This window comes from Gordonia soli NBRC 108243 (assembly GCF_000334455.1).
GTDB classification, from domain to species: domain Bacteria; phylum Actinomycetota; class Actinomycetes; order Mycobacteriales; family Mycobacteriaceae; genus Gordonia; species Gordonia soli.
In genome coordinates this window covers 56,278-111,328 of the sequence record NZ_BANX01000014.1, presented here as the reverse complement: position 1 = coordinate 111,328, position 55,051 = coordinate 56,278, and the positions used below count along the sequence as shown (strand labels likewise).

General features: G+C 66.9%; 60 protein-coding genes and 1 tRNA gene (2 of these 61 running past the window's edge). 36 read left to right on the top strand and 25 right to left on the bottom strand.

What is annotated here, in order from left to right:
* Positions 1–69 carry the 5' end (the start) of a DUF3618 domain-containing protein gene (locus GS4_RS10460; protein WP_007620307.1) on the bottom strand. Its footprint begins 225 nt before the window's first position, so the window shows 69 of its 294 coding nt (coding positions 1–69); its start codon is at positions 67–69; the stop codon falls past the left edge of the window.
* On the bottom strand, positions 70–465 hold the full coding sequence (locus GS4_RS10455) for a phage holin family protein (RefSeq protein ID WP_007620306.1): 396 nt from the start codon (positions 463–465) through the stop codon (positions 70–72).
* A gap of 256 nt (positions 466–721) precedes the next feature.
* On the opposite strand from GS4_RS10455, the gene GS4_RS10450 reads away from it, so the two are divergent.
* Positions 722–1,276: a pyridoxamine 5'-phosphate oxidase family protein gene (locus GS4_RS10450; protein WP_245555620.1), complete on the top strand. Its 555-nt coding sequence runs from the start codon at positions 722–724 to the stop codon at positions 1,274–1,276.
* A gap of 51 nt (positions 1,277–1,327) precedes the next feature.
* On the opposite strand, the gene GS4_RS10445 is transcribed toward GS4_RS10450, so the two are convergent.
* Both GS4_RS10445 and GS4_RS26390 read right to left on the bottom strand, forming a co-directional pair.
* Positions 1,328–1,687: a VOC family protein gene (locus tag GS4_RS10445; RefSeq protein ID WP_007620294.1), complete on the bottom strand. Its 360-nt coding sequence runs from the start codon at positions 1,685–1,687 to the stop codon at positions 1,328–1,330.
* Between the two features lie 220 nt (positions 1,688–1,907).
* Complete coding sequence (locus tag GS4_RS26390; protein WP_007620292.1) at positions 1,908–3,494, bottom strand: 5-oxoprolinase subunit B/C family protein; 1,587 nt, start codon at positions 3,492–3,494, stop codon at positions 1,908–1,910.
* A gap of 81 nt (positions 3,495–3,575) precedes the next feature.
* Between GS4_RS26390 and GS4_RS10435 the strand changes: the two genes are divergently transcribed.
* From GS4_RS10435 to GS4_RS10415, 5 genes are all read left to right on the top strand, one after another.
* A complete protein-coding gene (locus tag GS4_RS10435; protein ID WP_007620291.1) occupies positions 3,576–4,520 on the top strand; it encodes a carbohydrate kinase family protein in 945 nt (314 codons plus the stop codon).
* Between the two features lie 65 nt (positions 4,521–4,585).
* Entirely contained in the window at positions 4,586–5,908 is a 1,323-nt protein-coding gene (locus GS4_RS10430) for a citrate synthase (protein WP_007620289.1), read from the top strand.
* An 88-nt stretch (positions 5,909–5,996) separates the two neighbouring features.
* Entirely contained in the window at positions 5,997–6,365 is a 369-nt protein-coding gene (locus GS4_RS10425) for an FKBP-type peptidyl-prolyl cis-trans isomerase (RefSeq protein WP_007620287.1), read from the top strand.
* 36 nt (positions 6,366–6,401) lie between these two features.
* Complete coding sequence (locus GS4_RS10420; protein WP_040510160.1) at positions 6,402–7,667, top strand: cryptochrome/photolyase family protein; 1,266 nt, start codon at positions 6,402–6,404, stop codon at positions 7,665–7,667.
* Between the two features lie 148 nt (positions 7,668–7,815).
* Complete coding sequence (locus GS4_RS10415) at positions 7,816–8,187, top strand: hypothetical protein (protein WP_007620282.1); 372 nt, start codon at positions 7,816–7,818, stop codon at positions 8,185–8,187.
* 78 nt (positions 8,188–8,265) lie between these two features.
* On the opposite strand, the gene GS4_RS10410 is transcribed toward GS4_RS10415, so the two are convergent.
* The 3 genes from GS4_RS10410 to GS4_RS10400 all read right to left on the bottom strand — a co-directional run bounded on the left by GS4_RS10410 (position 8,266) and on the right by GS4_RS10400 (position 10,125).
* Positions 8,266–8,796: a helix-turn-helix domain-containing protein gene (locus GS4_RS10410; protein WP_007620281.1), complete on the bottom strand. Its 531-nt coding sequence runs from the start codon at positions 8,794–8,796 to the stop codon at positions 8,266–8,268.
* A 130-nt stretch (positions 8,797–8,926) separates the two neighbouring features.
* Complete coding sequence (locus GS4_RS10405; RefSeq protein ID WP_007620280.1) at positions 8,927–9,325, bottom strand: hypothetical protein; 399 nt, start codon at positions 9,323–9,325, stop codon at positions 8,927–8,929.
* 194 nt (positions 9,326–9,519) lie between these two features.
* On the bottom strand, positions 9,520–10,125 hold the full coding sequence (locus tag GS4_RS10400) for a TetR/AcrR family transcriptional regulator (protein ID WP_007620279.1): 606 nt from the start codon (positions 10,123–10,125) through the stop codon (positions 9,520–9,522).
* A 105-nt stretch (positions 10,126–10,230) separates the two neighbouring features.
* Here GS4_RS10400 and GS4_RS10395 point away from each other — a divergent pair, with 105 nt between their 5' ends.
* The 4 genes from GS4_RS10395 (at position 10,231) to GS4_RS10380 (ending at position 12,672) form a co-directional block, all read left to right on the top strand.
* The gene (locus GS4_RS10395) at positions 10,231–11,265 is read left to right on the top strand and encodes an aldo/keto reductase (protein ID WP_007620278.1); all 1,035 of its coding nucleotides are present in this window, start codon (positions 10,231–10,233) and stop codon (positions 11,263–11,265) included.
* A gap of 32 nt (positions 11,266–11,297) precedes the next feature.
* Complete coding sequence (locus GS4_RS10390) at positions 11,298–11,867, top strand: NUDIX hydrolase (protein WP_007620277.1); 570 nt, start codon at positions 11,298–11,300, stop codon at positions 11,865–11,867.
* A gap of 107 nt (positions 11,868–11,974) precedes the next feature.
* Positions 11,975–12,328 (top strand): TetR/AcrR family transcriptional regulator, encoded by a 354-nt coding sequence (locus GS4_RS10385; RefSeq protein ID WP_007620276.1) that lies wholly within the window; start codon positions 11,975–11,977, stop codon positions 12,326–12,328.
* Complete coding sequence (locus tag GS4_RS10380; RefSeq protein WP_007620275.1) at positions 12,325–12,672, top strand: hypothetical protein; 348 nt, start codon at positions 12,325–12,327, stop codon at positions 12,670–12,672. Before GS4_RS10385 ends, GS4_RS10380 begins: the two co-directional genes overlap by 4 nt.
* Positions 12,673–12,729: 57 nt before the next feature.
* Here GS4_RS10380 and GS4_RS10375 read toward each other — a convergent pair whose 3' ends face one another.
* From GS4_RS10375 to GS4_RS10350, 6 genes are all read right to left on the bottom strand, one after another.
* Entirely contained in the window at positions 12,730–13,932 is a 1,203-nt protein-coding gene (locus GS4_RS10375; RefSeq protein ID WP_007620274.1) for an ABC transporter permease, read from the bottom strand.
* Positions 13,929–14,828: an ABC transporter ATP-binding protein gene (locus GS4_RS10370; RefSeq protein WP_007620264.1), complete on the bottom strand. Its 900-nt coding sequence runs from the start codon at positions 14,826–14,828 to the stop codon at positions 13,929–13,931. Before GS4_RS10370 ends, GS4_RS10375 begins: the two co-directional genes overlap by 4 nt.
* Complete coding sequence (locus GS4_RS10365) at positions 14,825–15,412, bottom strand: hypothetical protein (RefSeq protein ID WP_007620263.1); 588 nt, start codon at positions 15,410–15,412, stop codon at positions 14,825–14,827. Before GS4_RS10365 ends, GS4_RS10370 begins: the two co-directional genes overlap by 4 nt.
* Positions 15,409–15,732, bottom strand: a complete 324-nt coding sequence (locus GS4_RS10360) for a helix-turn-helix transcriptional regulator (protein ID WP_007620261.1) — start codon at positions 15,730–15,732, stop codon at positions 15,409–15,411. Before GS4_RS10360 ends, GS4_RS10365 begins: the two co-directional genes overlap by 4 nt.
* Positions 15,733–15,801: 69 nt before the next feature.
* On the bottom strand, positions 15,802–16,224 hold the full coding sequence (gene arr / locus GS4_RS10355; protein ID WP_007620259.1) for an NAD(+)--rifampin ADP-ribosyltransferase: 423 nt from the start codon (positions 16,222–16,224) through the stop codon (positions 15,802–15,804).
* 104 nt (positions 16,225–16,328) lie between these two features.
* Entirely contained in the window at positions 16,329–17,456 is a 1,128-nt protein-coding gene (locus tag GS4_RS10350; RefSeq protein WP_007620258.1) for an NAD(P)-binding domain-containing protein, read from the bottom strand.
* Between the two features lie 91 nt (positions 17,457–17,547).
* On the opposite strand from GS4_RS10350, the gene GS4_RS10345 reads away from it, so the two are divergent.
* Both GS4_RS10345 and GS4_RS10340 read left to right on the top strand, forming a co-directional pair.
* Positions 17,548–18,279 (top strand): enoyl-CoA hydratase, encoded by a 732-nt coding sequence (locus tag GS4_RS10345; RefSeq protein ID WP_007620256.1) that lies wholly within the window; start codon positions 17,548–17,550, stop codon positions 18,277–18,279.
* Between the two features lie 103 nt (positions 18,280–18,382).
* Positions 18,383–20,068 carry a purine-cytosine permease family protein gene (locus tag GS4_RS10340; protein ID WP_007620254.1) on the top strand — a complete coding sequence of 562 codons (1,686 nt, stop codon included), beginning with the start codon at positions 18,383–18,385 and terminating at the stop codon, positions 20,066–20,068.
* Between the two features lie 76 nt (positions 20,069–20,144).
* Here the strand turns inward: GS4_RS10340 and GS4_RS10335 are convergent, their stop codons facing one another.
* Positions 20,145–20,774, bottom strand: a complete 630-nt coding sequence (locus tag GS4_RS10335; RefSeq protein WP_007620253.1) for a TetR/AcrR family transcriptional regulator — start codon at positions 20,772–20,774, stop codon at positions 20,145–20,147.
* 203 nt (positions 20,775–20,977) lie between these two features.
* On the opposite strand from GS4_RS10335, the gene GS4_RS10330 reads away from it, so the two are divergent.
* The 3 genes from GS4_RS10330 (at position 20,978) to GS4_RS10320 (ending at position 25,044) form a co-directional block, all read left to right on the top strand.
* The gene (locus GS4_RS10330) at positions 20,978–22,168 is read left to right on the top strand and encodes an MBL fold metallo-hydrolase (protein ID WP_007620247.1); all 1,191 of its coding nucleotides are present in this window, start codon (positions 20,978–20,980) and stop codon (positions 22,166–22,168) included.
* Positions 22,147–24,720 carry an HAD-IC family P-type ATPase gene (locus GS4_RS10325; RefSeq protein WP_083862696.1) on the top strand — a complete coding sequence of 858 codons (2,574 nt, stop codon included), beginning with the start codon at positions 22,147–22,149 and terminating at the stop codon, positions 24,718–24,720. The genes GS4_RS10330 and GS4_RS10325 overlap by 22 nt, the downstream gene beginning before the upstream one ends.
* Before the next feature lie 87 nt (positions 24,721–24,807).
* Positions 24,808–25,044, top strand: coding sequence for an antitoxin (locus GS4_RS10320; RefSeq protein ID WP_007620243.1), 237 nt, complete (start codon positions 24,808–24,810; stop codon positions 25,042–25,044).
* Positions 25,045–25,108: 64 nt separating this feature from the next.
* On the opposite strand, the gene GS4_RS10315 is transcribed toward GS4_RS10320, so the two are convergent.
* Complete coding sequence (locus GS4_RS10315; RefSeq protein ID WP_007620242.1) at positions 25,109–25,717, bottom strand: DNA-3-methyladenine glycosylase; 609 nt, start codon at positions 25,715–25,717, stop codon at positions 25,109–25,111.
* Between GS4_RS10315 and GS4_RS10310 the strand changes: the two genes are divergently transcribed.
* The 5 genes from GS4_RS10310 to GS4_RS10290 all read left to right on the top strand — a co-directional run bounded on the left by GS4_RS10310 (position 25,695) and on the right by GS4_RS10290 (position 31,026).
* Positions 25,695–26,141, top strand: coding sequence for a type II toxin-antitoxin system Rv0910 family toxin (locus tag GS4_RS10310; protein ID WP_007620241.1), 447 nt, complete (start codon positions 25,695–25,697; stop codon positions 26,139–26,141). The two genes, GS4_RS10315 and GS4_RS10310, sit on opposite strands and share 23 nt — an antisense overlap.
* Positions 26,142–26,177: 36 nt before the next feature.
* Positions 26,178–27,992, top strand: a complete 1,815-nt coding sequence (locus tag GS4_RS10305; RefSeq protein WP_007620240.1) for a substrate-binding domain-containing protein — start codon at positions 26,178–26,180, stop codon at positions 27,990–27,992.
* A 90-nt stretch (positions 27,993–28,082) separates the two neighbouring features.
* Positions 28,083–28,568, top strand: coding sequence for an FMN-binding protein (locus GS4_RS10300; protein ID WP_007620239.1), 486 nt, complete (start codon positions 28,083–28,085; stop codon positions 28,566–28,568).
* Positions 28,569–28,582: 14 nt separating this feature from the next.
* The gene (locus GS4_RS10295) at positions 28,583–29,467 is read left to right on the top strand and encodes an FAD:protein FMN transferase (protein ID WP_007620238.1); all 885 of its coding nucleotides are present in this window, start codon (positions 28,583–28,585) and stop codon (positions 29,465–29,467) included.
* Entirely contained in the window at positions 29,464–31,026 is a 1,563-nt protein-coding gene (locus tag GS4_RS10290) for an RnfABCDGE type electron transport complex subunit D (RefSeq protein ID WP_007620235.1), read from the top strand. The genes GS4_RS10295 and GS4_RS10290 overlap by 4 nt, the downstream gene beginning before the upstream one ends.
* A 54-nt stretch (positions 31,027–31,080) precedes the next feature.
* On the opposite strand, the gene GS4_RS10285 is transcribed toward GS4_RS10290, so the two are convergent.
* Both GS4_RS10285 and GS4_RS10280 read right to left on the bottom strand, forming a co-directional pair.
* Positions 31,081–33,246, bottom strand: a complete 2,166-nt coding sequence (locus GS4_RS10285; protein ID WP_007620234.1) for a glutamine synthetase III family protein — start codon at positions 33,244–33,246, stop codon at positions 31,081–31,083.
* Between the two features lie 149 nt (positions 33,247–33,395).
* Entirely contained in the window at positions 33,396–34,550 is a 1,155-nt protein-coding gene (locus tag GS4_RS10280) for an FUSC family protein (protein WP_007620232.1), read from the bottom strand.
* 96 nt (positions 34,551–34,646) lie between these two features.
* On the opposite strand from GS4_RS10280, the gene GS4_RS10275 reads away from it, so the two are divergent.
* Positions 34,647–35,156, top strand: a complete 510-nt coding sequence (locus GS4_RS10275) for a MarR family winged helix-turn-helix transcriptional regulator (protein WP_040510155.1) — start codon at positions 34,647–34,649, stop codon at positions 35,154–35,156.
* 410 nt (positions 35,157–35,566) lie between these two features.
* Here GS4_RS10275 and GS4_RS10270 read toward each other — a convergent pair whose 3' ends face one another.
* From GS4_RS10270 to GS4_RS24795, 3 genes are all read right to left on the bottom strand, one after another.
* A complete protein-coding gene (locus tag GS4_RS10270; RefSeq protein ID WP_007620228.1) occupies positions 35,567–36,982 on the bottom strand; it encodes an MFS transporter in 1,416 nt (471 codons plus the stop codon).
* Positions 36,983–37,060: 78 nt separating this feature from the next.
* Positions 37,061–38,374: an acyltransferase gene (locus GS4_RS10265; protein ID WP_007620227.1), complete on the bottom strand. Its 1,314-nt coding sequence runs from the start codon at positions 38,372–38,374 to the stop codon at positions 37,061–37,063.
* Between the two features lie 87 nt (positions 38,375–38,461).
* A complete protein-coding gene (locus GS4_RS24795) occupies positions 38,462–38,878 on the bottom strand; it encodes a hypothetical protein (protein WP_007620225.1) in 417 nt (138 codons plus the stop codon).
* A 201-nt stretch (positions 38,879–39,079) separates the two neighbouring features.
* On the opposite strand from GS4_RS24795, the gene GS4_RS10255 reads away from it, so the two are divergent.
* From GS4_RS10255 to GS4_RS10240, 4 genes are all read left to right on the top strand, one after another.
* Positions 39,080–39,152: transfer RNA gene (locus GS4_RS10255), tRNA-Arg, on the top strand.
* Positions 39,153–39,603: 451 nt separating this feature from the next.
* A complete protein-coding gene (locus tag GS4_RS10250) occupies positions 39,604–40,023 on the top strand; it encodes a hypothetical protein (RefSeq protein WP_007620223.1) in 420 nt (139 codons plus the stop codon).
* 30 nt (positions 40,024–40,053) lie between these two features.
* Positions 40,054–40,386, top strand: a complete 333-nt coding sequence (locus tag GS4_RS26170) for a hypothetical protein (RefSeq protein WP_040510153.1) — start codon at positions 40,054–40,056, stop codon at positions 40,384–40,386.
* 355 nt (positions 40,387–40,741) lie between these two features.
* Complete coding sequence (locus tag GS4_RS10240; protein WP_007620219.1) at positions 40,742–41,032, top strand: hypothetical protein; 291 nt, start codon at positions 40,742–40,744, stop codon at positions 41,030–41,032.
* Between the two features lie 52 nt (positions 41,033–41,084).
* Here the strand turns inward: GS4_RS10240 and GS4_RS10235 are convergent, their stop codons facing one another.
* Positions 41,085–41,816 carry a TetR/AcrR family transcriptional regulator gene (locus GS4_RS10235; protein ID WP_007620218.1) on the bottom strand — a complete coding sequence of 244 codons (732 nt, stop codon included), beginning with the start codon at positions 41,814–41,816 and terminating at the stop codon, positions 41,085–41,087.
* 167 nt (positions 41,817–41,983) lie between these two features.
* On the opposite strand from GS4_RS10235, the gene GS4_RS10230 reads away from it, so the two are divergent.
* From GS4_RS10230 to GS4_RS10195, 8 genes are all read left to right on the top strand, one after another.
* Positions 41,984–43,174 carry a lipid-transfer protein gene (locus GS4_RS10230; RefSeq protein WP_007620216.1) on the top strand — a complete coding sequence of 397 codons (1,191 nt, stop codon included), beginning with the start codon at positions 41,984–41,986 and terminating at the stop codon, positions 43,172–43,174.
* Positions 43,175–43,266: 92 nt separating this feature from the next.
* The gene (locus GS4_RS10225; protein WP_007620215.1) at positions 43,267–43,698 is read left to right on the top strand and encodes a type II toxin-antitoxin system Rv0910 family toxin; all 432 of its coding nucleotides are present in this window, start codon (positions 43,267–43,269) and stop codon (positions 43,696–43,698) included.
* An 8-nt stretch (positions 43,699–43,706) separates the two neighbouring features.
* Entirely contained in the window at positions 43,707–44,591 is an 885-nt protein-coding gene (locus GS4_RS10220; protein WP_007620214.1) for a MaoC/PaaZ C-terminal domain-containing protein, read from the top strand.
* A gap of 87 nt (positions 44,592–44,678) precedes the next feature.
* Entirely contained in the window at positions 44,679–45,560 is an 882-nt protein-coding gene (locus tag GS4_RS10215; RefSeq protein WP_040510149.1) for an SDR family oxidoreductase, read from the top strand.
* 3 nt (positions 45,561–45,563) lie between these two features.
* Positions 45,564–47,765: an acyl-CoA dehydrogenase family protein gene (locus GS4_RS10210; RefSeq protein WP_007620212.1), complete on the top strand. Its 2,202-nt coding sequence runs from the start codon at positions 45,564–45,566 to the stop codon at positions 47,763–47,765.
* Complete coding sequence (locus tag GS4_RS10205; RefSeq protein WP_007620211.1) at positions 47,762–48,901, top strand: CaiB/BaiF CoA transferase family protein; 1,140 nt, start codon at positions 47,762–47,764, stop codon at positions 48,899–48,901. Before GS4_RS10210 ends, GS4_RS10205 begins: the two co-directional genes overlap by 4 nt.
* Positions 48,902–48,933: 32 nt before the next feature.
* Entirely contained in the window at positions 48,934–49,785 is an 852-nt protein-coding gene (locus GS4_RS10200; RefSeq protein WP_007620206.1) for an SDR family NAD(P)-dependent oxidoreductase, read from the top strand.
* An 84-nt stretch (positions 49,786–49,869) separates the two neighbouring features.
* On the top strand, positions 49,870–50,331 hold the full coding sequence (locus GS4_RS10195; RefSeq protein ID WP_007620205.1) for an SRPBCC family protein: 462 nt from the start codon (positions 49,870–49,872) through the stop codon (positions 50,329–50,331).
* Positions 50,332–50,395: 64 nt separating this feature from the next.
* On the opposite strand, the gene GS4_RS10190 is transcribed toward GS4_RS10195, so the two are convergent.
* From GS4_RS10190 to GS4_RS10180, 3 genes are all read right to left on the bottom strand, one after another.
* Positions 50,396–51,820, bottom strand: coding sequence for a lipase family protein (locus GS4_RS10190; RefSeq protein ID WP_245555617.1), 1,425 nt, complete (start codon positions 51,818–51,820; stop codon positions 50,396–50,398).
* Positions 51,821–51,980: 160 nt separating this feature from the next.
* Positions 51,981–52,250, bottom strand: a complete 270-nt coding sequence (locus tag GS4_RS10185) for a hypothetical protein (protein ID WP_007620203.1) — start codon at positions 52,248–52,250, stop codon at positions 51,981–51,983.
* A gap of 189 nt (positions 52,251–52,439) precedes the next feature.
* Complete coding sequence (locus tag GS4_RS10180; protein WP_007620202.1) at positions 52,440–53,063, bottom strand: TetR/AcrR family transcriptional regulator; 624 nt, start codon at positions 53,061–53,063, stop codon at positions 52,440–52,442.
* A gap of 294 nt (positions 53,064–53,357) precedes the next feature.
* On the opposite strand from GS4_RS10180, the gene GS4_RS10175 reads away from it, so the two are divergent.
* From GS4_RS10175 to GS4_RS10165, 3 genes are all read left to right on the top strand, one after another.
* Positions 53,358–53,702 carry a hypothetical protein gene (locus GS4_RS10175; RefSeq protein WP_007620194.1) on the top strand — a complete coding sequence of 115 codons (345 nt, stop codon included), beginning with the start codon at positions 53,358–53,360 and terminating at the stop codon, positions 53,700–53,702.
* The gene (locus tag GS4_RS10170; RefSeq protein WP_051989691.1) at positions 53,699–53,962 is read left to right on the top strand and encodes a WhiB family transcriptional regulator; all 264 of its coding nucleotides are present in this window, start codon (positions 53,699–53,701) and stop codon (positions 53,960–53,962) included. Before GS4_RS10175 ends, GS4_RS10170 begins: the two co-directional genes overlap by 4 nt.
* A 166-nt stretch (positions 53,963–54,128) precedes the next feature.
* Entirely contained in the window at positions 54,129–54,803 is a 675-nt protein-coding gene (locus GS4_RS10165) for a nitroreductase family protein (protein WP_007620192.1), read from the top strand.
* A 20-nt stretch (positions 54,804–54,823) separates the two neighbouring features.
* On the opposite strand, the gene GS4_RS10160 is transcribed toward GS4_RS10165, so the two are convergent.
* A protein-coding gene (locus GS4_RS10160) for a hypothetical protein (protein WP_007620190.1) crosses the window boundary here: on the bottom strand, positions 54,824–55,051 show its end. It continues 663 nt past the right edge of the window; 228 of the gene's 891 nt are visible here — the last part of the coding sequence; the start codon falls outside the window, past its right edge — the gene reads right to left on this strand; the stop codon is at positions 54,824–54,826.

The following is a 55,051-nucleotide window of genomic DNA, read 5'->3' as shown; positions in this document are numbered from 1 at the left end:
TGTGTCGGCCGAGGCGGACGGCAGATCGCTGTTGGGGGTCACGTTGGGCCCATGTTCTGCGGCGGTCATCTAGAGGTGCTCCTTCACGGTCTCGACGTCGGTCCGGATGCTCTGCACGGCCTGTTCCGGTGCGGGCGGCAGAGCCGACTTCGCGCGCTGGGCACCGACTGCCGCGACGATGCCGCCGATGACGACGAGTGCGCCACCGACGATGATCGCGGCGAGCCACGCCGGTACCGCAACAGCGAGCCCGAGGACTGCGGCGGCGACGAGCGTGCCGAGTCCGAACAGGGCCAGCAGGGTGCCGGCACCCGAGATGCCCGCGCCCACCCCGATGCGGGTGCCCTTGGTGCGCACTTCGTCGAGTGCATTGCGCACCTCGGTGCGTACCAGGGTCGTCGTCTGTTGTTGCAACCGTTCGACCAGCTGAACGGTCGACAGCTCGTCGGTGCTCGGATGGCTCATTGCGGTTCACTCCTTCGCGTCCGGGTGCCGACGATGATCGGCAACGATGGTGATTCACCGATTCCCGGACCGGTCGTCGGGCAAACATGCCCGACCGCTGACAGGTGGTCGGATCACCGTGTCGACCGCCCGTGCTCGAGCGCCCGAGGTCGCTGCACGCCGAGCGCGACCGCCCGATCCCGCACGAAATCTGTACGCCTGAGGCGAGTCGTCGACATATGGTCATCGGCAGGCCGCGGACGTACAGATTTCGGCAGTGCCCGTCCCTGTGTTGACGCTGTCGATTCATCCTGATCGCAAGGGAATCGCCGCGCGATCGATCCGGTTGGCAATGCACATGGGCGATGACTGGCAACCGGACGAGCACATCAACACCGCACCGCGAAAGCTCGACGCGCAGGAGCGCGAGAGATTTCTCGCCGAGCCGAGGGTCGGGATCCTCAGCGTCGCCGCCGACGAGGGGCGGCCACCACTCACCGTCCCGACCTGGTTCGACTATCGGCCGGGCGGCACGCTGTCGGTGATCACGCGTGCCGGGCAACGCAAGTCACGCCTCATCCGGGCCGCCGGTGCAGTCTCCTTCTCGGTCCAGCAGCCGGAGGTCCCGTACAAATACGTCACCGTGGAGGGCACCGTCATCGCCCAAGACCGAGCCGGCCGCGACGCGCTGGTCGCCATCGGGAGTCGATACCTCCCGGCGGAGGAGGTGGACGGGTGGGCCGACTGGGAGGTCTCCGGTGGGAATCGCGGCCGGTACCCGGAGCACGTCGAGATCCGGATCGACCGATGGATCACCCGCGACTTCTCCTGAGCCGGAACGACGTCCACACCAGCGGTAGGTTGTCGGGCACTGCTCAGGCGATCACTGCCCGGCGAGTTCGGTGACGATGCCGATGGTGTTCCCGTCCGGGTCGGTCACCTCGAAGAACTCGACCACGCCCTCGATCCGCCCGAGCGCGCCGACGTCGAGACCGAGTCCGGTCAGCCGTCGGTGTTCGGCCCCCGCGTCGGCAACCGTGAGGTTCGGCGCGGGACGGGTGCCGCCGTCGGCGATCTCGGTGGCGCCGACCAATTGGAGCCAGAACACCCCGAGATCGAACTCGACGATGCCCTCGTCGGGCGCGACGTCGGGATCGCCCAACTCGAGCGCGCGCTGATACCAGGCGATCGACCGATCGAGGTCGGACACGGGGAGCGCAACGGTGATGTTCGTGACCTGCATGGACAGAATCTAGTCCGACCGCAACCGACCCACCACGAGATTCGTCGGGAGTTCGGCGCCCCGTCGTGGTGATCCGCGGCCAGAACTGTCAGGTGCGACTACGCGACAGAACTGTCCCGCGCGACCCCGCGACAGAACTGTCCTGCGCGACCACGCGACAGAACTGTCCCGCGCGACCACGCGACGTCGGCCGCTGGACCCGGTGCCGTAGCTCACGCGCTCAGCGCGGGCGGAATCGGACCTGGTCTCCGGCCACGAGTTGGGCGGCGCGGTCGAGTGCGGTGACGGTCAGCACGGCGGCCACCGGATAACCGCCGGTCACCGGATGGTCGGCGAGAAAGACAACCGGCCGACCCGACGGCGGGATCTGGACCGCGCCGTGCGGAATCCCTTCTGATGCCGGGTCTCCCGTGTCGGCACGGTGGACGACCATCGGAGCGGGCGATGCCTCGGGGCGCGTGAGGCGCACCCCGACACGGTTGCTCTCCGGGGTCACCATCCAGGTGGCCACGAACAGGTCGTCGACGTCGGCGAGGAGTGCCGAGCGTGGACCGGTGTGGACGTCGAGGTCGATCACCGCGTCGAGCCGATGATCAGCGGGGGCGGTCATCGTCGACGGCCAGCCCGACGCCCCGGTACCGATCGGCACGACCGCACCGGCCGACAGTGGCGCCGGTCCCAGGTCGGAGAGTATGTCGGTGGAGCGCGAGCCGAGCACCGCGGAAACGTCGATCCCGCCGCGGACCGCGAGGTAGTTCCGACACCCCCGGGGCGGGACGTCGACGCGGACCTCGGCTCCGGCGGTCACCGCCTGCGCGCCGTGCGTGCCGACCGGTCGGCCATCGACGCTCACCGGGGCGTCGGCGCCGGTCACGGCGATCAGCAGGTCGATGTCGGCCCGCACCCGTAGTCCACCGAGGGTGCATTCGACGGTCGCCGCCGATTCCGGGTTGCCGACCAGCCGATTCGCCAGCGCCGCCGCGGTCCGATCAGTCGCTCCCGAACGCGGGACACCCAGGTGCGCGTACCCGGGCCGACCGAGGTCCTGGACGGTCGCGAGCGGACCGGTGGCCAGCACGGTCAGCGATCCGGTCGCGTCCGTCGTCGAGCGTCCCCGCCGGTGCCCCCGACGCTGCTCCTCGCGACGGGCCCGACCGTCCCTTTCGGTGAAGCGGACGACGGCGCCCGGCGCGAGGAGCGCGGGCGGGTCGGCCGTCTCGTCCCAGAGTTCGATGTCGGTGTGGCCCAGCAGGTGCCACCCGCCCGGGCTCTCGCGCGGATACACCGCGCTGTATCCCGCAGCCACCGCGACCGATCCGGCCGGAACCCGCGGGCGCGACTCGGACCGCCGGCCGATCCGGGTCAACGGATTGTCGTCGTCCGTGGGCACCAGATAGCCGAAGCCCGGTGCGAAGCCCATGAACTGCACCCGCCACGTGGTGTCCTGATGCAGTGCGACGAGCTGCGGGACGGTCAGTCCGACGGAGTCCGCCGCGGCGTCCAGATCTGCACCGTCGTAGCGCACCGGCACGACGATCTCGGATGGCGTGGAGACGCCGGGGGAGTCGTCACGGCGGGGGCCGTCACGCAGAGCCCGATGGACGCCCAGTGTGTCCACGCCGGAACCGATCTCGGCCTGGACCAGGATGGTGAGGGCCGCCGGGATCACGTCGGTGATCTCCGGGAGACGTCCGGCCGCCATGGCCGATCGCAGTGCCGCCGCCGAACGCCGCACGGCGACAGCCGGATCGGGTTCGGCGCCGAAGTCGAGCAGCACAGCGTCGAGTCCGGCGGGCAACTCTCGCATGCAGCAAACCTACCGAGGTCAGGGCGTGGGCGGTGGCACACTCGACGATGACCTGGTGAATGCGACGTCGAGAGGTGCGCGGTGAGAGAGATCGTCGTCTGCGGTGAGGCGCTCGTCGACGTGGTCGCCGGCGCGCCGGTCTCCCGCGACGGAGGGCGTCTTCCCCCGCTGCAGCCCGCGCTCGGGGGTGGTCCGTTCAACGTCGCGATCACCTTGGGGCGGCTGGGGAGCGCGGTCACCTTGTGTTCGGCGGTCTCCACCGACAACTACGGCGAGGCCATCGTCGGCGCGTTGCAGGCAAGTGGCGTGGGTACGTCGCTCGTCCAGCGGCGGTCCGAGTCGACTTCCCTCGCCCTCGCGACCATCGGCCCCGGCGGTGGCGCCCAGTACTCCTTCTACGTCTCGGGTACGGCCGACCGCACGGTTGCCGACCCCGGCGCGTTCCCGGCGACTGTCGCAGCAGTCTGTTTCGGCACGTTGTCGCTGGTCCTGGAGCCTGGGGCGAGCGTCTACGAGGCGGTCCTGCGGCGCAGTCACGAGGAGGGCCGCCTCGTGGTGGTCGACCCGAACATCCGAGCCGCCGTCATCGACGATCCCGACGCCTACCGGAGACGGTTCGCGGCGTGGGTGCGGTCCGTCGACGTCGTGAAACTGTCCGACGAGGACGCCGCCTGGCTGGCCGAGGGCCCATCCGGCACCGGCCCCGACCAGTGGCTGGAGGCCGGAGTGGTGGCGGTGGTCACAACTGCCGGTGCCGACGGCATCACGGTCCGGACCGCGACCGACATCGTGAGCGCGCCGGCGCCGTCGGTAGCCGTGGCCGACACCATCGGTGCAGGTGACAGCGTCTTGGGTGGTGTGTTAAGCAAGCTGGATCAGCTCGGCGCACTCTCGCCGGACGCTGTTCGTGCACTGGGCCCCGACGAGTGGCGGAAGGTCGCCGCCTTCGCAGGTCAGGTCGCTGCGGTCACCGTGGGGCGTCCGGGCGCCGACCCTCCGTGGGCGGGCGAGCTGAGTACCGACTAGCTTTGTAGAGGAGTGTCCCAACCCGGACACATCTGCAAACGACGTACCTGAGTAAAGGGGTTCGTGTGTCCGCTGAAACCGTCCCAGCTGACCAGGCGTCTGACACCGCCTCGGCGACCTTCACCTACCCCGGTGGACAGCTGGAGCTCCCGATCCTGAAGGCCACCGAGGGCAGCGACTCCGTCGCGCTCGGCAAGTTCCTCGCCGACAGTGGTCTCACCACTTACGACAGCGGGTTCGTGAACACGGCGTCGACGAAGTCGGCCATCACCTACATCGACGGCGATGCGGGCATCCTGCGGTACCGCGGCATCCCGATCGACCAGCTCGCCGAGAAGTCGACCTTCATCGAGGTCTCCTACCTGCTCATCTACGGTGAGCTGCCGACCCCGTCCGAGCTCTCCGATTTCACCGAGCGGATCCAGCGGCACACGCTGCTGCACGAAGACCTCAAGCGGTTCTTCGACGGCTTCCCGCGCAACGCCCACCCGATGCCGGTGCTCTCGAGTGCCGTCAACGCGCTGTCGGCGTACTACCAGGACTCGCTCGATCCGAAGGATCCCGAGCAGGTCGAGCTGTCGACCATCCGCCTCCTTGCGAAGCTCCCGACCATCGCGGCGTACGCGTACAAGAAGTCGACCGGACAGCCCTTCCTGTACCCGGACAACTCCTACAGCCTGGTCGAGAACTTCCTCCGGCTGACCTTTGGTTTCCCCGCGGAGCCCTACGAGGTCAACCCCGAGGTCGCCAAGGCCCTCGACATGCTGTTCATCCTGCACGCCGACCACGAGCAGAACTGCTCGACGTCGACAGTCCGTCTCGTCGGGTCGTCGCAGGCCAACCTGTTCACCTCGATCTCCGGTGGCATCAACGCGCTCTGGGGCCCGCTGCACGGCGGCGCCAACCAGGCCGTACTCGAGATGCTCGACGAGATCCGTGAGTCCGGTGGCGACACCAAGGATTTCATGAACCGGGTGAAGAACAAAGAGGCCGGCGTCAAGCTGATGGGCTTCGGACACCGGGTCTACAAGAACTACGACCCGCGTGCGGCCATCGTGAAGAAGACCGCGGACACGATCCTGGAATCGCTTGGCGTGCAGGACGATCTCCTCGACATCGCGAAGGGCCTGGAAGAAGTCGCCCTCAACGACGACTACTTCATCGAGCGCAAGCTCTACCCCAACGTGGATTTCTACACCGGCGTCATCTACCGTGCGATGGGCTTCCCGACCCGGATGTTCACGGTGCTGTTCGCGCTCGGACGTCTCCCGGGTTGGATCGCCCACTGGCGGGAGATGCACGCCGACCCGACCGGCAAGATCGGTCGTCCGCGTCAGCTCTACACCGGCTACACCGAGCGTGACTACGTGGAGATCGCCGGACGCTAGCCTTTGTCCCCGGCCAGCCGGGGCCGCGGCCGGTGCCTCCGCGACGACGGCACCGGCTCCTGACATCGACCGACTCAAAGGAGAGTTCGTGACCAGCACCGAGAAGCCCGAAGTCGAGTTCCCCGAGGGACCGGCACCGACCGAGCTGCAGATCACGGATCTGATCGTGGGCGAGGGTGACGAGGCCCAGCGCGGTGGCGTGGTCGACGTCCACTACGTCGGCGTCGAGTTCGCCACCGGCGAGGAGTTCGACTCCTCGTGGGACCGTGGACAGTCCGCGAACTTCCCGCTGGAGCGTCTGATCCCGGGTTGGCAGGAGGGGATCCCCGGCATGAAGGTCGGCGGACGCCGCCGCCTGACGGTCCCGCCGCAGCTGGCCTACGGTCCCGAAGGTGCCGGCCACCGCCTCTCGGGCAAGACCCTGGTCTTCGTCATCGACCTGCTGGGTGTGGGGTAAACGACTTCCACCGCCCTCCTCTGGCTACGCCGGGACCTGCGCCTGGCCGACCTCCCTCCGCTCATCGCAGCGCAGGAGGCGGCCGAGCAGGTCCTGGTCTGCTTTGTCGTCGACCCGAGGCTCGAGAAGTCCTCTGGTGATCGGCGACTGAGCTTTCTCTTCGACTCCCTGCGTGATCTGGACGAGCAACTCTCGGGACGGCTGCTCGTGGTCCGCGGACGCCCGGATGTCGAGATCCCACGCCTGGTCGATGCCGTCGACGCGACCTCGGTCCATGCGAGCGAGGATTACTCGCCGTTCGGCCGCCGGCGCGACGCAGCCGTCGTGGATGCGTTGGGAGACACTCCGTTCGAAGCCGAGGGTTCGCCCTATCTCGTCTCTCCTGGGCGGGTCACCAAGTCCGACGGCGAACCGTACAAGGTCTTCACGCCGTTTCACCGTCGATGGGCCGAGCACGGTTGGCGCAAGCCCGCATCGTCGACGATCACCACGTCGGATCTTCTCGACCCGAAGGAGATCACGAAGTCGGGAAGAATTCGGATCCCGGCTGCCCCGGTCGAGTTGTCGCTGGCGGCGGGTGAGCGGGCCGCGCAGGAGCGGTGGGCCGAGTTCGTCGAACACGACCTCGCCGGATACGACGACGACCGCAACCGGCCCGACAACGACGTGACGAGTCGGATGTCCCCTTACCTGAAGTACGGCAACATCCATCCCCGCACTCTCGCCGCCGATCTCGGCCGCGGAAAAGGGGCGCAGGCCTACCTGCGGGAGTTGGCGTTCCGCGACTTCTACGCCGACGTGTTGTTCCACTGGCCCGAAAGTGCTTGGCGCAACTGGAATTCGCAGTTCGACGACATCGATCTCGACACCGACAAGAAGGCCTACGAGCGCTTCGACGCGTGGAAGGCCGGACGAACCGGCTTCCCGATCGTGGACGCCGGTATGCGGCAGTTGAGTGAGACCGGCTTCATGCACAACCGGGTCCGCATGATCACCGCTTCCTTTCTCGTCAAAGACCTCCACCTGCCGTGGTGGTGGGGTGCGGAGTGGTTCCTCGATCAGCTGATGGACGGCGACATGGCCAGCAACCAGCATGGTTGGCAGTGGGCTGCCGGCACGGGAACCGATGCGGCGCCGTACTTCCGGGTGTTCAACCCGACCACGCAGGAGAGCAAGTTCGACCCCGACGGGGAGTACGTGCGCCGCTGGGTTCCCGAAGCCGGCACCGACGACTACCCGGAGCCGATCGTCGATCACAAGGCCGAACGCGAGGAAGCGCTCCGCCGGTTCGGCGAGATCTGACAGCGGCGAGGCCGATCACGCGAAGTCTTCCCAGGTGTGCCCGATGAGCCACTGACGGCCGGCGTCGAATCGTTCACAACGAATTTGCTTGGCTCGCACCGGTTCAATTGATATCATTATTGATATCAATCAGTGGAAGGAGCTAGCGATGGCCTCGATCGACACAGCGAACGGACGAGTCCGTGTCGAGTTGCGATGGTGGGAGAAGTTCTTTGCCGGTGGTCGAGAGCAGTTCATCCTCTCGAGATCCGATCTCGACGGCGTCGAGCGGGTGGTGCACCCGACGCGCTACTCCGTGGCGCCAGGAGGGCGCGCTGGACTGGTCGTCACCGGTGTCGTGAAGATCGGTCGGTGGGGATTGGGTACGTCGAAGAGTCGATATCTCAGCGTGCAGCGCCGGATCCCGGCCGTGCGTCTCACGCTCAATGACGAGGCGGCCAAGAAGATCGGTTACGACGAATTGATCATCAGCACTCCACGCGCGCAGCAGGTGGTCGATGCACTCACGAGCGGGGGCTGACGGGAGTCGGCTGCGGCGCGGAGATTCGAGTTGCTACCGTGCCGGCCCTGTCTCGGTCCTAGGTCGAAGCCCAGGGTGTCAGGTGTCCGGAAGGAACACGGTCGACAGGACGTGCCGGCGTCGCCCGGGCGCCGCCGGCCGGTCAAGAAATGGAGCGAAGAACTTCTCCAGGGCGGCAGCGAATTCTGCACGCTCGGTATCCGAGAGCCACAAAGCCGCCTGCCGGAACGAGACGTGGTCGGCGACGGGGTCGATCTGCGGCTGACTGAGATAGCGGTCGAGGTCACCGCTGAGTCCGGCGATGAAGACGGTGAAGTAGGTTCGTACCTGCTCGTCGGTCACGGTGCCGCCGCGATCGTCGGTGCCCGGCGTCGCGAGACGTAGAGTGCGTTCGACGCCACCACGGTTGGGCCGTTCGGAGACCACTTCGACCAGCCCGGCGTCGATCAGGATGGCGACTTGTCGATAGAGCGTCGCATGCGAGATGTCGTCGAGTTGCTCCGACACCTGGGCGGTCGTCAACTCGCGACCGATCAATGTCTGCGCGATACGCCAGCGAACCGGATGGTGGAGGACGTCTGCGCGGATGTCGTCCGCATGTGAACCCATGTTGCGACCATCCTCTCCAGCATCGTCAGTTGTCTCTCCAGGGTAGGGGAAAGCAATGATCCGACACTCGCTCGTCGCTCGTCGCTCGTCGCTCGTCGCTCGTCGCTCGTCGCTCGTCGCTCGTCGCTCGTCACCGACCGTCGGCCGCGACTCCCACGGCGTGTGCCGTCTCGGACATCATCTGATCCGTCATGTCTATGATCGCGCCCCACTGTGAGGCATGGAGCGACGCGGCGGCGGCCGTCGAGACGTCGGTGAGGCGGTCATGCTCGGACTGTGACGCGCCGACGAGTGCGTCGCCGGGAAGGCGGGCGGGGCTGCCGGCGACTCGCAGGCGAATCCGGTCGCGCAGTGTGCCGTCGGAGGCATCGAGGAGGATTCGTACCGAATCGGCGTGGTCTGCCACAGCCGAGTCCGGCCCGCGGATCACCATCACCACCTCGTCCGCGCCGGCCGCGACGTATCCGTCGATGATGGTGCGGCACAGTGCCCCCGGTTCATGGCCGGATCGGTCACCGGTGCATGACATGCGAGTTGCTCGACATCGACGAATACCGTCACTCGATCGTCGGACCAACTACTTCGCAGGAGTTCCCAGGCAGCGGTCGACTTTCCGACGGCCGGGGCGCCCGCGATCGTGAGCGCACGGACGGCCGTCGCGGTCGAGTCCGTCGACGGTCGCAAACGGTTTCCGCGGACAGGGAACGGCAACGGTGCGGGCCGTCACCCGGAGTCGGCGAAGACCCCCGCCCGCAGCGCTGCGACGGTGGCGCGCACCGATCGTTGGGCGTCAGCCCGGGTCGGCGCCGACGACGTGGTGAGAAACCGGTAGTAGAGCGGGGCGGACAGATGGCGGATGACTTCCGCTGCGTCGGTGTCGGTGGGGGCGTCGCCGCGGTCGACCGCATCGGCCAGACACTGCGACCACTCGTCGACACGTGTGCGATAGAAGTCGTCCAGCGCTGCTCGCGTGCTGCGATCGTGTGTGGCCGCTGCGATCAGCGCGGCGAACAGACGACCTTGGCGTGGGTCGGCGAGCGTGTCCACGACCAGCTCGGCGTTGGCCTGTAGGTCGGCGAGGAGGTCGCCGGTACGGGTGGCGGGCACCGATTGGCCGGCCATCTGGTCGAGCAGGTCGGCGACGAGGACCTGGGGAGTGCCCCACCGTCGGTACACCGTCGTCTTGCCGACCCCGGCGGCTCGTGCGATGGCAGGTAGGTCCATCCCGGCGAATCCGTCCTCGATCAGCGCGTTCTCGGTGGCGTCCAGAACGGCGGCGCGCACCGCGGCGGTCCGTCCGCCGGGCCGGGTGTTGGGGGTGCTGGGCACACCGCCGATGGTACGCGGACCCGATCGCTAAAGGAATCGTAGTTCCATTAATGACCCGAATGGGTTATGGTACTAACAGGAACACAGACCCGTTAAGGAGTATCGATGGAATATCGCACGGTTGGCACATCAGGGTTGGTGGTGTCCGAACTCGGCTTCGGCGCAGCCACTTTCGGTGGTCGCGGAAGGTTCTTCGGCGCGTGGGGCGCCACGGACGTCGACGAGGCGAGACGGATGATCGACATCTGCCTCGAGGCAGGTGTCACCCTGTTCGACACCGCCGACGTCTACTCCGACGGGGCCTCTGAACAGGTGCTCGGAGCCGCACTCCGCGGCCGCCGCGACGACGTCGTGATCTCGACCAAGGCGGCGCTGCCGACCGGCGACGGGCCTCGGGACATCGGCACGTCTCGGGCGCGTCTGCATCGGGTGGTGGATGCCGCGCTCCGTCGCCTGGACACGGACCGCATCGACCTCTTCCAGCTGCACGGTTTCGATGCGTTGACTCCGTTCGACGAGGTCGTCGACACCCTGGACGATTTGGTCCGCGTCGGCAAGATCCGTTACACCGGGGTCTCGAACTTCGCCGGGTGGCAGCTCATGGGCGAACTCGCCGCCGCCGACCGTAGACATCGCGTCCGTCATGTCGCACACCAGGTCTACTACTCGCTGATCGGACGCGACTACGAGTGGGATCTCATGCCGCTCGGGCTCGCCGAAGGTGTGGGGGCATTGGTGTGGAGCCCGCTCGGATGGGGGCGGCTGACCGGTCGCATCCGACGGGGCGTGCCGCTGCCCGAGACCAGCAGGCTGCATGTGACCGCGGATGCGGGGCCGCCGGTGGACGCCGAGCGGTTGTACGCGATCGTCGACGTGCTGACCGAGATCGCGGAGGAGGCCGGCCGCACGGTCGCGCAGGTCGCACTGAACTGGGTGTCATCTCGTCCGACGGTCGCCGGGGTCATCATCGGCGCCCGAACCGAAGAACAGCTGCGCGACAACCTGTCCGCGGCAGGATGGCGACTCGATGACGACCAGATCCGGCGACTCGACGACGTCTCCGCGACCGAGGTCCCGTACCCGCACTTCCCGTATCGTCGGCAGGAGGCTTTTGCCCGGTTGAATCCGCCTGCGGTGTGAACGATGTCGGTGGAGCCTGTCATGGTGTCCCGATGGATCTCGGCGCGCTCCTGAATCGAATCGTCTCGCGACTGCGGCCGCATGATGAGCTCGAACAGGCGCACATGGAGGATGTCGCTGCGTGGATTCGATCCACGGGCGACCTCGTGCGGCGGGAACGGCCTGCAACGCCTCCTAAGCATCTGGTGGCATACATCGTCGCTATCGATCCGTTCGACGGGTCGACCCTCCTGGGGCAGCATCGAAAGGCTGGCCTCTGGCTGCCGACCGGTGGTCACGTCGAGCCTGGCGAGCGCCCACGCGATGCCGCAGTACGGGAGATCGTGGAGGAGTTGGCGATCGATCCGGAACTGGCGTCTCGGTGCGTTGCGGCTGATCCGGTCTTCATCACGGTCACGTCGGTCGATTCAGTGGGGGCGCACGTCGATGTCAGCCTCTGGTACACAATCGAGCTGAACCGAGGAATCGAAGTGACCCACGATCCGAGTGAGTTCGATTCTGTCCGTTGGTGGCCTGTTGATGAAATCCTCGCGGAAAGTGCGACACGCTTCGATCGGCACTTCCGACGATTCCTCGCCAAGGTGGATCACGCAGCGTCCTGAGTGCGGCACGAGCGGGGCGCCGCGACGATGATCGACGCGGCCTCCCGCTGACACCGCGCTGAGGGCCGCACTCGACAGTTTTTGACTGTTCGGTCTATTATGGGTTCGTGGGCCGACCCAGAGCATTCGACACCGACACCGTTCTGGCTGCCGCCGTGGATGTCTTCACCACGCGGGGATACAGCGCGGCGTCGGTGGACGAGATCCTGGCGGCCACACAGATCCGACGTGCCAGCCTGTACAACGCCTTCGGCAGCAAGCGGGGACTCTTCCTCGCGGCGCTGCGATCGCCGGCATCGACGATGGACCTGCTGCTGGTGGCGCTGCTGGAGCTCGCCCCCGACGACGAGACGGTGCGCGACGAGATCGGGGCGATGCTGGCCGCTCAGCAGATCGACGACCGTGCACTCGGTGCCGCGCTCCTGCGCCGCGCCGGACTGGAGAGATCGGAGACCACGTGAACACCGTTACCGTCCAAGGGGATCGGCTGATCGTCGCGCCGCGCGGCCTCGACAAGCTGTGGAGCTTCACCCGACAGCTCGACATCCCGTTGAGTTCTGTTCGCGGAGCGACCGTCGACACCGGCGTCCGCCGCGAGCAGCGCGGCATCCGCGCGCCGGGTCTGGCGATCCCGGGTAAGTACGCGGGGACCTTTCATCGGGACGGTGAGCGATCCTTCTGGAACGTCGGCGATCCGGTCCGCAACGTGGTCATCGAGCTCGACGGCACCGGCAAGTATCACCGGCTGGTGCTGACCGTCGACGACCCGGCCGCGGTCGAGAAGTCCGTCAACGCCGCGCTCTGACGACGACTCGGCCGGATGTGTCGGCGATCGACACATCCGGCCGTGCGAGCGAGAGTGCTACCGGCTCAACGAGAGTGCCTCGCTCCACTTGACCCGGCTGCCGGTTCGCAGGATCGTGCGCTGGTAGATGCGCGCAGCGGTCCAGGTGGCGATCGCGCAGGCGAGGATCATCAAGGCGAAGGTCACGATGATCTGCAGGGCCGATGCGTCGCCGGTCGCGATCCGGATCGGCATCAGCGCTGCACTGAACGGCGGAATCCAGCTGAGCGTGGTGACGATGGTGGAGTCGAGGGCCTGGATTCCGAAGATGCCCGAGTACATCACCGCCATCGCGAGAATGGTGAGCGGCGCCGAGCTCGCGCTCAGCTCTTCCTGTCGGGAGACCAGGGCGCCGGTCGCCGCGTACAGCGTCGCGAAGAACAGGAAACCGAGGACGAACCAGGCGATCACCGCGGCGAACATCCCCAGTGCGGCACCGGGAATGGTGAGCAATCCGGTCGCCTTGCCGGCGATGAGTGCGGTCCCGCCCAGCACGAGGACCTGTGCGAGTGCGATGGCGCCGATGCCGATGATCTTGCCCCACAGCAGGTGCAGCGGTTTGATCGTGGCGAGAAGGATCTCGACGACCCGAGACGTCTTCTCCTCGACGACACCGACCGCGACCATCGAACCGCCCATCATGATCGCGGTGATCAGCAGAATGGTGCCCACCAGCGCGATCACGATCCGTTGCCCTTCGTCGGGGTTGTCGGGTTGGGTCTGCTCGACCGTGATTGAGGCGCGCGGCAGGGTCGACTGATCGACCCCGCGTGCGGCGAGTGCCTGGGTGGTGACGACCTGGTCGACTGCGCCCCGCAGGATTCCGTCGATGGTCGGGTCGACGCCGGACTTGCTGATCAGGATCTGTGACGTCGCGGTGGCGTCGGGCACCAGGGCGGCCTCGAGATCGCCTGCGGTGACCTGACTCCGGGCCTGATCAGTGGAGTCCAGCGTCACCACGTCCAGCTTGGTGTCGGTCGCGGAACCGACGGCCGAGATGGTCTGCGACAGCGACGCATCTGCACCGACGACACCGATCTTCTTGGCGTCGTCGCGGCCGGTGAACGCGGCCAGCACGATCGCACCGACGACGATGACCACCATCAGCAGTGCGGTGCTGATGACAAAGGACTTCGTGCGGGCCCGGGTGACGATCTCACGTTCGGCGATCAGCCAGATGGACCGGAACGCGCCGTTGTCGGACACGGTGGGGGAACTCATGCGGATACCACCTCTCGGAACAGTTCGGTCAGGGTCGGTGTGGATGTGGCGAAGCGATGCACCGGACCTGTTCGCAGTGCCGCCGCCAGGATCGCCTGGTCGTCGGCGACCGCGGGGTCGATGCGGAGTTCGGTGACGCTCTCGCCATAGGTCGCCGCGGTGACGCCGGGCAATCCGTCGGCCCAACGGCTGTCCGCCGACGGCCCGGACACCTCGAGGGTCACGCCTCCTCGACTGCGCAACTCGTCGACCCGACCCAGGGCCTTCATCTCGCCGCGGGCGATGATGCCCACCCGATCACACAGGCGCTGGACCAACTCGAGTTGGTGCGACGAGAAGATGACCGGGATACCCTCGGCCGCCTTCTCTTTGAGGACGTCACTCATGACGTCGACCGCGACCGGGTCGAGGCCGGAGAACGGCTCGTCCAACACCAGGACCGCCGGATCGTGGATCAGGGCCGCGGCCAACTGGACACGCTGCTGGTTACCCAGGCTCAGGTCACCGACGTTGTCGTCGACCCGCTCGGCGACGCCGAGGCGCTGCGTCCACCGGGCGACCGCGTCGGCCGCCGTCGCGTTGTCCATCCCGTGCAGACGCGCCAGGAAGGCGAGTTGATCGCCGACTTTCATCTTCGGATACAGCCCACGTTCCTCGGGCATGTACCCGATCCGCCGACGACCGTCGAAGTCGATGGGTGTCGCCCCCAACCGGACCTCGCCGGAGTCGGCGGCCAGGACTCCCAGGATGATGCGCATGGTGGTCGACTTGCCTGCGCCGTTGCTTCCGACGAATCCGAAGATCTCGCCGGGCGAGACATGAAAGGTCATGTCGCGCAGCGCAACCAGGTCGCCATAGCGTTTGTGCAGTCCGTCGACGACGAGTTCGCCGGTCATTCGGTGCTCCTCTCGGGGTAGGTCTCGAAATCCTCGGGATCGGGATCGTCCATCCACCACGCCACGAGTAGCGACGGCACGAGTGCGCCGACCACCATCAGGCAGATGAGCAGGACGGCGACCCCGTAGACGGTGGAGCCGTCGACCTCGTCTCGGGTGCCCAGCCAGACGAGGACGACGTAAGGGATGAACATCAGCGAGTACAGGGCGAAGAAGCCCATCGAACGCGCTGAGTTCCGTTGGGCTGCTTGGATCTCGTCGAGCGCGGACGCCGGGGTGTCGGCGACCGAGCCGGTGACGATCCGCAGCAACGACATCACCGTGATCGATCCGACGATGCTGAGGACGAAGGGGATGTAGAACCATCCGGTGAAGAAGGAGGTGACCGCACTGGCCACGGCCAGGATCATCAGCATGATCTGCGCGATCACCAGTCGGCGGAACGTCCGGCGATTGCGCCACTGGGGTAGCTGCCCGGCGTAGCGCTCGTTGAAGTCGAGGTGGCGTCGGCCGCGCCACTCGTCGTAACGGCGCCAGAGCGCCGGTTGGGCCTCCGTCGGGATGGCCGAATTGGGGTCCTTCATCGGTCTCCTCCGTTGTCGGTCGCGGTGCCGGCCTGGACCGCGGTCCCCCTGGTCGTCGACGACCGGCGGTACAGCTCGGCCGACATCGCGCCGAACTCGGTGCGGCTGAAGACGGCCTCGACCGGGAGGTCGAAGACGTCACAGATGCGGAACGCGAGATCGAGGCTGGGGTAGTTGTCGCCCCGCTCGAGCGCGCCCACCGACTGGACGTTGACGCCAACCAGATCGGCGAGCTGGGCACGCGACATCCGCCGTTCGGCGCGTAGGACGCCGATGCGGTTGTAGATGGGGAGCTTGTCCCCGCGACGGACCGGACTCACATATCACAGTGTTAGGAAAACACAACACATTGTCAAGCGTGGGAAGCAAGGCCGTTACAGGGGGAACTCTTAGTTGAGGATGTCGCCGTGGTTGCCGGCGCGAATAGTGGCCAGCCGATCGCGCCACATCTGCAGCGCGGCCGGGCTGAGCCGTGCCCAGTCGTCGATCTCGCGCACCACCCTCAGCGGCGCCCGACTGCGGAACGACCGTGTCGGGTTGCCCGGGAACTTCTTGTCGGTGACGTTGGGGTCGTTCTCGAACGGTCCGGTGGGCTGCACCTCATACACGTGCGGCGTCGCCCCGTCCATGGCGGCGATCTCCGCCGCCAGCCCGGCCCCGTCCCGCAACGCAGTGAAGTAGATGTGGTTCATCGTGATCTCGGGCCGATAGTTCGACCGAAACCCCGCCCTGAGCAACTCACCCGGCCCTAGGTCGGCCCGCGTTCCATGGAAAAACGGTCCGTCGTCAAGCGGTCCGCAGACGTGGTTCACACACTCTCCTACGCAGGTGAAGGGCACTGGCCCTGCGATTCTGCACCCCTCTAGGGGCCTTGCCGCAAGCCCACATCATCGCCCTAAACTGAAGGTGGAAGGGTTCAGTCGTTGCCGAGTAGCTCCGCCACCATCCGCGCAGCCTCGCGACCTGCACGGTTGGCGCCGATCGTGGATGCGGACGGCCCGTATCCGACGAGCTGGATCCGCGGGTCCGAGGCGACCGTCGTGGTGAGTCGACCGGTCATCACGATCCCGCCGCCCGGCCCGCGCAGACGTAGTGGCGACAGGTGATCGAGCGAGCTCCGGAAGCCGGTGTTCCAGAACAGGACGTCGACATCGAGCCGCTCGGCGCCGGTCGGGGGTCCCGGCCCGCAATCCCAGCAGACGCCGGTCCGGGTGATGCGCGTGAACATCGGACGCCAGTCGAGGATGCCGTCGGCCCGGGCCGCCTCGATCGCGGGTGTCGACGCGAGACCGGTCACCGATACGACGGAGGTCGGCGGCAGACCGGCGCGCACGCGTTCCTCCACGCGCGCGACCGCCGCCCGCCCCTGCTCCGGGTCGAATTCGCGGCGCTGGAACTCCGGTTCCCGACGCGAACACCAGAACGTCTGCGCGCCTTCGGCTTCGCGGGCGATCTCGATCAGCAACTGGACCGCGGAGATCCCCGCCCCGATGACGAGGACGCGTTGGCCGGCGAAGTCGGCGGGTCCGGTGTAGTCGTGGGTGTGTAGCTGGCGGCCGCCGAACTCCTCGGCGCCCGGAATGTGGGGGATGAAGGGCCTGTCCCATGTCCCGGTGGCATTGATGATGGTCCGACTGGTGATCTGTCGACCGTCGCCGAGGTGGGTCACGAAGCCGTCTCCGACCCGTTTCACCGACCGGACGTGCACCGGTCGCCGGACGCGGAGACCGAACCGCTCCTCGTAGATGCGGAAGTACTCCGGGACCGCGGCCCTCGCGGCGACCTCCGGCCGGTCGTCGCCGAGCGCTTCGATCAGACCGAGACCAGGAAGATCATGTACACGGTTGGCCGTCGCGAGCGTCAATGTCGGCCAGCGGAACTGCCAGGCGCCGCCGGAATCGGGGGCGTGGTCGAGTAGTTGGTAGCGATCGCCGAGCCCGAAGCGCTGCAGGAAGTATGCCGTGGACAGTCCGGCCTGTCCGCCACCGATGACCAGCACATCGGAGTGGTCGTCGATCGGTGGGGACGGCTCAACGCTCACCACGCCAGCCTGCCACGACGCCCCGCGACACCGACGTGTGCGGGCCGATCGCGGCCGTCCCGCCGAGCGGGGCGACGCTCGGTACGCTGCCTCCATGATCCACACCAGCGTCGACGGAGCCGTGGCGACGATCGAACTCGCCCGTGAGGACAAGCGCAATGCGCTCGACGAGGAGATGGTCACCGCGCTGTCCGCCGCATTCGACGAGGCCCGGGAGGCCGGCGCACGGGCGATCGTCCTCACCGGACGCGGACCGGTGTTCTGCGCCGGTGCCGACCTGTCCGGCCCGGTGTACGACCGTTCGTTCCTGGACCTGTTGGTCGCCACGCTCCGCAAGATCGAGACGACATCCGTCCCGGTGATCGCGGCGCTCAACGGATCCGCCTTCGGTGCCGGACTCCAGTTGGCGATGGCCGCCGATCTCCGCGTGCTCACCCCCGGGGCCACCGTCGGTATCCCGGCCGCGAAGATCGGTGTGGCCGTGGACGAGTGGACGATCCGCCGGCTGGTGTCGCTGGTCGGCGCCGGTACCGCCGCGGGCATCCTCATCGGATGCGATGCGTTGCGCGCCGACCAGGCCAGGACGCTGGGATTCGCCAACCGGATCGGCGACCTGGCCGAGGCGCAGCACTGGGCGGCCACCATCGCCGACCTCGCCCCGCTCACGCTGCAGCACTACAAGCTCGTGCTCAACGGCGACGGCGCGCGGGACGAGCCGCTCCCCGAGCATCTGTCGGCGATGGTGCGGGCATGGGAGAGCGAGGATCTCCGCGAAGGACGAACCGCCCGCGAGGAGAAGCGGTCACCTCACTTCACCGGCTCCTGATCGCGTCGCAGTTCGTAACCGGAGCGCAACAGACGCACAAATTCCCGGCAACACCATCTCCCTAGCGTCATCCCGTCAGCATCCACGACGCAGGGAGACGGTGATGACCACGAATGAACAGGCTCCTCCGGACTCCGGAGGAGTACTCGCGACCGGCGCCGCCGCCGCGGCAGCGCGCGAGAGTCTCGAGGACTACACGCTGCGGTTCGCACCCCGCAGCTACCGCAAGTGGGGTCCCGGGGTCGTCGCGATCTCGGCGCTCGGCGGCATCGCGTACCTCGCCGACTTCGCCATCGGTGCCAACATCGGCATCGCCAACGGCACCGGGAACGCGTTGTGGGGCATCCTGTTCTTCGCCGTGGTCATCATGCTGACCGGTTATCCGCTCTCGTACTACGCGGCACGATTCAACATCGACCTCGACCTCATCACCCGCGGAAGCGGATTCGGCTACTACGGCTCGGTCCTGACCAACGTCATCTTCGCGTCGTTCACCTTCATCTTCTTCGCGCTCGAGGGCTCCATCATGGCCCAAGGTCTCAAGCTCGGACTGAACATCCCGCTGTGGCTGGGCTATCTGCTCTCGTCGGTGCTGATCATCCCGCTCGTCATCTACGGGATGAACACCCTTGCCAAGCTTCAGGTCTGGACGACCCCGCTGTGGTTGATCATGATGGTGCTGCCGTTCGGCTACCTCGTGGTCAAGCATCCCGATGCCATCGGTGACTTCCTGTCGTTCAGCGGCGGCACCGACGGCCAAGCGGGCCACGGCGTCTCGTTCGCCGGGACGATGCTCGCCGCAGGCGTCTGCCTCTCGTTGATTGCCCAGATCGCCGAACAGATCGACTATCTGCGGTTCATGCCGCCGAAGACCCCGGAGAACAATCGCAAGTGGTGGACCGCGGTTCTCACGGCCGGCCCCGGTTGGGTGCTGTTCGGTGCCATCAAGCAGGTCGTCGGACTGTTCCTGGCCGTCTACCTGATCATGAACTTCGCGGAACAGGCCGGCGTGGCCAACGAGCCGGTGCACCAGTTCCTGGCGGTCTACGAGGAATTCATGCCGCATTGGCTCGCGTTGACCCTCGCGGTGATCCTCGTCGTCATCAGCCAGGTGAAGATCAACGTCACCAATGCCTACTCGGGATCGCTGGCGTGGACCAACAGCTTCACCCGTGTCACCAAGACCTACCCGGGCCGGCTGGTGTTCCTCGTGTTCAACGTCGCCATCGCCATCGTGCTGATGGAGGCCAACATGTTCAGCTTCCTCAACGAGTTGCTGAACTTCTACGCCAACCTCGCGATCGCCTGGATCGTGACCGTCGCCTCCGACATCGCGATCAACAAGTATCTGCTGAAGATCTCACCGAAGAAGCCCGAGTTCCGCCGCGGGATGCTCTACAACGTCAACCCGGTTGGATTCGGCTCGGTGATCGTGTCCGGCACGGTGTCGATCCTGGTGTACTTCCACGTTTTCGGCGACGCCATCCAGCCGTACTCGCCGTTGGTCGCGCTCGTGCTCGCGCTGGTGTTGCCGCCGATCATCGCCCTCGCCACCAAGGGGCGGTACTACCTGCGTCGTACCGACGACGGCATCGACCTGCCCATGTACGACGAACACGGCAACCCGTCCGACGCGAAGCTGCTGTGCTGTGTCACCGGTATCGAGTTCGAGCGACCGGACATGATCGCCTCCGCGGTCCCGGGCCCCGACGGCGAGAAGCAGTACATCAGTTCGCTCGCACTGTCGTGCGACAAGAGCGGCCTGCACGTGTTGCCGGCGCAGCAGTGACGTCACACCCGGGGTGACGAGAGTGGGACCGGGGTGCCGCAACGGTTCTCCCGGTCCTGCTCCCGATCACGAACGATCAGTCGGCAGCGGGCGCCGGCTCCACCACATAGGACATCATCTCGCGCACGGCCGCTTCGATGATCTTCTCGACGACCACATCGTCGGCGGTGCTGAGATAGATGAGCGTGATGGCGTTGGTCGCTGCGATCACCACGGGACCGAGATCCTCCACCGGTTCCGACCACGTGATGCCCGACCGCTCGCCGCCCAGACGCAGACCGAGAGCGGCCACACCGTAGAGGCGCTCGTACATCTGCTTCCCGACCTTCTGCAGCTCAGGATGGTTGTGGGCGTAGATCCCCAGCGAGATGGTGGCCTGCATACGGCCCGGATCCGTCTTGAGCAGCGCGTAGAACGCGCGGAACTGCAGATCCATGTTGATCTGCATGTCGGCGCGCCCGGTGGTGCCGGTGTCGACCGCGCTCGGGACGATGGCCTCCAACATGCGGGCGATGTCCGAGGGGACCGCGGTGTCCATCACCGCGCACAGCAGTGCGGTCCGACTCTCGAATGCGTAATGGAAACTGGCCAACGGCATCCCCGCGTGAGCACAGATGCGACGGGTGGTCGCTCCCTCGACGCCGTGGTCGGCGATGACGCGGTAGGCGGCCTCGACGAGCGCCGAACGACGCTGGTCGACAGACATACGTGGCAACGACTGTCTACTTTCCCCTGCCACATGCGCGTCGCGCACGTGCTCGACAATGCTCGCAGCAGAATATCAGCGCTCCCTGGACGTGTGACCCGGTTAGCGCGGTTTAACCCAATTGCCGAGAATCGCCGACGAGCTGGGCGTGTCCGACGACATCCGGCACGCAAGACGCCGCAGATCAGCCGACCAGGATTACTGTGGTGCGGGTGAGCTCCACCGGATTCCCGCTCGGCGCCGACATCGCGTCGAGAGCCGTCACCACTCTCAGTGCCACAGGCGTCACCGTGGCCGACGCCGCGCTCGGCCGACTGGCCGCGGCGGGGTTGCCCGCTGCCCGGGCCATCGGCGCGTCCCGCGAGCAGATCTGGCCGCACATCTCCGGGTCCGCCTTCCAGACCGGTGGTCGGTTCGCCAATGCCGAGGCTGCCTCGGAGGAACTCGACGCCGACGTCAAGGTCGCCATCGACATGCTCCGACGGCCGGGACGACCCACCGCACCGATCGAGGTGCTCACCCCGACCTTCTCCGACGAGGTCTCCGACCTGGCGGTGACCTGGCTGGGCCACGCGTCGGCCCTCGTCGAGCTCGACGGCGTCCGCGTACTCACCGACCCCGTGTTCAGTCGCCGGTGCTCACCGTCGCAGGTCCTCGGTCCGCAGCGGATGCACCGTGCACCGTTGGCGGCCACCGAGCTGCCCGCGCTCGACGTCGTGCTGATCAGCCACGACCACTACGACCACCTCGACACCGCGACCGTCGTCGACATCGCCGTCACCCAACCCGATGCGATCTTCGTCGCCCCGGTGGGTGTCGGCGCGCACCTGCAGTCGTGGGGGATCCACCATCGTCGGATTCGCGAGGCCGACTGGTCGGAGCAGATCGAGATCACGGTCGGCGCCACCACACTGACGTTCACCTGCTGCCCGGCCCGGCACTTCTCCGGACGAGGCCTGTCGCGCAATCTGACCCAGTGGGCGAGTTGGGCGGTGGCCGGACCGGGTCACTCGTTCTTCTTCTCCGGCGACACCGGGTTCACCGAACGCTTCGAGGCTGTCGGTGACCGATCGGGCCCCTTCGACCTGACGCTGATCGCGGTCGGCGCCTACGACCCGCTCTGGCCCGACATCCACGTCAACCCGGAAGAGGCGGTCGCGGTGCACGACCTGGTCTCCGGCGCGGGCGGTCGCGATTCGGTCCTCGTACCCATCCACTGGTGCACCTTCAACCTCGCCCGGCACTCCTGGGCCGACCCCATCCAGCGTCTGCTGCCGGCGGCCGAGCGTGCGGGCGTCACCGCGCTGGTTCCGCCGCCGGGCGGCACGATCGACCTCGCATCGCGGACCGGCACCGGAGTCGCCGACCCCCGATGGTGGGAGGCGTCCGCGTGAGCGCAGATCCGGCGGCGTCGGGCGCTGCCGTCGCGGTCGCCGATCCCGGACTGACCAAGGCACAGGTCGCCGAGCGCGTCGCCGACGGTCGGGTCAACTCGCTACCGGATCGGTCCGGACGCTCGGTCGCCGACATCGTCCGCGCCAATGTGTTCACCCGTATCAACGCCATCCTCGGCGTGCTCTTCGCGATCGTCGCCTTCACCGGCTCGCTGATCAACGGACTCTTCGGCCTGCTCATCATCGCCAACAGTGCGATCGGCATCATCCAGGAGATCCGTGCCAAGCAGACCCTCGACAAGCTGGCCATCGTCGGGCAGACGCGTCCGCTGGTGCGCCGCGACGGGGTGGTCGCCGAGATCTCGCCCAACGAGGTGGTGCTGGACGACATCATCGAGATCGGCGCGGGCGACCAGGTCGTCGTCGACGGCGTCACGGTGGAATCGGTCGCGCTCGACGTCGACGAGTCACTGCTCACCGGCGAGGCCGACGCGGTCGACAAGGCGCCGGGTGATCAGATCCTGTCGGGCAGCTTCGTGGTCGCCGGCTCCGGCGCCTACCGGGCCACCAAGGTCGGTGCCGACGCCTACGCCGCGCAACTCGCCGCGGAGGCGTCCAAGTTCACCCTGGTGTCCTCCGAACTGCGGTCCGGCATCGACAAGATCCTCAAGGTCATCACCTGGTTGCTGATCCCGGCCGGCGTGCTCACCATCGTCAACCAGCTGTTCATCAGCCAGAACGGTCTGAAGGCGTCGCTGCTGGGCATGGTGGCCGCGCTCGTGCCGATGGTCCCCGAGGGGCTGGTGCTGATGACGTCGATCGCCTTCGCGGTCGGTGTGGTCCGGCTCGGCCGACGCAAATGCCTGGTCAACGAGCTGCCGGCCATCGAAGGCCTCGCCCGGGTCAACGTGGTGTGCGCCGACAAGACCGGCACGCTCACCGAGAACGGGATGCGACTGGCCGAGGTCCGCCGGGTGGACAAGGCCTCGGACGGCCTGGACGAAGAACGGCTCGGCGAGGTCCTCGCCGCACTGGCCGCCCACGATCCGCGACCCAACGCCAGCGTCCAGGCCATCGCCGAGGCCTTCGCGACCCCGCCGCAATGGTCGACGACGTCGATCGAGCCGTTCACGTCCGCCAAGAAGTGGAGCGGCATGTCCTTCGCCGACGCTTCCGGCGACGACGTGGGCAACTGGCTGGTCGGCGCACCCGACGTCCTGCTCGATCCGGAGAGCCCCACCGCCCACGACGCGACCGAGGCCGGTGCGACCGGACTGCGCATCCTGCTGCTTGCGCGTACCGACGTACCCGTCGACACCGAACCCGCCGACGGCGCGGTCGCGCCTGGGACCGTGCTGCCGGTGGCGCTGATCGTCTTGGAGCAGCGCGTCCGGCCCGACGCCCGCTCCACGCTCGACTACTTCGCCGACCAGCACGTCGATGTGAAGGTCATCTCCGGTGACAACGCCCAGTCGGTGGGCGCGGTCGCCGCATCGCTGGGTCTGGGTTCCGTCGCGACATCGGTCGATGCGCGCAGCCTGCCCACCGACACCGACGAACTGGCCGATGTGGTCGCCGACGGTGTCACCTTCGGACGGGTGCGCCCCGACCAGAAGCGCGCCATGGTCAAGGCGCTGCAGTCGCGGGAGAACACCGTCGCGATGACCGGCGACGGCGTCAACGACGTGCTGGCCCTCAAGGACGCCGACATCGGCGTGGCGATGGGGTCGGGTAGTTCGGCCGCACGGTCGGTTGCGCAGATCGTGCTGCTGGACAACAAGTTCGCGACCCTGCCGTATGTGGTGGGTGAGGGCCGACGGGTCATCGGCAACATCGAGCGCGTCTCCAACCTGTTCCTGACGAAGACGGTCTACGCCGTGCTGCTCGCGCTGTTCGTCGGAGTCGGCGGCGTTGCGGGCAAGGTGTTCGGCTTCGCGTCGCTGAGCTATCCGTTCCAGCCCATCCACGTGACGATCTCGGCGTGGTTCACCATCGGCATCCCGGCCTTCATCCTGTCGCTGGCACCCAACAACGAGCGGGCCAGGACCGGATTCGTCCGTCGTGTGCTGCTGCAGGCGGTGCCGAACGGGATCATCGTCGGTCTGGCCACCTTCGTCACCTACGTGATCGTCAATCCCGGCGGTGCCGGGGTGGAGATCGGCGGCAAGGACTCGGTCGATCTCTCGCCCGCTCAGACCCAGGCGGCGACCGCCGCGTTGATAACCCTGATCGCGGTGGCCGTCTACGTGCTCGCCGTCGTGGCACGGCCCTACACCTGGTGGAAGGTGGTGCTGATCGCTGTCTCGGCGCTCGCATACGTGATCATCTTCGCCTGGCCGTGGACCCAGGAGCTGTTCAAACTCGACTCGACCAACTGGCAGAAGACGTCGGTCGCGCTGATCTCGGCGGCAGTCGGGATCGTGGCCGTCGAGTTGGTCTCCCGGATCGTCCCGCGGGTGGCCGCCGCCCGGCAGGCGCCCGGTTCCGCGATCGCACCGTCGGAAGCATCCCGCGAACGGTCCGCGACTGCCGAATCGACGGACACGCCATAGACTCGGGTGGCCGCGCCGGGACATTCCCCCAGCGGCATGCGCGGTCGGTCGACCGGCGCATCCTCAACTGCTGAGCCAGGAGCTGTGATGGATCTCAAGGGTCTCGTCGACAAGGCCAAGTCCGCCCTCAAGAGCAACCCGGACCTGATCGAAAAGGGCGGCGACGCCATCGACAAGGCGACCGGTGGCAAGTACGCCGACAAGGTCGACAAGGCGCAGGATGCCGCTCGCAAGGCCGTCGGTGCCGATCCCAAGCAGGCCCCGCAGGCACCGCAGCAGGACACGCCGAAGCAGGACCCGCAGAACCCCCCGCCCGCCCAGTAGGGCCGATCTCCGCAGGCGTGCACCCGAAGCATCGGGCGGGCCTGATCCGCGCCGCGGTCGACCCTCAGTCGGCCGCGGCGTGTGCGTGTCGCCGATACGCCGAGACGGTCGGATCGTCGGTGACCCAGAATCGCCACGGCACGTCGGCAGCATGGCGGACCCCGACCCGCGGTCCGACGCTGACAGCGGTCGGCGCATCCCCGACGCTCAGGTGCACCGACGTCGGGTTGGCGAGGTCGGTGTCGAGGTCGGCCATCGTGATGCCGGCCGCGCGACACAGGTTGCCCGGCCCCCTGGCCAGCGCAGAGGTCGGGATCTCGCGTCCGTCGGTGCGTCTGCTGCTGCGGCGCTCGCGGGCGACGTCGATGCCCTCGATGACTTCCCCGGCCCGGATGAGCACCGCGGCGCCCTGGTCGGTCGGCCCGGTCACCACGTTCGCGCAGTGGTGTCCGTGGATGCGATAGACATAGAGCCGGCCGGTCGGCCCGAACATGATGGCCGATCGCGGTGTCCGCCGGAAGGCGTGCGATGCCGGGTCGTCGGAACCCCCGTAGGCCTCGACCTCGGTCACCCGGATCGTGACGCCGTGACCGACCAGGTGAGAACCCAGCAGGTCGCGCGCGTTCGCGCTGACGCTAGGCTTCGAGACCATGGCCAAGACGAGCGACTCCATCGACGTTGATATGTCACCGGAAGATACCTGGTCGGCGGCGACGGACCTGGCGCGGTATCCCGAGTGGCTGACGCTGCACGAGGGCTGGCGCAGCGAGCTCCCGGCACCCGACGAGATCGCGGAGGGCGTCGAGGTGGCCTCGGTCATCGCACTCAAGGGCACCCGGGTGCGATTCCAGTGGACCGTCGCCGAGTACCAGCCGCCGAAGCACGTGCTGCTGAAAGGCAACGGCAAGGGCGGCGTCAAGGCGAAACTCGATCTCGCGGTCGCCCCCACGGACACCGGATCGACAGTAACCTTCACTATTGACCTCGGCGGCCTGCCGCTGATGGGTCCGGCGGGCAAGGCGGCCGCCAAGGTTGTATCGGGGGATCTGCGGAAGTCGCTGGCGAACTTCCGTGACGTCTTCGGCGCGACGACCTGACACGGTCGCGTCCGGGAAAACACATAGGGGAACATCATGGGGCGTCACAGCTCTGACGCCGATCGCCCGAACGGGGGGCGCTTCGGAGAGGACACCGGCCCGAACAAGGCGCAATCCGCACCGCGTTCCGGCCCGATCTCACGGCCGACGGCCCGCTCGGGGGATGCGGGAGGGTCGGCCGAACCGAGCACCGGCTCACGGCGCGCGGTGGCTGCCGGCTCCGAGGAGGAGTTCGGTTTCGCCCATCGCAAGGCGCGTTCGGGTCGTCGAGGCGTCTGGATCTGGGCCGGTGCGGCACTGATCGTGGTCATCGCCCTGATCGCCGGGTTCATCCTGTGGCGGACCGGTGCCGTCGGATGTGCCGAGCGCACCCGGATCGCGGTGGCGGCCGACCCGGCGATGGACGCGCCGCTACGGTCCGTCGCGGCCACGGCATCCGAGGACTCCTGCTACGACTACGTGGTGACCGCCACGCCCGGCGCCGAGATCCCCGGGAAGCTGACCCAGGGCGACCAGTCGCCGGACCTATGGGTCCCCGACTCGCAGGTGCAGGCACGTCGGGTCACCACCCAGGTCCGCAAGGATCTCGACCTGATCGCACCGTCGGTCGCCACCTCACCGACGGTCGTCGTCGGCAAGAAGCTCCCCGAGCTGAACAGCTGGGTCGACGTCATGAAGCTGTCGGACCTGCGCACCGGCAGCCCGATCGACACCAGCACCGGAGACGCGCCGATCATCGGTGCGCTGGCCGAGGTCAACGACTCCAAACTGACCTCCGAGCAGCTCACCGAGGCCATGACGGTGCTCGCGATCCAGCAGAACAACGCCCGACTCGCCAACGACAACGAAGGCACCCGACTGAACCTGGCGAACACGTCGGAGGTCCCGGTGGTCACCTCCGAGCAGCAGTACCTGCTGTTCACCCGGACCCATCCGGGGTCGGAGCTGAAGGCATCGGTTCCCGCAGACGGCACCGTCCTGCTCGATTACCCGTTGGTCAACACCGCCGGTACCGGCAAGCGCGACGAGGCGGCCAAGGCGGGCAAGGCGCTGCAGGACGCGCTCAACTCCGACGCAGGCCGGTCGAGCCTCACCAGCGCGGGCTATCGCGCTCCGGACGCCGCGCCGATCGACGGCGGTATCGGCCAGGTGAAGACCCTCGAGTTGAAGGACCCGACCCAGGTCGACAAGGCAATCCGGCAGTGGCAGGTCCTCGGCGTCCCCATCCGCACCCTGGTCGTCGAGGACACCTCCGGGTCGATGGATGCCCCGGCCGGCTCGAGCACCCGCGCGCAGCTGCTCATCGACGCATCGACGGCCGGTCTGAAGCTGTTCCCGAACAACACCATGATCGGTGGCTGGGCGTTCGGCATCGACAAGGGCGGTCCCGGCCAGGACTGGCGTGAAATGGCGCCGATCCGCCGGCTCGATGCTCCCGCGGCCGACGGTGGCACGCACCGACAGGCGTTGGCCAAGGCGGTCCGCGACGGGCTGCAGTTGCTGGGCGGCGGCACCGGTCTGTACGACACGACGCTGGCCGCGTTCAAAGAGGTGCAGAACACCTACGATCCGAACTATTCCAACAGCGTGATCATCATGACCGACGGCAAGAACGAGGATCCGAACAGCATCAGCCTCGACGAACTGCTGGGGCAGCTCAAGCAACTCGAGGACCCGGCCCGCCCGGTGCTGGTGCTGACGATCGGTATCTCCGAGGACGCGGACACGCAGGCGCTCAAGGCGATTGCCGATGCCACCGGTGGTACCACCTATGTCGCCGAGACCCCGTCTGACATCGGCACGGTGTTCATCGACGCCATCCAGGCGCGGGTCGCGGCGGCCGGTCGCTGATCGGTGAGCCACAGGCGCTTTACCTGTGGATTACCTTTCAATTCGGGTCGTCGCCGCCCGTGACGGTCTGCTGACCGGCACAATCGGGTCATGACTCAGATCCTCACCGGCTCCACCGCGGGTCGTACCGGAGGCCTCGTCGTCGCGCTGGCGACCATCGGCCTCGTTGCCGGCGCCTGCAGTTCGGAGACCCCGACCGACACCGCCGCCACGTCCGCGGAGTCGGGGACCGAGTCGAGTGCAGCGGGATCGGCGCAGACGAGCGGAGCGGCATCGGGCGAGTATCGCGACGGGGAGTACTCCGCAACCGGTCGCTACACCTCGCCGGGCGGACCGCAGAAGGTCGGCGTCACCGTCACCCTGGCGAATTCCGTGATCACCGCACTGACGCTGGACACCAGCGAGACGCGCGGCACGTCGAAGGAGTACCAGGGCAAGTTCGAGAGCGGCATCGACGCTCTCGTCGTGGGCAAGAAGATCGACGACCTCGACGTCAGCAAGGTGTCTGGCTCGTCGCTGACCTCTGGTGGCTTCAACGACGCCATCGAGCAGATCAAGTCCGAGGCCTCGGGCTGATCGCAGGTTCCGCGGTGTCGACCGGTACCCCCGAGAGCTGGACCACCGAAGCACTCGGGACCCACTGGGAGATCACCTCGTCGACCGGTCTCGACCCGTCTGCCACGGCGGCGATCCGCGCCGAGCTCGATCGCATCGACATCACCTGGTCGCGCTTCCGCTCCGACTCGGTCGTCGCCGAGATCGCCCGACGCGCAGGCCATCACCCGATCCCGGTCACCGACCAACCGCTGATCGACTGGTACCGCACGCTTTACGAGGTCACCGGGGGAGCGGTGACCCCCACCATCGGTCAGACACTCGTCGATGCCGGCTACGACGCGGCGTACTCGCTGACCTCGGCGACCACGGTCCGTGCCGCGCCTGGATGGGACTCGGTGATCGCGGGTCACACCGGTGCGCTCGACATCGTCGAACCGGTCCTGCTCGATGTCGGCGCAGCAGGAAAGGGATTCGCGGTCGACCGCATCGCGACCCTGCTCGCCGACCATTCGGGTGACTTGATCGTGGACGGCAGCGGCGACATGTGGATCTCCGATCGTGTCGAACCGGTCCGGGTGGCGCTCGAGCACCCGGTCGATCCGACCAGCGCCATCGGGGTGGTGGCGCTGCCCGGGGGAGCGATCTGCGCGTCGGCGGGCAACCGGCGCGCGTGGGCCGACTGGCACCACATCGTCGACGCGCGGTCGGCGTCCCCGGCGCGGGAGGTGTTGGCCACGTGGGCGATCGCGCCGTCGGCGATGATCGCCGACGGGATCGCGACGGCACTCTTCTTCGTCGACGCACCGACACTGCGCACCCGACTCGCCGACCGTGGGATCGTCTTCCACCACATCACCGTCCGACGCAACGGCAGCGTCGAGCACACCGACGTACCCGGACTGGAGTTGTTCCTGTGACCCGCTTGACGCCCCCGTGGTTGACCGCCCATCGCGCCGTGCTCCTCGCGCTGATCGCGCTCGTCGGGTGTGCCCTGGTCGCCTCCGCGGCCGACGGCGACTTCGCCTACCGTCCTGGACAACTGGTGGCATCGCTCGTCATCGCGATCGCAGTGTCGGGGGTCGTCTCCTACGCATGTGCCGCGCTCGTGCGCGTCCCTCCCGGCTCGGACTCCTGGCTCATCACCGCGCTCATCCTCTTCTTCATCCTGCCCGGCGTCATCGATGCCGGATCGGCACTGACCGTGGCCGTCGGCGCAGGCGTGGCCGCGGCGTCCAAATATGTTCTCGCATGGCGTCGTCGGCTGGTGATCAATCCGGCTGTCGCCGGGTCCGTGGTGGTCTACGCCCTCGCCTACGCGGAGGTCGGGCAGATCGGCTATCCGCAGTGGTGGGTGGCCGCCGAACCACTGCTGATCCCGATGCTCGTCATCGGCGTCCTGCTGGTCTCCGCGATCGCCGAGTGGCCGTTGGTCGCCATCTTCCTGGTGGCGTCGCTGGCGACGATCGGCGTCGTGCAACTCGCGCGCGGAGACCAGACGTTGTCGGTGTGGCTGATCTCCAGCCCGATGTTCTTCGTGGCGGCGGTGATGCTGCCCGAACCGCTGACGTCGCCGACGACCCGAGTGCACCGACTGATCTACGGAATCCTGGTCGGGGTGCTGATGTACTGGCAGGTGGCCATCCCGGTCACCGACTCGTTCACGATCGAATTCGTCCCGGAGCTGGCGCTTCTCGTCGGTTCGCTGTACGCGGCGGGTGTCCGGTTCGTCGCCGGGCACGGCCGGCGGGTGCCGCTGACAGTCGACGCTGTGACACCGATCGCCGCGAACACCTTCGCGGTGGTCGGCCGACCGGACCGACCGGTGCGATTCCGTGGCGGCCAGTGGGCATTGCTGAGCGCACCTCGCTGGTCGGCGCCGGTCTGGCAGAGCACGCGACGGGTGTTCTCGTTCAGTTCGGCTGACCGCGACACCGCCGTCGAGTTCGGGTTCACCACCGCCCGGCCCGCCTCACCGTTCAAGTCGCACCTGATCGACGGACGCGACCAGATCCTGCGGATCGATTCCGTCGGTGGCAATTTCGTCCTACCCCGACGCGGCGGCGACGTGGTGCTGATCGCATCGGGCATCGGCATCACGCCGTTCCGGTCGATGCTGCGGGCCGCGGTGGACGACGGTGGTGGCGCGGACGCCCCAGTCCCCGACGGCGGCATGTTGAGCCGCGTCACGCTGGTGCATGTGCTGCGCGCCGACGATCGCGCCGTGTATCCCGAGGATCTCGCCGCAGCCGAAGCGGCCGGTGCCCAGGTGATCACGCTGGTGTCGCCGACCCTTGCGGACGGCCTCGACGACCTCGACCGTCTCCGGTCGCTCATCACCACGGTTCCCGGGGCCCACTACTACGTCAGCGGTCCTCCCGGCTTCGTCGGTGTGACCGCGCGCAGCCTACGTCGGGTCGATCCGTCGGTGTGGCGCGCTCCGTGGCGACTGCACACCGATTCCTTCCGTGGATACTGACCGACGCCGTGGCGCGCACGCGCGATCTGCTTGTGCGCGCCACGAATTCGGGGATCAGAGGATCGTGAGCATCTCGTTGTAGGTCGGCAGCGGCCACAGGTCGTCGGCGACGACGCTCTCGAGCTTGTCGGCCACCGCCCGTACACCGGCCATCGCCGGGATCAGTGTCGCGAGCGCGTAGGCGGCTTCGTCGTCGGCATCGTGGAAGCCCGCGATCGCCTCGTCCAGTGCATCCATGGCCGCATCGAGGCCCTCGAGGCCGTCACTCATCGTCTTCAGCGTCGGTGTGGTGACCTCGATCCCGGCAGCGGCGAGATTCGCAGCGGTGGACGCGACCTCTCCGGTGTAACGGATGGCTGCGGGCAGGATCATCGTCTTGGCGATCTCCGCGGTCTCCTTGGCCTCCACCAGCAATGCGAGCGCGTACTGTTCGAGCACCACCTCCTTGCGCGCCTCCAACTCCCGGTTGCTCAGGATGCCGTAGTCGTTGAGCAGCGCCTTGATCTCCGGCTCGTCGTACTGTGCAATCGCATCGACGGTGGTTCGCAGGTTCAGCAGTCCACGCGAGGCGGCTTCCTCTTGCCAGGCATCGGAGTAGCCGTCGCCGTTGAACACCACGGCACCGTGCTCGCTGATGATCCCCTCCAGCACCGTCTGCACGGCCGCGTCGAACTCACTGCCGTCGGAGATCTCCTTCTCCAGCGCGGTCGCGATGTGGTCGATCGACTCGGCCAGCATGGCGTTGATCGCGATCATCGGGTCGGCGATCGACTGGTTGGAACCGGGCGCGCGGAACTCGAAACGGTTGCCGGTGAAGGCAAACGGACTTGTGCGGTTGCGATCACCGGCGTCGGCCTTCAGCGGTGGCAGGGTGTCGACGCCGAGTTCCAGGACCCCGGTCTCCTTGCTCTGCTTGGCGCCGCCCTTGGCGATTTGGTCGAAGACGTCCATCAGCTGCTCGCCGAGGAAGATCGAGATGATGGCCGGCGGGGCCTCGTTGGCACCCAGACGATGGTCGTTGGAGGCCGAAGCGATGGACGCGCGTAACAGTCCACCGAACTTGTGGACGCCGCGGATGATGGCCGCACAGAAAACCAGGAACTGTTCGTTCTCGTGCGGGGTGTCGCCGGGGTTGAGCAGGTTGCCCTGATTGCTGTTGCCCAGTGAGAAGTTCACGTGCTTGCCCGACCCGTTGACGCCGGCGAAGGGCTTCTCGTGCAGCAGGCAGACCATCCCGTACCGCTCGGCGACCTTCTTCATCGTGGTCATCATCAACTGCTGGTGGTCGTGCGCCAGGTTCGACTTCTCGAAGACCGGCGCGAGCTCGAACTGCCCGGGGGCCACCTCGTTGTGTCGGGTCTTGGCCGGGATGCCCTGCTTGAAGAGTTCGCGATCCAGCTCGATCATGAACGCCAACACACGATCCGGGATGGCACCGAAGTAGTGGTCGTCGAACTCCTGGCCCTTGGACGGTTCGGCGCCGAACAGGGTGCGGTCGGCGGTCATCAGGTCGGGACGTGCGAAGTAGAAGTGGCGGTCGATCAGGAAGTACTCCTGCTCGGCGCCCGCATACGACACGACCGTGTCGACGTCGCTGTGGCCGAACAACTTCAGCAGGCGCATCGCCTGCTTGCTCATCGCCTGTTGGCTGCGCAGCAGTGGCGTCTTCTTGTCGAGAGCCTCCCCGGTCCACGAGATGAAGATGGTCGGGATGCACAGCGTGTTGCCGTTGGGGTTCTCCAGGATGTACGCCGGGCTGGTCGCATCCCAGCCGGTGTATCCGCGCGCCTCGAACGTGCCGCGTAGGCCGCCGTTCGGGAAGCTCGAGGCATCGGGCTCGCCTTGCAGCAATGTCTTGCCCTGGAACTCGGCCAGGGATGCACCCGACGAATCGGGTTCGAGGAAGGAGTCGTGCTTCTCGGCGGTGAAGCCGGTGAGAGGGTAGAACACGTGCGCGTAGTGAGTCGCACCCTTCTCGATGGCCCAGTCCTTCATCGCCGCCGCAACGTAGTCGGCGAGGGTCGGATCGAGCGGGACGCCCTTGTCGACTGTCGCCGACACAGCCTTGAAGACGTGTTTGGGTAGTCGCTTCTTCATCTCCGACAGGGAGAAGACGTTGCGCCCGAAGGTCTCCGCCAACGGCTCGGGGAATCCGTCGGTCTGCACCTCGTAGGTGGTCACTGCCTCGATGGCCTGACGACGGGACATGCTGCCACTCATGCGCTACTCCTGGTGTTCATCTCCTCGGTGCGGTTGCGCGAGGACGCTCGACTCAAGCGATACGACGCTACGAGCAGCACGTATGCACGGCATTGCCGTGGTGTGACCGTGGTGATAACTGGTGTCGCGCAGGTTACGAGTGCATATGTCTACGAACGTGCAGCGTGTTCGGGGTGATGCGCGGTGTCGGTTCGGGCAACCGTCGCCGCTGCGATCGCCACGCCGACGATCACTCCGAGCAGGGTGTCGAGCACACGGTCGATCGCGACGGCCGGCGTCAATCCCGCGCTCAGGGCGGTGAGCATCAACGCCATCGGCGTGACCGCCGTCGAGGTGATGGCATAACTGACGGTTGCCATCGTCTCGGCGATGATCTGACACACGACGATCACCACGACCGCACCCCAGTAGCCGAGGGGGATCGCGAGCAATACCGCGGCGATGACGGATCCGGCCAGGTTGCCCAGGAGGCGTGCAGCGCCACGCCGGACGGTCAGGTGATAGGAGATGCCCTGGAGAGCTGCGACGGCTCCCATCGCAGCCCACATCGGGTGCTCGAGTCCGACCGCGGTCGCGGCTGACGCGCTGATGGCGGCGGCGACCACGATGCGCGCTGCGGACTGCGCGATGTCGCGGTGGGGCATACGCGCGAGCGACGTCCAGACCGACTCGTATGCCACGGCTTCGGCGGTGGATGATGCGACCGGCCGACCGGCCAGGCGTCGGGCACCCCGACGGACGGAGTCGGTGAGCCATGGTGCCAGCGATGCCGCGATACCGACCACCGTGCCGACGGCCGCCGCCGCGACCGCGCGCGCGAGGCTGTGACCGTCGGTCACCGATGCGGCCGCGGCAGTCGCGGCGAAGACGAACACGACGACCCCGGGCCCGGCCACCCGAAGCGCACCGACCACCAGCGCGCCGGCCCCCGCGAGGAGCGAGATCGCGACGATCTCCACCTCCACGGGTACGTCGGCGGCGCCTACGATCCCGCCAACGGCCACGGAGACGACCAGCGCAACACCGACTGCACCCAGTCGACCGATCCGGACCCGGTACGGATCCGGACGACAGAATGCCGAGGTCAAAGCGCCGAGAGCGGCGAACGACCCCGCGGCACGCAGATCGGCGAGCCCGCCGACGAGCAGCATGGCGCCGACGGCGAGCCCGACGCGAACCGGGGCCGCGATGGCGACCGGTGAGGTGTCGAGCATGATCACGCCACGCCAGGTCGACAGGGAGCCGAGGTGATGCAGAGCGGCCCGGCGAGGGGCGGTCGAGGCGACGGAGGCGGACGATTTCACTGGGTTAATTTATCATTGGTTCACTGGTGAAATAAAATACTTTATCTGTGAAACACATCGCAGAGGTCCCGATCATGCCGATTGTCGGCGCCTACGATGACTCGGGTGAGCACCACGCCGGAGTCCCGCGATCTGGTCGATCGGATCCAGGATGAGTGGATCGGCGCCTATCCCGAACTCGACTTCTCGCCCGTCGGAATCCTGGGTCGGATCCAGCGCATCACCACGGTGGCCGGCCAGCGACTCGATCGTTCGCTCGAGGCCCACGGCATCGGCCGCTCGGAGTTCGACGTCCTGGGAGCACTCGCCCGGTCGGACCGTCCGCTGCGAGCCAGTGAGGTGGTGTCGACGACCATGCTGAGCGGCGCGTCGATCACCAAGATCACCGAGAACCTCGCAGCGCGAGGGCTTCTCGAGCGGGATCGGTCCGCTCGCGATCGTCGGGTGGTGCTGTTGTCGCTCACCGACGCCGGGCGGGCCGTGGTCGATGCGGAACTGCCCCGACGGTTGTCGGCCGATGATGCGATCCTCGCAGCGCTCGACGGCGACGAGCGTAGGGCTCTGACCGATCTGCTGCGCAAGGTGGTCGCACGCCTCGACGGGTGAGGGTTTCTGCGTATGTCCGGCCCCGGCCCGGGGCGCCGAGGCCGGATTTTTGGCACCTGAGCGGGTCGTGCTGTGGAATGTGCACACCGCGTCGCGCTCACGTGTCAGTAGTCCGAAAGTCCGGCGGTTTGGAGTCGGTCGTGGGTGCCGCTCGTCTGGGCCGGATTTTTGGCACCTGAGCGGGTCGTGCTGTGGAGTGCGCACACCGCGTCGCGCTCACGTGTCAGTAGTCCGAAAGTCCGGCGGTTTGGAGTCGGTCGTGGGTGCCGCTCGTCTGGGCCGGATTTTTGGCACCTGAGCGGGCCGTGCTGTGGAGTACGCACACCACATCGCGCTCACGTGTCAGTAATCCGAAAACCTCGCCGCCAGAAACGGACGCAGAACCCGGCAGCCCCGACAGCAGAATCGACTCAGGCCGCGCCGACCCGCCCGCCTCGCAACGACTGCGCAGCGATCAGCATGCCGAAGGCGGCCAGTGCGGCGAAGCCGCCGGTGAGGATGTGGGCCGACGCGACGTCGTCGGAACCGAGACTGACCAACAGACCGGCGGTCGCCGAGCCGAACGTGTTCGCGATCATCTGCATCGAGTTCACCCCGGCCGAGGCCCGTGCCGCCTCGTCCTCGTCGTCGGTGATGGTCATCGCGGCCGTGGCCACATGGGGAAAGGCCATGCCGATGCCTGCGCCGGCGACGAACAAGAACACGAACCAGCCGGTCATCGCGGCGACCGACGAACTCGATTGCAGCACTCCGTATCCGGCCAGGCCAACGGCAAGCGTGCCCGGACCGGCGACGCGGACGATGCGTGATCGAGCCCCTTCAGCCCAGGTGGTGGACGCCAGTTGTGCCACCGTCCACCCCCAGGACAGTGCCGCGCCGAGCAGGCCCGCGACGAAGGGACTCATGCCGCCGAGTCGTTGTCCGAAGAGCGGGATGAACGCCTCGGCGGTCGACCCGATGGCGAGGACCGCCACCGACAGGTAGATCCACTTCAGTGGGTTTCCCCGACGGTAGGTCATCGCCGGGAGCAGTCCGATCGCACGCCGGCGCTCGAGGACGATCGCCAGGCCCATGACGAGAACTGCTGCGACGAGGAGTCCGACCATCACGGCGGGGTCGCCGGCGATGGCGGCCACCGACACCGCCGCGGTGGCAAGAGCGACGACAGTGAGCGAGGCCCAGGGCACCGGAGTCGGTGGGTCCGCATCGGGCCGGCGGCCCGGCAGGGTACGTGCGGCGGGGACTATGAGGATTCCCGTCCCGACGACCAGGATCCAGAACGATCCGCGCCAGAACCCGATCTCGGCGAACAATCCGCCGAGCACCGGCCCCAGCAGATTGCCGACGCCCCACATCGCAGAGGTGAGTCCGATCGCGCGTACCCACAACCGCTGCGGCAGGGCGATGCGGACGACGGTGAATGCCAGGCCGGTCAGCAAACCCCCGCCCAGACCCTGGATCAGCCTGCCCACCAACATGATCGGCATGTTCGGCGCGAGCGCGCAGATCGTGGAGCCGATGCCGAAGAGACCGAATCCGGTGAGATAGGCCCCACGGGGGCCGAGCTGCTGCATGGCGCGGGTGACCAGCATCGACGACACCACCGATGACAGCAGGAAGACCGTCATCACCCAGGCGTAGAGCGGCTGCCCGCCGATGTCGGCGATCGCGGTCGGGAGCGATGCCGCAGTCAGGTAGGTGTTGACCGCGAAGAGGACGATGCCCGATGCGAACACCGTGACCACCGTCCGGTGTTCGCGGCCGAGAAGCTCGGCCCAGGAGCCGGGGCGCGGTCCGTCGTAGGCGGGTTGGGTCTCCGACGGCATGGTCTCACTCTGTCGGACGCGGATGGACGCCCTGCCACCAGGCCCCCATGTGCATTCGGGGGACTCGAGTGCGGTCGGTCAGGCGGGCTGGGCGGGCAGGGCCGTGCCCGGGCGCCGCCCTGCGAACAGCGGCCGGCGCGAGCGTGCCACCAACATCTTGCTCAACGGCGTGCGGAGCAGGATGTCGACGAGCAACGCCGACGCGACCAGTGTCGCCACCACCAGCACGATCCCGCGGGTGACCGCCGACCCCGGGAACCACTCGAACAGTCCGCTGAGGAAGCCGAACCGACCGAAGGCGTCGAGGATGAGCGGGTGCACCGCGAAGACACCGAATGCGCGGGGGGTGCTGTAGCCGACGACTCGGGCGACGACGCCGTCGCCGGCGCCACGGTGGTCGTTCCACGCCATCGCGACCAACCACAGGAGCGCCGTCCCACCGAGCAGCCACGGCAGCAGAGCGGGATTCCAGGGGGTCGTCGACTGCAGCGGTACGTTGCCCGGCGAGGTGGCGAACAAGTACGCGGCGACGGTGAACCCAACCCCCATCAGCGATGCCGCGATGACCGGTACGGCATGAGCGCGCAACCACTCGTCGATCGCATCATGATGTGCAGCTCCCAACGCGCCGATCGCGACGAACAGTGCGTACATCGGCAGCGACTTCCACAGCATGTCGAAGGTGGTGACCCAGGCCTCTCCGGCGGGGCGAGGGGAGTACTGGTACAGCAGGAACATGCCGATCTGGATGGTCGCACCACCGGCGATCAGCGACCACGGTCGGTTCTGTGCACGACGCAGCAGCCACGAGATCGCCGGGAAGACCAGGTAGATCTGCATGGAGATCAGCAGGAAGTAGAGCTGGTACTTGCCTTCGCCCATCCACATGTCTCGCCACAAGTCGGCGAAGAACGCACCGGTCGACGGGAACGGGTTGTCGGGCAGCAGCACGTGATCGGTCACCGCATAAATGAGCGTCCACAGGAGGTAGGGGCCGACGACAAGTCCAAAACGTCGGCGCCAGAAGGAGATCGGTGACATGGGCTTGCCCTGCGTGCTGATCACCAGGACGTACAACGTGATTGCGACGAATCCGTAGCGGGTCAGGTGACACAGCACGCCGATCAGGCCCGACGGCTGCACCGTCTCCGCGGTGACGTTGACCGCATTGACACTGTGCGCGAGGACCACTGCAGCGAAGAGGGCTACCCGTACCAGATCCGCAGTGTGTGCACGGCTTCGGCGCTTCGTCGGCTCGTGGGTGGGGGACTCGGCGGTCGGGGTGCCGGCCGGAGGGTTCACCTCCGGGTCCTCCACCATCTCGCGGTCGACCGCTGACTGATCGGCGCTCTCGCGAATATCGATGTCCCCGCCGTTCCGCACCCCTGGCACCCCGTTCCGATCCGTTCGTGTTCCGGCGCGGAGTCTACGGATCGAACCTTGGAGTTCGATGGGAGCGATCGAGACGGGTGACCTGTGTCACGAATCGGACGACGCGGCGGACGGACCGTTCGAGTCCTTGTCCTCGGTCTCCGCCATCACCTCGAGCAGACTGAGGACAGCGTCTGAGATGCCACTCGGCAGCGCAGTGAGGTCGGCGACTGTCTCGCCGACGGATGCATCGGTGAGACGGGCCCGGTGATACTTGTCGTCGAGGGTCTCGCCGGGTTTGGGCATGGTGAAGAAGTCGATGTCGACTCGGAAGGCCATGGCGATCCCGGTGATGGTGGTGAAACCGGGGTCCCGGATATGACCGTTGCGGATCTGACTGAGGCACGACTCGGTGATGGGATGCCCCAGCCGCCCGGCTTGGCGGCACACTGCACCCGCGGTGAGATCTGGGTTGTGGCGGAAGAGCGTCGCCAGGTGATCCACGAAGTGATCGGCGCTCGCCATCAGACCACCCCTCCCGTGTGTATCTGCCGAACTCCACACGGTGTGCGGTCGTTAGTGAGACTAACACGTCTCACATGTGGTTCGACGGCTCCGTTCGACCGTTCGGATCACACTTCTGGGCAACCCTGGCGTCTGGTGGCCGGTTGTGCTGCGAGGGTGTCGTAGACTCCGACTGGCCCGATCGGCCTCCGATCCGGCCTCGCTCTCGTAGCTCAGGGGATAGAGCACGGCTCTCCTAAAGCCGGTGTCGCAGGTTCGAATCCTGCCGGGAGCACGGTGACATCCTTGCCGGCCTCCGGCCGGTGTGCGCCCACTGTGTGGTTTGAAAAGGATTCACGCGGGCGCACGGTCACATTTCCTGCCGACCTCCGGTCGGTGTGCGCCCCCGTGGTTCGAAAAGAGATCCATGCGGGCCGCGCGGTCATATTCCCTGCCGATCTCCGGTCGGGTGCGGTGCCGAGCCGTCGCGCAGGCGCACGCTGCACTCTCCTCCCTGGCCGCCCTGAGATGGACCCCCGCGGCATTCGCACATAGATCACGGTGTGGTTCAGCGTCGGATATCGAGGCTCCTGTCGGTCGACCGAGTGAACGCCGTGTTGTCGCGATCACACATTGATGATTCACGCTTGTGCATCGAACGTTAGCGTGGTGAACTTCTCGCATTCAATATCGCAAACTGTTGATACGGGGTGATGGATCACGTGTCGCAAACGAGGAGTGCTCTGATGATCAATCGTCTACGTGTGTCGCGCATCGCTGCGAGTGTTGTTGCGGCAGCGGCCATCGCAACTCCGATGGCCGTGATCGACGGCGCCGGGGAGGCGTCAGCGGTCCAGGTGTATCAAGGCCAGCGTTACGCAGTGGTGTGGTTGTCGCACAGCGAGACTCGGCAAGCTGCCAGCATCGGACTGGGTCGCTTCTTCGACCAGCCGGCAGTCAAGGGGCGAGCCACGGTGATCGTGCGCAAGGACTCGAAGTTCTACCCGATGGTGTCGGGACCGGTCGGGCACCGGAAGTACTACGGGTCGGCACAGGCGCTCGTGGTCGAGGCGTCGTCGAAGCCGGGCGGGCAGGTCTCCCTGTACTTCGACAAGCAGCGCCCGTCTCGTCCGATCGGTGTCAGTCAATACTGGCCTGCTCCCTGATGCGAGCATCCACAGGGCGGGAGCACTGTCATGACCACCGCAACCCGGCACAGCAATGCTTCTGGGGTCCGAACCAGCGCCGGACACCGCCTGTTCGGTGAAGACCGCATGATCGACGAGGCCTCAGCGGCGACAGATGATCAAGGACCCGAGCGCTTTCCGGCTCTTCAGGCGGCGCTCTTCGTGGCCGGGTGTGTGCTGCTGGTGCTCACGGCGGCCAACCTCTCGCACCTGGGCGAATGGTCGCATCGTTGGGGGCAGATCCCGGTCGTCGTGCTGTTCTTCCTGGTGATGTCGATCGCCGGTCGCTGGTTCTGGTCGGGTGCAGACGCTGTTCTCGCCAAGGTGATCGGCAACCGGTGAGATCGACAGAGTGTCTCGCATGATCTGCCTTCGTTTCGGCCATCGTCGCGGGAGGCGCGAGATTTCACACGGGACGGGCGTAGCACAGGCGTGGAGGTCGCAGATACGCTGCAGCAGATGAACTTCCCCGTATCGCGCGGAGTCGTGAACAGGGCCTGTGTTCAGGCGAGCCGCTCGCCGATCTGTGGGTCGTAGAGCCGGTAGCCCAGCAGGCGGCATCACGTCGATGACGGCATTCGCGTGCTCACCCTCGAACCTGTAGCCGTGTGAACTCACCAGGCGACTCCGGTTGACAACATCTGGACGCGGTGTTCTAGTCGTCGTAGACGGTGGCGTCCAAGATGAGGGGCACAGAATGGACAGTTCTCGAGGGGCCAACCCCATGGATCAGTCGTTCTTCGCTTCTCGCGTCAACGCTCTGTTTGCCGGCAACACGACCATCGATTCCGCCGATGTCATCTCTGCCGCAAACGATCTCGGCCACGTGGTGTCCGCCGAGGAGATCGCTGAGATCCGCTCGGGAGAGTGCGCCGACCCCAGTTTCGCCGCTGTCGCAGCCATCGCCGCCGCGTTCCGGGTGAGTCTCACCTACTTCACGGCAAGCACTGATCTCGACTCGTCGCTCTTTTCGTCCATCGCCAACTGACCGACGAGCCATTCGTCGAGGCCGTCGCTGCGGCGTCGACCGAGTTGGCGTCTCAGCCGCGAACTCTCCTCTTCTGCTGACTCTTTCGCCTCGGTGCCGCATCGTCCAGGCCGTCGAGGCGGGTTTGCAGGGTGAGGTTCACGCCCAGTCCGCCGGCGGTGGCATCGAGGATGTGCCAGGCCGCCGTCTCGAGGAACCCGGCGAGTTCGTCGGCGTTCAGCGGCTGTTGGGCCTGCCCGAGCCATCTGTTGACGGTCGCATCCGTCATCCCGAACAGGGCGAACGCGAGAGGTTCGGCATAGCGCGTGTCGGCGCCCAGGTCGGCCAGTACGCCGCTGATCACGGTGGCGACCTGGCCGGCGATCGCGCTTCGGGTGCTGGTCAGCACGCGTGACCCGACGGTGTGATTGCTGGCCGAACCGGTTCCGAGGAAGGTGTGCAGGTTGGTGTTGTCGACTATCCAGCGCACATAGGTGCCCACTGCGGTCGTCAACGCGTTCTCGATGGTGCCTTCGCTGGGTGACAGCGCTGGTGACAGCACCGACATCAGATCGGTGATGATCCGGCCCCGGACGTGCTCGTCGAGGTCACCGCGGTCCTTGAACAGCCGGTAGACCACCGAGCGAGGTACGCCGGCACGGGCGGCGATGTCCTTTACGCCGGCCATCTCGCCGTCGACGCGCACGGCTTCGACCGCGGCGTCGAGGATCAGGTCGCGGCGCTGGGCTTTGTGGTCCTCCCACCGCTGTGCACGCCCGTCCTCGCGATCTGGCGGTGTCGGCATCCGATCACTGTAGTACCTGGCTTCGTGGTCGTCGGCGACTGTTCCTGCTGGTGAACGCTGGCAAATCGGGGATTGACCGGACACGGTGTCCAAGATAATCTGCGTTGGACAGTGTGTCCCACTAAATGCGGAGACGGGATCTTCGCAGTGAGCAGGAGCGTTCTCCAATGCCCAACAAGGTGTTCGTCGTCGGGGTCGGGATGACCAAGTTCGAGAAGCCCGGATCCCGCGATTGGGACTACCCCGACATGGCTCGCGAGGCCGGCCGCAAAGCGCTCGACGACGCCGGGATCAACTACGACGCCGTCGAACAGGCCTACGCGGGCTACGTCTACGGCGAGTCGACGTCGGGACAGCGTGCCATCTACGAGCTCGGTCTCACCGGCATCCCGATCATCAACGTGAACAACAACTGCTCGACCGGATCGACCGCGCTGTTCCTGGCGACGCAAGCGGTACGGAGCGGTCAGGTGAACTGTTCGCTGGCGCTGGGATTCGAGAAGATGCAGAAGGGGTCTCTCGGGTCCACGTACGACGACCGTGAACAGCCGATGATGCGGCACCTGCTCGCCCTGGCCGAGTTGCAGGAGTTCTCGATGCCCCCGGCGCCCTACATGTTCGGCGCAGCCGGCAAGGAGCACATGGAGCGGTTCGGCACCACCGCAGAACAGTTCGCCGCGATCGGCGTGAAGAACCATCGCCACTCTCGCAACAACCCGTACGCCCAGTTCCAGGATGAGTACACCCTGGACGAGATCTTGGCCTCGCGTCCCATCTACGGTCCGTTGACGAAGCTGCAGTGCTCGCCGACCTCCGACGGTGCGGGCGCGGTCATCGTGGCCGGCGAGCGTTTCATCGACGAGCACGACCTCGCCGATCGTGCGGTCGAGATCGTCGGTCAGGCGATGGTTACCGACCTGAACAGCACCTTCGACGACAAGAGTGCGATCTCCCTGGTGGGCGCCGACATGACCCGAACCGCGGCACAGCGCGTGTACGAACAGGCGCAGATCACCCCCGACGACATCGACGTCATCGAGCTCCACGACTGCTTCTCCACCAACGAGCTCCTCACCTACGAGGCGCTCGGGCTCTGCGGCGAGGGTGAGGGCGGGAAGCTCGTGGATGCCGATGACACCACCTACGGCGGTCGTTGGGTGGTCAACCCGTCCGGTGGCCTGATCTCCAAGGGACATCCTCTCGGTGCCACCGGACTCGCGCAGTGCAGCGAGCTGACCTGGCAGCTGCGTGGTGATGCCGATGCGCGTCAGGTACCCGGTGCCACGACCGCAGTGCAACACAACATCGGGCTGGGCGGTGCCGTCGTCGTCACCGCCTACCAGCCGGCCCAACGCTGATCACCTGGGCGGTCACGGCCTGTGCCGCCCCGCACCACATCTCACACCCTCCGAGCGACGCTCGAACCTTCCCGACAGAGGAGAACACAACCATGGCATCAGTGTCTGTATCCACCATCGTGTCCACCACCCCGGACAAGGCATGGGCCTTCCTGAGCGATCTCAATCGCTGGGAGGAGTGGCTGACCATCCACCAGGGATGGCGCGGTGAGATCCCGACCGAGCTGACCCAGGGGCGCCAGTTCACCCAGGTCGTCGAGGTGATGAACATGGCCAACAAGATCGAGTGGACGGTCGCCGAGGTCGACGCACCGAAGTACGTCAAGATCACCGGAACCGGCATGGCCGGCGTCCAGATCGAGTTCACCCTCCGTGTGGAGGGCGACGGCGAGGGCGCCAAGGCATCGTTCGACGCGTCGTTCTCCGGCGCGATGATCGTCGGGCCGATCGGCAAGGCTGTCGCCAAGCACGCCGAGGCGGATCTGCGCGAATCGATGGACAAGTTCAACGAGCTGGCGAAGTAGCCGACACCGTGGGGGCAGTTCGAGACGCCGACAACGCGGTCACCTTCGACACCTCGGCACTGGACGAGTGGACCGACCCGGAACACTTCGAGGTCACCGCCGAACGGATCGCCGACTACGCCGCGGCCACCAACGACCCGATCGGTGCGCACCGTCGCGGCGAAGTCGCACCACCGGTCTTCGCGGTCGTCCCGGTGTTCGGCAGCATGGCACCCGCCGCTCTCTCGGTTGCACCGGTGGAGTTGTTGCCGCGCCTCGTGCACGGTGAGCAGGACTTCGTGTTCCACCGACCGCTTCGGGCCGGGGATCGGATCACCGTGCGCGCCAAGCCCATCGGATACACGGGACGGGCGAACGGATCGACGGTGGTCATCTATGGCGAGAGTCGGGATGCCGACGGCGAACTCGTCAACGAGCAATGGATCACCGCGTTCTTCCGCAACGTCGATGCCGGCGCGGACGTCGGCGAGCGGGCGCCCGACCATCGCGCCGACGAGAGTGTCTCGGCCGAAGATCCGGTCCACTCGGTGACCCAGCACGTCGACGCCGACCAGACATTCCGGTACTCGCCGGCTGCAGGGGATCCGATGCCGATCCACCTCGATGACGAGATCGCCCGGATGTCGGGACTGCCCGGCATCATCAACCACGGGTTGTGCACGATGGCCTTCACCTCGTGGGCCGCACTGACCGAACTCGCCGACGGTGACACCGGGCGACTCCGACGTCTGGCGGTGCGATTCGCGAAACCGGTGTTGCCCGATCATGACATCGAGACTCGATTCTGGTCGCTTCCGGATGTCGACGGCACGGCTCGATATGCATTCCAGACCTCATCGGACGGCGAACTCGTCATCAAGGACGGCCTCGTGGTCATCGCCGACCACTCCTGACATCTGACGTACTGGCATTTGACGTCCGACCGTTGTCCGCGTGAGCCGCGGACCCCGCACAACTTCTCTCTGACAGGACTTTTCACCATGGGTAGATTCGATGGACGTGTAGCGGTGGTAACCGGAGCGGGACGCGGCATCGGCCGCGAACACGCCTTGCTCTTGGCGCGTGAGGGCGCCGCGGTCGTGGTCAACGACCTCGGCGGCGACAACGACGGCACCGGTGCCGATGCGGGGCCCGCCCAACAGGTCGTCGACGAGATCGTCGCCGCGGGCGGCACAGCCGTTGCGAACACCAGCAACGTCGCGACATGGGCTGGGGCGGAACAACTCGTCGACCAGGCGATCGAAGAATTCGGCGGGTTGCACATCCTGGTCAACAACGCCGGGATCCTCCGTGACGCATTCATCGCCGGCATGACCGAAGAGCAGTGGGACGCGGTGATCGCCGTGCACCTCAAGGGGCACGCCGCCTGCCTGCAGCATGCGGCTGCCTACTGGAAGGGCAGGAGCAAGGCCGGCGATGAGGTCGCCGCCTCGGTCATCAACACGGCTTCGGCGTCGGGCACTTTCATGCCCAACGCCGGTCAGGCCAACTACGGTGCCGCCAAGGCCGGTATCGCGGCGATGACCCTGGTCGCCGCCGACGAACTGGAGCGCTACGGTGTGCGCGTCAACGCCATCGCGCCCATCGCCAGGACTCGTCTCACGCTCGCCACCCCGGGGATGGGAGCACTGTTCGCGCAGGAGATCCCCGCCGGGGAGTTCGACCCCTTCGCGCCGTCCAACATCGCACCGCTGGTCGGGTACCTGGCGTCGGAGAAGACGACCGTCACCGGCAAGGTGTTCGCGGTGCAGGGCGGCGCGATCACCGAGCTCATCGGTTGGCAGGGTGGGCGCACCATCGAGACCGACGGCCCGTGGGAGATCGACGACATCGCCGACCAGCTGGTCCGAAAAGAGGCCTGAGCCATGGGAAGACACAGCTACGACCTCGGCATCGGTCTGAGTCCCGACCACGCGGCACTTGCCGACTCCGTGCAGGCCTTCGCCACCAAGATCATCGACCACGATCACGTACGCGCAGTCGTCGAGCAACCACGCGAGGACAAGTTCCCCTTCTACTGGGACGCCCTCGTCGGACAGGGGCTGCTCGGCCTTCACGTGCCGGAGGACAAGGGTGGCGATGGAGCCGGAGTGCTCACTGCGGCAGTGGCTCTCGAAGCCTTGGCGCGGACCATCGCGCCCGGCCCGTATGTGCCAACCGTGTTGGCGTCCGCGGCGTTGAGCGCCGCTGACGCGGCACCCTTCCCGATCTCCGATCTGATCGGCGGCCGTGCCGTCGGCGCCGTTGCGATGACGGCGCCATTGCCTGCCCGTGAGGTCGCCGACGGCTGGCAGATCTCCGGCGTCTGTGACGGGGTGCTGGGTGCCGAACACGCCGATGTGCTGATCGTCCCGATCGACACCGGAACAGACGACGCCGCCTGGGCCGCCATCACCCCCGATCAGGTGACGATCACCGCCCAGGATTCCATCGACGTCCTGCGAGGCGCCGCTCGCGTCGAACTCGTCGACGCCGTGATCGGCGCGGATGCTGTGCTGTCGGGGCTGTCCCGTCGCCGACTCCGGTCGATCGCGACGGTGATCCTCGGTGCCGAGGCAGTGGGAATCATCTCGTGGTGTGTCGGTACCGCCGCGGACTACGCCACCACCCGGGTCCAGTTCGGCCGACCCATCGGGCAGTTCCAGGGGGTCAAGCACAAGTGTGCGCGCATGGGCATCGCGCTGGAGAAGGCCAGAGCGGTCCTGTGGGATGCTGCCGGCGCCCTCGACCGTGACGACGAGACGGCCGACTATGCGGCTGCGATCGCCGCGGCGATCGTGCCGGACATCGCCGTCCAGGTCGCGCAGGACTGCATCCAGGTCCACGGCGGTATCGGGTTCACCTGGGAGCACGATGCCCACCTCTATTACCGGCGCGCACTGTCGATCCGCGCCCAGTTCCCCTCCCGCGAAGAACGTCTCACCACGGTGGCCGACCATGCGGTGGCCGGTGACCTGCTGCCCACCGACCTGGAACTGCCCGCCGAGGCGGACGCCATCCGGACCGAGATCCGCGCCGCACTGGAGCCGATCGCCGACCTCGGTGAAGACGACCAGCTGATCGCCCTCGGTGACGGCGGCTGGGTGCAGCCACACTTGCCGACCCCCTATGGCCGTTCGGCATCGCCACTCGAGCAGGTGATCATCGCCGACGAATTGGCGGCCGCGAAGATCCAACTCCCACAACTGTTGATGGGCGGATGGGCTGTCCAGGCCGTGGTGGCACACGGCACCGACGAGCAGAAGCGTGATCTCGCAGTGCCCACACTGCGCGGCGATCTGGTGTGGTGTCAGTTGTTCAGCGAGCCGGGCGCCGGCTCCGATCTGGCTTCGATCACGACCAAGGCCGAGCGGGTCGATGGTGGTTGGCGTGTCAACGGTCAGAAGATCTGGACGACGGTCGCCCAGTTCGCGGACTGGGCGATGCTCATCGCTCGCACCGATCCCACGGTGCCCAAACATGATGGCATCACCTACTTCGTGCTCGACATGTCGACACCGGGGATCACTGTCCGCCCTCTCCGTGAGATGACCGGGTCGGCCTTGTTCAACGAGGTGTTCCTCGACGACGTGTTCGTCCCCGATTCCGCCGTGGTCGGCGAGGTGAACGACGGATGGAACGTCGCGCGCACCACGCTTGCCGGGGAGCGGGTCGCGTTGAGTCAGAAGATGGAGGCCTACGCCACCGACCGCGACCTGCTGACCTTCGTCACCGGTCGCGACCTCTCCCCGCTGGCGACGGCGACCGTCGGTGAGCTGATCGCCGAGAGTCGGGCGATCGACGTGATCGGGGCCCGGGTGGTGCTCAAACAGTTGTCGGGCAGTGACGTCAGTACGACGTCGAGTGTCGGCAAACTGCTCGGAATGGGACTCGGACAATCGATCTCGGAGTTCATCGTCGCTGAGCTGGGCGTCGCGGGCGCGGTGTCGGTCGCCGGACAACCGAGCGACAAGGCGATGGACCAACTCATCTCTGGTCGAGCCACCACGATCTACGGCGGCACCACCGAGGTCCAGCTCAACGTGATCGGGGAGCGCATGCTGGGGCTGCCCAGGGATGCCGCATGAGCGGCCCCCTGGAAGGTTTGCGTGTCGTCGAGATCGCCAGTCTCGCACCGGGGCCGTTCGCGGCGATGATCCTCGCTGACCTGGGCGCCGAGGTGATCCGGGTCGATCGAGCCGACGATGCCGGCGGTCTGTTGGCCCCGACCGGCGTCCTCGACCGCGGCCGCACCTCCATCTCGGTGGACCTCAAATCGGCCGAGGGCCGCGATGTCGTGCTCCGTCTGGTGGAAACGGCCGACATCCTGATCGAAGGCTTCCGTCCCGGTGTGGCGGAGCGGCTCGGCATCGGCCCCGACGAGTGTGCACTGCGCAACGAGCGACTCATCTACGGCCGCATCACCGGGTGGGGGCAGACCGGGCCTCTCGCACATCGCGCTGGACACGACATCAACTACATCGCCTTGTCGGGGGCGTTGCACACGATCGGGCGGGCAGGCGAACGCCCGTTGCCCCCGGTCAACCTGCTCGGTGATTTCGGCGGAGGTGGACTCCTGCTCGTCATGGGCATCCTCGCTGCGGTTCACGAGCGCAGCGTCTCCGGCACCGGACAGGTCGTGGATGCGTCGATGGTCGAGGGGGCCGCACTCATCACCGCGTTCCTCCATGCCATGCATGCTTCGGGCGTGTGGGACGGCGAGCGTGGCGAGAACCTGCTGGACACCGGCGGCGCGTTCTACGACACCTACGAGTGTTCGGACGGACGTTTCGTCGCGGTCGGATGTGTCGAGCCACAGTTCTATGCCCAGATGCTCGAGATCCTCGGTCTCGCCGACGAGCCGGATCTGCCGTTCCAATACGACCTCGACAATGCCGAGAAGTTGAGAGAGCGCCTCGCCGAGGTGTTCTCGACGCGCCCACGCGATGAGTGGACAGAGCTGTTCCATCACTCCGACGCGTGTGTCACGCCGGTGCTCTCACCATGGGAGGCCGCCGAACACCCGCACAATGCGATGCGCGGCAGCTTCGTGCGCGTGGGTGACATCGAGCAGCCGGCTCCGGCGCCTCGATTCAGTCGTACTCCCGCGGCCGATCCGACGCCGGGCTCCACGCCGGGAGCCGACACCGAAAGTGTCTTGGCCGCACTCGGATACGACAAGGACGCCATCAGTTCTCTGCGTGCCACCGGGGCCATCGCCTGACCCGGTGCAACTCCGACCCGAGGAAGAAGCTCATGCAACGCCCCATCGACGGACTCACCGTTGCCATCACCGGTGGCGGTCGCGGTATCGGCCGTGCGACCGCCGAGGCATTCCATCGGCGCGGTGCGACGGTGGTCATCGGTGATGTCGAACCAGGACTCGCGGCTGCCACGGCGGCGGAGATCGGCGACCGGGCGCTCGGGGTGGATCTCGACGTCACCGACGTCGACTCCTTTCGAGCATTCCTCGGCGCCGCAGGACAACCCGACGTCGTGATCAACAACGCGGGCATCATGCCGACCGGGTATTTCGTCGACGAGACGGAGTCGATGACGCGACGGATGCTCGATGTGAACCTGTCGGCGGTGATCACCGGCAGCCGCCTGGCGCTCGAGGTCATGGTGCCGCGGGCCGGCGGTCACATCATCAACGTCGCTTCGCTCGCGGGGGAGTTCGCGATACCCGCACTGGCGACATACGGCGCGACCAAGACCGCGGTCACCCGGTTCACCGAGGTCCTCGACCTCGAATTGCGCGGCACAGGGGTCACCGTCACGGCGGTGTTACCGGGCATGATCGACACCGAGCTCTCGGCCGGGGCCAATTACCCGCGGCTGATCGCAGCACTCGTCGCGGGACGCCCCGCTCACGTCGCCGATGCGATGGTGGAAGCCGTGGCCTCCGCGCGCGGAGGGGTGATCGCGGTACCGCGCCGCGCGGGTGTGGCGATCACGGCATTGTCGTTCCTGCCCCGTCGTACGCGGTTGGCCATCGAGGAACGCGCCGGTCTGAGTTCTGCTTTCGCTCATGCCGATCCGGTGCGACGGGCCAACTATCACGAACGGATCGCGAGTCGGGGCGAAACGGCAGCCGACGACCGCTGAGGACACTTTCCCGTACATCGAGCCGTCCGGCGACTTCAGTCGGGCAGGTCTCGGATCCCGTTGTCGACACCAGAGGATTCACACATGGCAGGCCGGAAGCCCCGGGTGCTCCACCACACCGGACACTCGCCGATCGATCGGGCGCAGGCATTCGACTACGTCACCGATCATCGGACGATTCCGAACTGGTTCTATGCGCTGCGCGAGTTCGAGCCCGTCACCGACCACACCCGAGGTCTGGGCGCGCGCTTCGACGCTCGTATGGTCATCGGGCCGACATCCGTCGCGTCGACGGTAGAGATCACCGAGTGGATCGAGGGCGAGCGAATCCGCCTGACGTCGGTTGATGGCCTCAGCACCGACTCGACGTGGACCTTCGCAGACACCGATGCCGACGGCACCGAATTGACCGTGCAGTTCAGCTATGCGCTGCCGGGCGGGCTGGCCGGACGAGCATTGGCAACGATCATCGAACCCGTGGTGGGACAGGCGATCAGGCACACGGATGCGACGTTGCGGAAGCAACTCCGCGATCTGACCGCCTGAGTCGGTCGCGCATGCACCGCGACGCCGGGACCTGAGATCGACCCGGCCTCGCGGTGCCGGTGACTCAGCTCCCGATGGGCAGCCCGAGCATCGTCGCGAGTGGATTGACGATGAACGACGGACCGAGTTCGCCGAGGGCACCTGCGTTGGTCAGGGTGGCGGGGACGGTGGAGACGTCGCAGCCGCTGCGAGCCGGTGCGCCGCCGGAGTTCATCCGGCTCTTGAGCCAGGCGAACGCACCCGGTGCACCGGTGATCGCCACGGTTCCGTGTGTGGAGAAGATCTGCTGAGGGATGTTGGGCGGGAGCAGTTCCCGGCGGTAGGTCACCGGAGCGCCGCCGGCACAGTACGAGCGGACCAGCTTGTCGGTGCCGCTGATGGGAGCGACCTCTTCGTTCACCCCGTTGTAGATGTAGGTCGGTACCGACGTCGATCGGCCGGTGATCGAGCGTGCGGCGATCTCGCGCTTGATCACCGGATCGGCCAGTACGACGTTCAGTGGCTTGGTGAGGTAGCGGCGGTAGTCGAACCAGAGATTCAGCAGCGCGTTCTGGCCGATGCACTGATTGCCGGTCTCGGCCAGCACTGCTCGCCCCTGCGGGGTCAGATAGCGACGGATGGCCGTACGGAACCCCGGCGAGTCCTTGCTGATCCCGTCGAGCGCGATGGGGATGAGACCGCCGAGCAGTGCGCCGTTGACCGATCGCAGTGACGCCGTGAGGTCACGCTCCGGCGCGCCGAAGGCCGCGCCTGTGATGGTGAGCTCGGGTGCGTAGCTCTGCTTCTCCTCGATCGCCCAGCTGCTGGCGATCGCACCGCCGGAGTAGCCCCACAGTCCGACGGGGGTCTTCGCCGACATACGCATCGGGCTGAAGTTCTGGACTGCGCGGATGCCGTCGAGTGTGGCGTAGCCGGGCTGACGCGGCGTGAGGAACCGAGCTGACGTACCGCCGTGATCGGGGAGGGCGACCGCCCATCCCTGCGCCAGACCCGCGGAGGCGAGGAGCACCTCGGCGCCGGGCAGTGCGAAGGTCAGCGGGCCCGGGCGCGTCGAGAAGGATACCGGCAGTCCGGTCCGCAGGCTGTACGACGGGTTGCATTGGCGCAGAGTCGAGTCGGTGGCGGCCTGGTAGGAGAGCAGTTTGGTCGGGCGCTTGCCCCGAGGGACGAGCACGGTCGTGACGGTGGCATCGGGCTGCTTGTCGGCGCCCGAGGTCCGGTAGAGCAGTTGCCAGGCGTCGACGTTGATGGGCAGCAGTTGCAGCGACCGAGCCGTGATCTTGCGTGTGCGGATGATCGATCCCGGCGCGAGTGTCGCGAGGTCGGCGGGATGATCGTAGAACGCGTCTCGTGGTGGGCTCGGCGGCGCCGCCGCCACGACCGGCCCCGCCACGGCGTTGCCGCCGCACAGGATGCCCATGGTGAGTGTCGCCGTCAGAGCTCTGCGAACGATGGTCGACGTACGAGCGCGCTGTGGCGTGGGTCTCATCACGCGGATGATGTTAGACGCATCAGTCTCAGATTGACAACGGTCGGTGTGCCGTCGTGAACAGCGCGACCGTCCGAGTGCTCAGGACCCCGGATGCCGTCGGAGAGTCCGATCGGGCGGCCCCGTCGGCATACAACGTTCGAGAGTTACTGCGGCGCAGTCATTCGGATGCGGGAGATGGGGCGAGCTCGTCGGAGTCGCGGAAGGTGATCCGGCCGTCGTCGAGCGTGATCGCCCAGCGTCGAGATCGCACATCGCGACCGTCGATGGTGGCCTGGGCGCCGGCGAGGTCGCCGTAGTCGTCGACGATCACGCCTCGTACCGACGGCCCCTCTGTCATGTCGACCACGACGGTCGTCCCGACTGCGAGGTGGGTCTCAGGTGCTGATTCGTCGCCGGATGAATCCGGCTCGGTTGTCTTGTCGGACATGTCGACTCCTGGTCGGTGCGATCGTAGGGGCCTGCAAAGGCCTCGATCGTTTGGTTCTCTCACGAAAGTTAGACGTGAGTGTATAGTCCGCGTCAGTAAATGAGTGAATTGGTGTCATGAATCACTCGTGCGCTGTCAAGCATTCGTGGCCGGCGGCCGGGCGCCCGTGAGGGCATCCCGCCAGAGCCGTCAGAACAAGGACAGCGTGAACCGGGTCAGGACTTCGGTGAGGTCCTCGAGTCGACGCTGGCGTGCCCGCTTCGTCGTCGCCCACTGCTCGACGAGGGCCATCAAGGCGCCGATCAGCGCCGTGGTCGCGACCGCCCATCCGCCGGGCGGCTCGTAGTCGTCGCCGAGGTAGCGCGTCATCTCGACGCGGATGAACGAGCGCCATTGATCGCGTTGGTCGAGACGGTGTTTCTCGACTGCTGCGCTCACGCCGACGATCTCGACGAAGGACACCGCTGCCCGCCGTGGATCCTCACCGATGCTTCGCGCGTACGCCTGCAGTCCGGCGCGGGTGCGGGCGGCGATGTCGTCGCTCTGATGGTTGGCCAACGCTTCGATGACCGCGACCCGACTCTGCTCTTGGATGCGGTCGTACACGGCGAGGAGTAGTTCCTCGCGATCGCCGAACTGCTCGTAGAAGTGGGCGCGCGCCAGGTTCGCCGCCGTGCAGATCGCCGACACCGATGTGTCGCGGTAGCCGTGGTCGCCGAAGACGGCGAGGCCGGCGTCGAGGAATCGAATGCGGCGTTCTTCACGGCGTGCGTTGAGGGTGACGCCCGCATACGTCCGCTCCTTGACGCTCATGAGTGCAAGTGTATCGACCCTCCATCGAGGGTGGCGTTTGCGCGCGGCGCTGTCCGCGGTTCGCGGAAAGCTGCGATGCGGCACCGAAATGCGAGATACCACACAGAATATTCACGACAGTGTCATGTGTAGACATTCATGTCTAACATCAGTCGGGTCTCCGGACCGCCCATCCCACCGGGTGGCCGGAGGCGGGTGTCGCACCGCGGGTCGTTCGCTCCGCGCTCCGGATCGGCAGGCCCATACCGCGCTTGCGGTGCGACACCCTTGTCCCGCCCCGACCAGGAAGACGTCATGACCGTCTCGACGCCGAATCGCACCTACCCACCCGCCGTCGCGGCTGGAGCCCTGACCGCGATCTTCATCGCCGTGTGTGCCTCCGTTCCGCTGTGCTATCTCGTGACCGGCGATCTCGCGGTGTCGGCACCGGCCGGTCCCGCTGCGCTCTTCACCGCCACCGCTGTTCCGTGGTGGACGGCGATCGCGCTGGTGGCAGGTATCGCGAGCGCGGTCGCCGCGCAGATCCGTGATCGGACGATGGCGGTCGCAGTCGGTGTGGTCGCCGTCGCGCACACCGTCATCGTCGGGGTGTGTGCCTATGTGCTGATCCAGCCGGCGGTCTCGTTGGCTGTGGCGTGAATCGCGCACCTGCTGTCGAGGTCGAGCCGACTCCCTGTCAGGGCGACGATCCCGACCTCTGGTTCGCCGACCATCCCGGCGACATCGCACTCGCCAAATCGTTCTGCGAACCGTGTCCGTTGCGGACCGAGTGCCTTCACGGTGCCCTCGATCGGGGTGAGCCCGAGGGGGTCTGGGGTGGTGAGCTCGTCCGTCGAGGGCGCATCACACCCGCACCCCGACGACTCGTCGGCCTCGATCCCATCCCTGCCAGGAGTTGAGCCGCGTGGCGATCCAGGCCTGAGGGGATCGGGGGATCTGCCGGCGGGGAACCGGAGTCCGGCCCGAACCGCCACGCTGATGTGAGACTACCGCGTCTATCTTGCCCCCTCGCGCCCGCCGCAGCGAGGACGTCCGTCCAAGCCGCGCATCCGCGATAGTGGAGTCATGGAGCTCTCCGACGTCATGCGCACCACCTTCGCCGCTCGCGAGTTCACCGACGATCCGCTCCCCGACGACGTCCTCTGGCGCATTCTCGACAATGCGCGCTTCGCGCCCAGCGGGGGTAATCGCCAGGGCGCCCACATCGTCGTGGTCCGCGACCCGCAGACCAAGGAGCAGCTCGCCGACATCGGACGGCCTGCCATGCGTCGCTATACGGCACAGAAGAACGCCGGGGAGAAGCCCTGGAATCCGGTGACCCCCACCGAACTGACCGACGACCAGATCGCCGCGACCGAACTGTCCGACTCCTACGCTGCTCCGTTCGTCCGGGCGCCCGTGGTGCTCGTGGTCTCCGTCGACCTCGGCGTGGTTGCCGCCATGGACCAATTCCTCGATCGCGTGGGCCTCGTGAGCGGCGCGTCGGTCTATCCGCTCGTGTGGAACGTCCTCCTCGGTGCTCGGGAAGCCGGATTCGGCGGCACCTTCACGACGATGGCGGTTGCCGAGGAACCTCGGGTCCGTGAACTGCTGGGTCTGCCGGACGCGCATGCCGTCGCCGCGGTCGTGCCCATCGGGAAGCCGGTGAAGCAGCTGACCAGCCTCAGGCGGTCACCGGTGCACGATTTCGTGACCGTCGATCGCTATTCGGGGCGGCCGCTCACCGGACCCGGCGCCTGAGGTCCCGATGTCACGGCGCCTCAGAGGGGCGTCAGCGGGACCTGCGACGAGATCAGACACCGCCGGTCGTCGACGTTCCACAGCTCTTTCGTCTGGACGAGCCAGAAGGCGGCGAACTCGGCGAGCAGCGCAGCCTCGACCACGAAGATCGCGTAGGGCCACCGGGTCCACAGGTGGACGACCACGACCACAGCGGCGGTGAGAATCATCGCTGCCGAGATCGTCGTGTACACCACTGCATACGGACT

Excerpts from the sequence above, each read along its gene's own strand:
- GS4_RS10270 (WP_007620228.1), bottom strand. The coding sequence starts at position 36,982 with ATGCCGTCGGAGACCCAACCCGCCTACGACGGACCGCGCCCCGGCTCC.
- GS4_RS10445 (WP_007620294.1), bottom strand. The coding sequence starts at position 1,687 with ATGCAGGTCACGAACATCACCGTTGCGCTCCCCGTGTCCGACCTCGAT.
- GS4_RS10335 (WP_007620253.1), bottom strand. The coding sequence starts at position 20,774 with ATGTCTGTCGACCAGCGTCGTTCGGCGCTCGTCGAGGCCGCCTACCGC.
- GS4_RS10190 (WP_245555617.1), bottom strand. The coding sequence starts at position 51,820 with ATGAGACCCACGCCACAGCGCGCTCGTACGTCGACCATCGTTCGCAGA.
- GS4_RS10195 (WP_007620205.1), top strand. The coding sequence starts at position 49,870 with ATGGCAGGCCGGAAGCCCCGGGTGCTCCACCACACCGGACACTCGCCG.
- GS4_RS10410 (WP_007620281.1), bottom strand. The coding sequence starts at position 8,796 with ATGGGTTCACATGCGGACGACATCCGCGCAGACGTCCTCCACCATCCG.
- GS4_RS10185 (WP_007620203.1), bottom strand. The coding sequence starts at position 52,250 with ATGTCCGACAAGACAACCGAGCCGGATTCATCCGGCGACGAATCAGCA.
- GS4_RS10310 (WP_007620241.1), top strand. The coding sequence starts at position 25,695 with ATGGCCAAGACGAGCGACTCCATCGACGTTGATATGTCACCGGAAGAT.
- GS4_RS10345 (WP_007620256.1), top strand. The coding sequence starts at position 17,548 with ATGATCCACACCAGCGTCGACGGAGCCGTGGCGACGATCGAACTCGCC.
- GS4_RS10405 (WP_007620280.1), bottom strand. The coding sequence starts at position 9,325 with ATGTCATGCACCGGTGACCGATCCGGCCATGAACCGGGGGCACTGTGC.
- GS4_RS24795 (WP_007620225.1), bottom strand. The coding sequence starts at position 38,878 with ATGGCGAGCGCCGATCACTTCGTGGATCACCTGGCGACGCTCTTCCGC.
- GS4_RS10325 (WP_083862696.1), top strand. The coding sequence starts at position 22,147 with ATGGTGGGAGGCGTCCGCGTGAGCGCAGATCCGGCGGCGTCGGGCGCT.
- GS4_RS10395 (WP_007620278.1), top strand. The coding sequence starts at position 10,231 with ATGGAATATCGCACGGTTGGCACATCAGGGTTGGTGGTGTCCGAACTC.
- GS4_RS10455 (WP_007620306.1), bottom strand. The coding sequence starts at position 465 with ATGAGCCATCCGAGCACCGACGAGCTGTCGACCGTTCAGCTGGTCGAA.
- GS4_RS10210 (WP_007620212.1), top strand. The coding sequence starts at position 45,564 with ATGGGAAGACACAGCTACGACCTCGGCATCGGTCTGAGTCCCGACCAC.
- GS4_RS10340 (WP_007620254.1), top strand. The coding sequence starts at position 18,383 with ATGACCACGAATGAACAGGCTCCTCCGGACTCCGGAGGAGTACTCGCG.
- GS4_RS10205 (WP_007620211.1), top strand. The coding sequence starts at position 47,762 with ATGAGCGGCCCCCTGGAAGGTTTGCGTGTCGTCGAGATCGCCAGTCTC.
- GS4_RS26170 (WP_040510153.1), top strand. The coding sequence starts at position 40,054 with ATGACCACCGCAACCCGGCACAGCAATGCTTCTGGGGTCCGAACCAGC.
- GS4_RS10370 (WP_007620264.1), bottom strand. The coding sequence starts at position 14,828 with ATGACCGGCGAACTCGTCGTCGACGGACTGCACAAACGCTATGGCGAC.
- GS4_RS10240 (WP_007620219.1), top strand. The coding sequence starts at position 40,742 with ATGGACAGTTCTCGAGGGGCCAACCCCATGGATCAGTCGTTCTTCGCT.
- GS4_RS10285 (WP_007620234.1), bottom strand. The coding sequence starts at position 33,246 with ATGAGTGGCAGCATGTCCCGTCGTCAGGCCATCGAGGCAGTGACCACC.
- GS4_RS10415 (WP_007620282.1), top strand. The coding sequence starts at position 7,816 with ATGGCCTCGATCGACACAGCGAACGGACGAGTCCGTGTCGAGTTGCGA.
- GS4_RS26390 (WP_007620292.1), bottom strand. The coding sequence starts at position 3,494 with ATGCGAGAGTTGCCCGCCGGACTCGACGCTGTGCTGCTCGACTTCGGC.
- GS4_RS10225 (WP_007620215.1), top strand. The coding sequence starts at position 43,267 with ATGGCATCAGTGTCTGTATCCACCATCGTGTCCACCACCCCGGACAAG.
- GS4_RS10200 (WP_007620206.1), top strand. The coding sequence starts at position 48,934 with ATGCAACGCCCCATCGACGGACTCACCGTTGCCATCACCGGTGGCGGT.
- GS4_RS10300 (WP_007620239.1), top strand. The coding sequence starts at position 28,083 with ATGACTCAGATCCTCACCGGCTCCACCGCGGGTCGTACCGGAGGCCTC.
- GS4_RS10230 (WP_007620216.1), top strand. The coding sequence starts at position 41,984 with ATGCCCAACAAGGTGTTCGTCGTCGGGGTCGGGATGACCAAGTTCGAG.
- GS4_RS10175 (WP_007620194.1), top strand. The coding sequence starts at position 53,358 with ATGACCGTCTCGACGCCGAATCGCACCTACCCACCCGCCGTCGCGGCT.
- GS4_RS10275 (WP_040510155.1), top strand. The coding sequence starts at position 34,647 with ATGACTCGGGTGAGCACCACGCCGGAGTCCCGCGATCTGGTCGATCGG.
- GS4_RS10365 (WP_007620263.1), bottom strand. The coding sequence starts at position 15,412 with ATGAAGGACCCCAATTCGGCCATCCCGACGGAGGCCCAACCGGCGCTC.
- GS4_RS10215 (WP_040510149.1), top strand. The coding sequence starts at position 44,679 with ATGGGTAGATTCGATGGACGTGTAGCGGTGGTAACCGGAGCGGGACGC.
- GS4_RS10320 (WP_007620243.1), top strand. The coding sequence starts at position 24,808 with ATGGATCTCAAGGGTCTCGTCGACAAGGCCAAGTCCGCCCTCAAGAGC.
- GS4_RS10375 (WP_007620274.1), bottom strand. The coding sequence starts at position 13,932 with ATGAGTTCCCCCACCGTGTCCGACAACGGCGCGTTCCGGTCCATCTGG.
- GS4_RS10305 (WP_007620240.1), top strand. The coding sequence starts at position 26,178 with ATGGGGCGTCACAGCTCTGACGCCGATCGCCCGAACGGGGGGCGCTTC.
- GS4_RS10235 (WP_007620218.1), bottom strand. The coding sequence starts at position 41,816 with ATGCCGACACCGCCAGATCGCGAGGACGGGCGTGCACAGCGGTGGGAG.
- GS4_RS10165 (WP_007620192.1), top strand. The coding sequence starts at position 54,129 with ATGGAGCTCTCCGACGTCATGCGCACCACCTTCGCCGCTCGCGAGTTC.
- GS4_RS10250 (WP_007620223.1), top strand. The coding sequence starts at position 39,604 with ATGATCAATCGTCTACGTGTGTCGCGCATCGCTGCGAGTGTTGTTGCG.
- GS4_RS10390 (WP_007620277.1), top strand. The coding sequence starts at position 11,298 with ATGGATCTCGGCGCGCTCCTGAATCGAATCGTCTCGCGACTGCGGCCG.
- GS4_RS10315 (WP_007620242.1), bottom strand. The coding sequence starts at position 25,717 with ATGGAGTCGCTCGTCTTGGCCATGGTCTCGAAGCCTAGCGTCAGCGCG.
- GS4_RS10180 (WP_007620202.1), bottom strand. The coding sequence starts at position 53,063 with ATGAGCGTCAAGGAGCGGACGTATGCGGGCGTCACCCTCAACGCACGC.